Below are 57,671 nucleotides of genomic sequence, written 5' to 3' on the forward strand. Positions count from 1 at the left end.
GCAAGCATTGGTTTTGCATTGGTTTTCAAAACAAGCTCTCATAAGATAAAAGCAGCGTTTTTTACAAATGTAAGGCTTTAAAAACTGTTATAAACATTAGTTGCAAACGTTTTTTATAAAAATCTCATTTTATGGTTAAAATGTTTAAACGTGCATTTAGAAAAGCTTTCATAAGCGTCTTTTCACTTTTCTTTAAAACCTAATTTCTTTAAAAATCAACCCGCTCAAATTTGAGCTCGTTATCTTTAGAATAGAGCATTTCTAACTCAGTATTATTAAAATAATCACTTGAAATTATACCTATATAGATATATTAATAATCATGAGTAAAATAAAATGTATCATATGGCTTGGATCTTCACTCAAAGATATAAAAAGTCTTCCTGATCTTATTCAACAAAGGATTGGTTATGCTCTTTATCTTGCTCAGATAGGAGATAAAGGAGAAAACGTTAAGGTTCTCAAGGGGTTTGGATCCGCCAATGTTCTAGAAATTATTGAACATGATATTCAAGGAACTTATCGCGCTGTTTATACGGTACAATATAAAAAAAATCTCTTTATGTGTTGCATTGTTTTCAGAAAAAATCGACCCATGGTATTGCAACACCAAAAACAGACATAAATCTGATTAAAGAACGTCTCAAATTAGCAAAACAATTAGAAGGGAATTAAAATGATCAATGTTTTTCACGATAGTTCCAATGTTTATACGGATCTTGGTTTTTCAGATTCTAAAGAGATGCTTATAAAAGCGCAACTTGCACATAAAATTAGTCAAATTCTTAAAGAAAAAAACTTAACACAAAAGCAAGCTAGTCAACTTTTAAAAATGACCCAACCCAAATTATCTAAACTTTTAAGTGGAGAATTTCGAGGGATTAGTGAAATGAAAATGCTTGAGTGTTTGGCAAAATTGGGAAATGATATCAAAATTGTTGTAAGCTCAGAAAAGGTTAAAACGCTTGAAGGACAGTTTGAAGTTATTTTTGCTTCTTAAACCTCTTTATGATTTGCTTTTTATGGTCTATTCATACATGCCAATCTTATATAAAAAATGGTCAATTTAAACATGCATAAATGTGTGGATTATTAAGTGAATTCATATAAAATAATTGCACTCAATATATTGATTTTATTGTGTTTTTTGATATTATACTGAAATCGAAGTATTATCTGTATCATAGTTGTCCATGAGATAATTACTCTTTTTAAGAAATACGAAAGCCTTCAATAAAAAATTATTGAAAACGTCAAGGATAGCACATGTTTTTACTAACTTTTACTAAAGTTTTTAAATTTATATTAAGTCGTTATATTGATTTGTAATGATAATTTATTATTTCTTATGTTAAATGAACAAACTGAATATCCTATATTTTCCATTTAAAATTTGTTTATATTCAATCAATTAAAATCACTTGCTGCACATCACAAGAGTGACTAGAGTGTGGATAGAAAACGTCTTATGAACCTTCTCGGGACCAAAAGCTATAGCAACACTGGAAAACTGGAAACAATGTATGATAGTATCGGCTTGCTCCTTCATAACTGTAAAGATGCTGGTATCCTAGTATATTATTCGCGGAGACTTTAGCATTATACCATTCACAAGCATCATCACGAAATAGGTGCGGTATGCCCTAAGAGGTGCCTTTTTAAAACAAACTCATAAATTAATCAAAACAAGTTGCATCACATTTGAGCTGTTATCTTGGTAAGTGAGGAACATTCCCCTATTCAAAAACGTGAAACATAAAAGTGTAATTTCCATTATTAAAAAGATATTGATGTGGGTGCTTTGAAAGTTGCAAAAACAAAATTAAAAGGAAATGGTCAAGCGATTGATTGCTTCGTACCTCCCCCACATCATTTTCTCTAAAAATTTTATGAAATTGATACGCATCCATCTTTAAAAAATTAAATAATCTACCATTTAAAGATGGAAAATATTGAAGAATATAAATACATTCCTAAATTAATATATACACGTTTTGCTTTTTGAAAAATAAATATCATATTTTCCCAAAATAAATTATGATTGCCAGGATGATCTGGTAAAATAACTTTATTTAATAAAAAATTACTCTGTTTATTAATAAGTAAATCTGCAGTATAATTATTATTCGTAATATTAACAGATGTTTCTCCTTGAAAAACTGTACGTTAAGATTCTTTCACAGCATATACAAAGATTAATAATAGAGAAAATATAGCAAAAAATATTTTATATTCATTTTTTAAATTTACCTCATTTAATAAATATTCATAATGAATTTAACATAAATCTATCTTTTTGTCTATATTATATTAAAAATAAAAAATAATATTACTTATCATATAAAATATGAGATAAGAAAAACTTAAAATTTATAATAAATTAATATTTAATTAATATTGTTTTTCATAAAAATAAAAAAGTAAAATAATAATACTATAAATTTTGAATATTCGTTCTATATCTTTCTCATGTACTGTAATATAAAACTTCATCCAAGAATCAGAACTACCCTTTCTCAGAATGAATAAGAGGAACGGTTTTTTTTATGGTAAGCGCTACAAAAGATGCAACAAGCACTTTCAAAAAACCACCAATTAAAAAACCCAATGAGCTCATTAAAACTGTCAGCAAAGGTATTTGTGTCATATACGCTGTCCATGGAATACCAAAAGCATAAACAACACCTATACCACCCACAGTATTTATCAAGAATAAAAATATAAAATTTAAGCGCTTCCCAAATAACTCAACCAATAAGCCAATGAAAAATGCTGCAAAAGGAAAACTGATGAGATAGCCACTCGTAACTCCTGAAAAAACACTAACTCCACCACGACCACCAGGCAATAGAGGCAATCCAATCGCAATAAGAACAAGGAAAAGAAATGATGCGAGAGCTCCCCTTTTGGCCCCAAGTATAGACCCCGCTAACATTGGAGCCATAGATTGAGCTGTAATAGGGACTCCTAGAAAAAAAGGAAGATAAACAGGAGGGAAGAGACTCAAAACAGCATAAAGAGCGGCAAATAAAGCTATATAGACTAAATCTTTTGTATTCACTAAGTTATTCCTTCATTATGGCAAATTTAGTTATTTTAGTTATTATTGTATAATTAATCAAAAATATCGGCTTTATAAAAGCATACTTCCAATGCCTTGGATATAAAGAAAAATATTGTAATAATATTATCTATATGAATCATATTAGATTCTACAATATTTTATTATGTCATAAATTACTACAGCTTAATTCATTAGACTTGTGATAGCATATAACTATCATATAGTAATAGCATGACGAAATGATACATCTATTTTAGCTTATTCTTATTATGATTTATTTTAAATGTATTACATTATAATGATACCTTCAAAATAAAACCTATTTTTTCTGTGAATTAATGAGAGGAATAGATCTTTTAATTGCGAGTGCAACAAAGGATGCAATCAATGCTTTTAAACAGTCACCTATCAAAAAACCTGAAGAAGCGATTAAAACCTTCAGTAAAGAAACTTTGGTCATATATGCTGTCCATGGAACACCAAAAGCATAGACAATTCCTATACCACCCACAGCATTTATCACAAAGAATGTTATAAAATTTAAGCGCTGCCAAAATAATTCTACCACTAAACCAATAAAAAATGCGGCAAATGGAAAACCTATCAAATAGCCACTCGCAATCCCTGAAAAGACACTGATCCCACCACGACCACCAGGCAATAGTGGCAATCCAATCGCAACAAGAACAAGAAAAAGGAGTGATGCAAGAGCGCCCCTTTTGGCCCCAAGTATAGACCCTGCTAACATCGGTCCCATTGACTGAGTTGTAATAGGAATGCCTAAAAGAAAAGGAAGATAAACAGGAGGGAAAAGGCCTAAAACAGCATAAATGGCAGCAAATAAAGCGATATAGACTAAATCTTTTGTATTCATTTGATTCTGCTTTACTATAAAAAACTCGGATTATTATGAGATACTGTATCAATAGTATCAGCATCATAAGAACGCGCTTCCAACGCTTCAGCTACTTCTGAAGCCATTCTGATGGTCCGTATAATTAAAGGTATTGCAAGAGCGACAATATTCGTATTAAGTCCTCGTGCTTGCTGTGCTTCATGGACTTCATTAAACTTTTCGCTTAAAAGAGGAATAAATCTGATCGCCATAGAGATAACCATACTCACTTTTGATGGATTTATACCAAAACAACGAAAGGGCTGAAGCCCTGCTTCAATTGCATCCACCATATCTGAAACTTTTGTTGTGAATGAAATAAGTGATGATAAAGAAAAAAGGACAACAAGGCGTAATATAACCTCAACTCCTGTAAGCCAACCGACAAAAATAGTTTGAAATAAAAATAGAAGAACTAAAAGCAATCCCATCGATTTAAACTGTTTTATTACAGTGCTAAAAGGAACCTTGGCAACTCTATAGAATAAGGAAACCAACAATAAAAAGAATCCAAGAAGTGGTATAGATGAAACCATTATTATAAAGGTTCCACATACTGTAAGAAACAACAATTTAACTCTAGGACTTAACCTATGAATAAATGTATCCCTTGGAATATATAAACCGATCATGACATTCTTCTTATATACTCCTTGATAGCAATAAAAGGTACATCATCAATTGCTATCTCCCCCTTATCAAAAACTAGGACTCTATCAAACTTTTTCAAAAACTCCAAATCATGCGATACAACGATTGCCGTTTGTGGTAATTCTTCTATCACTTGCGTAACACGATGCTTATTTCGCAAATCAAGGAGTGTCGTCGGTTCATCAAAAATAATGTAATCTGGTTTCATGGCCACCACACTGGAAATAGCGACGAGCTGTTTTTGCCCACCACTTAATAGATGAACAGCGTGATTTCTGAAATCTTGAAGTTCATAGCGCTGTAAAATTTCATCTACACGCTCCTTAATTTCATCTTTACTAAGCTTCAAATTTTTAAGACCAAAGGATAAATCTTCTTCTACTAATGGTAAAACAATTTGGTTATCAGGATTTTGAAAAACAAATCCTACTTTACGCTTTACCGCCTTTGCATCACGTTTTGTATCAAGCCCATCAACACTTACAAAACCATGAGATGGCAATTGGAGCCCATTGATAAGACGAACAAACGTACTTTTTCCAGAACCATTTGCACCAATAACAGCAATCCGTCTTTCGGTAAGTTGTACAGTAATATCCTTTAAAACACACAACTCACCAAAGACTTGTGTCACCTTATCAAATTTTATTCCCAAGGTTTATTCCAATCAAACCCGTTTTTTATTACCCTTCTATTGTTCCCGTTTAAGCTTATAGCCTAAAATTAAAAATAAGCACCATAGAGGAATAATAATAACTGCCAGACTCATATCAGGCATCTGTACAGGGATATACGTTTCAAGAAAAGGTATTCTTATTCCTATCATCTCAAAAAGTCGAGCCATTAATCCATTTTTCCCAAAACCACTTATAAACATTATACAAAATAATAAAACAAGAAAGCATAAGCAAAGATAATTAGCGTAAGGATATAAACCAAACGCATAAATAAAATTTCCTTTTCTGTTCTCATGGGCCTTTCGAAATTTCAAATGAACAATAACAATAATAGCCCAAGTAATAAGTGCTGCTGCAGTTGCAAGAGCCATAATTCGCATAAAACTATTATCAGGAACTAAAGCATTAATAACAAGAATTATTGCCGTACAGAACGATGAAAAAAGGATAGCAATATAAGGAACACGAGCAGCACTCAGTTTACTGAAAATATGTGGTGCATTTTTTTGTATAGCTAAACTATAAAGCATACGACCATTAGAATAAATGCCACTATTATAAACAGAAATAGCCGCCATAATAACCACAAAGTTCAAAATATGACCCGCAGCGGGAATTCCTACAGTTTCAAAAATTGTAACAAAAGGACTACCATCTTTTCCAATCATATTCCACGGACTGATTATCATTATAACGCTGATAGAACCAACATAAAAAATTATAATTCTCCACATAACTTGACGAATAGCCGCCGGTATTGTTTTTTGTGGATTAGACGCCTCTCCAGCAGCAATACCAATAAGTTCGGTTCCTCCAAAAGAAAACATTACGACAGACGTCGCCAAAATAACCCCTATAGCTCCATAAGGAAAAAAACCGCCGTGATCCCAAAGATAATGGATACTCGCTTGATTTTCCCCTATTCCAGAGACAATGAGAAAAATCCCAAAAATAATCATACCAATAACAGCAGCAACTTTGATTAAAGCACAACCAAATTCAAATTCTCCATAAAAACGAACATTAAACAAATTAACTAACGTGACAAACAAAAGTACAATGAAGGATGACTTCCAATGATCAATCAAAATCCAGTGATCAAGATAGAATCCAATCACTGTAAGTTCAGTCATGCTCACAAGAATATATAAAAACCAATAGTTCCAACCTGTTATAAAACCTGCTAAACTCCCCCAATATTTATAAGCAAAAAAACTAAAAGCACCTGATGCTGGTTCTTCTACGGACATTTCACCAAGCATTCGCATAATGAAATACATAATAAGCCCACCGATGAGATAAGCTAAAATGACTGAGGGACCTGCTAATTGAATTGCCTCAGTTGATCCATAAAAAAGTCCTGTCCCAATAACACCACCCAAAGCAATCATTTGAATGTGGCGATTTTGAAGGCTACGCTTCAATTCATTATCCGTATCCTCAAGCATTATTCTTCACTCCCCCTTGATATTGATTGCAATCTTTACACGAAAGGCTGATGATATCTTCGACTTATTTTTTTTTCAACAGAAATTATATAAAGAGAGCATAAACTTACTTTTTTGTCATAATGCAACTCTTAGTCTTTCTATGCATTATGCGAAATGTTCCATTGAAACTACAGGAAGAAATATGCTTCGCCCTTTATTTAAATTAATGGCTTTCATTTTTTCTACATTAACAATTATAGCATTGGCTATTGATAATGCGCACTCTGTCATAACATCACATTGGACAATAACCCCCCTTTATAAAATTCTAGTCAATCTTCTGCAAACAGATATCTATAGCCTTAATCAATCTTTATGCAAGATAATGCCGGATTTTCTCTCCTCAATTTGTATTACGATCACTTATCTACCAGCATGGATTATCTTTGGTGCTTTAGCAATCGTATTTTGTATCTTAAACTACGAAAAACCAAAACCTTTTCATAAAATATCATATATATAAAATGAAGAATAAATTTAATCTTGAAAAAGACTTCTAGAACTCACCGTACGATACACAACCTGTCGCTTAAAGTCCCTCATCCTATCAACACAACTAAAAGCCATTTGATCGTAAGAACGGGTTAAAACGCTTTACTATTATAATAAATATATAATTCAATCACGATTTCTAATCGATAACATCATTTTATTTGCATCAATTCAAAAAAATTAGCGAATAAATTTACCCCCCGTAGCTAAGAAAACTCTATACAAAAAATAGAAATCCATTGAAATATCTATATTTTTCTGCAGCTGTTTTATAATCTACAAAAAACTTCCTTAGTTCTAGTATTAGAAATCACATATAAAAAATTTCTTCCAATATCAGCACACCTTATAAAATTGAAACTTCTTGAAATGAATAAAAAAATTTCTAAAGCTTATAAAAACTGTTCTACATGCTAAAAAATGCATCAATAAAAACTAATTTGTAAATAACACATAATCATGATAGAGTTCTTTTTACGTCTTTATCCCATTGTGGTATCCACCTCTATCTTATCTAAAAAAACACGAAGCTAGTACTAGAAAGATTGAAAAAAATATCTTCATAGGGGCCCGCTTCTCACATAAAATAGAATATCATTGGGCTGCTAATTCACATACTTGTTTTAAAGAAACATCTCTCAATACGCCCAAGCCTATTTTGCAACATAGACCATGAATGATATAATAGTAAAGCCATGCAGTACCTCTATCTTTACGCTGTCAAGTAAAAAACCGGTACCCTTACATATTTTTTCAGCCCTAAAATATTGCTACAGCCCTTGGTCCTTGAGATGATTCATCAGAAGCATTTTTAGCCATTTCTTAATAGTTTTTGAACCACACAGGCTCATCGCGTTTTTAGCTTGCAAAAACACGAGTCTAACTTATTCGATATGAGGGAGATCTAAAATGAGAGAATTTTATGCTACTCAATGTTTTAATTCAAGTTGAATAATGATAAATTATTACTAATAAATCGGCATGTTGCTTTATTAATAAACTGGCAAAATAACGGCTTCAGTAAGGCTTTGCTCTTCTAAATCTGAAAATCGTCTCACTAAAACATCAACTTTTTTAGACATCTCATCTAAACTTTTCCATTGATCAGCGATCATACGAGAAAGCTCCTCAATAAATTTTTCTTGGTAAGCTAGCTTCGTTTCTAATTCTATCAACCGATTTTCATCTGACATGATTCCAACTCCACCTTCAGTAAAAAACATGCTTAATTTTATCCCCCTTTTTTCTTTCTATAAAATTGAAAAGTAACCTCAACTAATTTTATTCGTCCTATTTTCACATTTACATAAGGTTTAATTTCCTAAGCACTTATTCAACAAATTTCTTTTTCAACAAATTTCTTTCTTATCTTAGAATCAGAAAATATTTTTATCTTTACTAAGGTATCTTAACACCATTTTCTACCCTGAAGAACTAGGTTCCCAACATCTTAATTTGAACACTATCATAAATCGGAAAGCGTTTTATAGCATTAAGATCAACGAATACTGCCCCATGATTTTTGTACAGTTCTCCTCCTTCAATTATGATCACATCTTATAAATTATTTTATAAATTATTGAAAAAAATGCATACTTGCTTTTATACGTACTTTTAGCTATTACCCTCAAATTAGTTTTGTCTCATTGACTTACAAATCTATGCCGCATTAGCTCAGTTGGTAGAGCACATCATTCGTAATGATGGGGTCGCTGGTTCGAATCCGGCATGCGGCACCATTTTGTGTGATTAATACACTGAAATACATATATTCCACCCTTTGCAATTTATACAATTTCACCTAATTTGTTCTTATTTTTCCATATTTTTCTTTTGAGTAAAAATCTAGAGTTTCTTTTTTCCACCTCAAAACTCTATCTCACTTGTATGACTCTACAAAGTCCCACTTCGAAGACTCCAAGCTCGAATCGTTGTTATGGATGCACTAAAAAACTGTACATATTCACGAGTTGTGACATATCTATCGCTATGATTTAAAGAACATCTCATTTTCATATTATATAAATGGACGAAGAAGCAGGAAGGAAAAAAATCTCCCTAACTTCAAGCTGCTTTTATCAAAATCTTTTGTATCCTTTGTGTTATTACACCTAAAAAATTTCAAAAGCTTGATTGATTTATTTAAGATGTTGCTGAAAACGTAGCCAATATAACATTAGAATTAGATAGAGCAATATCCTTGCCCCAAACGGCCCAACAAAATGCTTCATATGAAGAAAACGAAGGCATTATTCATATGAGTGAATACATAACTAAGGCTATTGTTCAATTGTTCAAATTTATTACAGTACAATATTTTTTAAAGGACTATCAAATATCATTATTCTATATATTGAATATGCTCCTCTAATATATCGTTTCCTTTGAAAACAGACGGTAAGAGAAGGATAAAATATCCATTCTGTTCTTATATAAACATATTTTATTTATAAAAAATTTATGTAACAATCTACTTAAAATCCTTAATCAATTTATTTTTTTAATAAAATTAAGCAACTAGAGAAAAAACAAATAATAATTAATTTAACTATAGCTTTTTTGTTAAATGTGTATAATACATTACGTATTGCACATGCTGATTCTAAGATAAATATCAGATATATTGTTAAATATATTAATGTGTCTTTTTGTTTTTTATGGAAAATTTCTATGGTGTAATTTATGGATTATAATTAAAAAATTAATATGTTTTATTTCATTAGTTGTTATATCTCTTATTTTTTATTGAATAAGTTCTCTTCTTTATCAGTATTATTTGAGTTTTTCAAGTAAAGTATTCAAATAATTTTGAATCAAACGTAAGAGTTTGTGAGTGAAATTTATCTGATTATAAATTGAATTTATTAAAAGTTATTGTCTTTAGACGAAGATCAATTGCTGCAAAATGAATAGTTGTTAGCATAATCTTTGTTCCAAAAAACGATATGGATCTCAAAAAGAACCCATTATGGATGTTTTTGATCTTTAGATTCTTTCACTGTTCTGTTCTTTAAAATGAGTAGATGTAAGTTTTCAATTCATATCCTGCTTTGTGTGGGTTTTTTATAGGACAAGGATAATGCGAAAAATATCAAAAGAAGGGCTTGCACTGATTAAGCAATGGGAGGGCTTACGTTTAAAAGCCTATGAAGATTCTGGTGGAATATGGACTATTGGTTATGGGCATACAAGTGCAGCTGGTGCCCCGAGTGTTCATAAAGACATGCAAATTACGGAAAAAGAAGCTGAAAAAATCCTTTGTCAGGACTTGAGAGAGTGTGAAGCCGTTGTTGTAAAAGCTGTTATAGTTCCTTTAAGTGACGAACAATTCGCGGCATTAGTATCATTTTGCTATAACGTAGGAATAACAGCTTTTTGTAAATCTACACTTTTAAAAAAGCTCAATAAAGGTGAATATGAAGTAGTACCAACTGAATTGCAAAAATGGACAAGAGTTGGAGGGAAACGTATTCAAGGTCTTGTCAATCGTCGAGCCGCCGAAGCAGGATTATGGGCGAAAGGAGCTCATGTTGCCCCCAATTATCATGTAGTGGAAGCAGAAGGTGTGACAGGCATTGGCAAAATAGAAGCTCTTGCACCAATCATAGGCTCTTTTTCAGGGCTTGGGGGGCTTTTTGCAGGAAATGGTCCTGTCCAATGGGCCTTAGCAGGCATTATGGTCTTAGCTGCTGGTACAGCTATGGTATATATTGCTAAACGTTTTCAGGAGCACCGCCTATGATCTTATGGATAAAAAAATATCTGACGACATCGTCAGCAATCATAGCAGCTTTTTTTATAGCTTTAGTAAAAGCCTTTTTTCTTGGTAAAAGAGTTGAGAAGCAAAAACAAACAAAGGAAGCTTTTAATATAGCAAAAACACGCCTTGAGGTAGAAAATGAAATTAACAAGAAAAGTAATGCTGATGTGCGCAATAAGCTTTCTAACTGGTTGCGCGACGAATGAACGAACCTCTTGTATTGGATGGCTGCCAATTTATTTGAATCGACAAGACATCAATGTCATTAGCCCCAATTTGGCAAGAGATATTCTAAAACATAATGAACAAGGTGAGCGTCTATGTGGGTGGAAATATACACGAAAAGTGAAATGATAAAAATCCAATTCCTTTGAAACATTAATCAGTGAAAAATTTTAAAGAGGTAAATATATTCAAATTAGAAGTAGAAGCACTTAAAGGATTAAAACACTTTATGTGCTCTCTTAATTTAATTGGCGTGACTTAATTAATTTAGAGTGACAGGGAGGTGCTTGGCTTGAAATAAAAAGATTGAACTGGTTATATTCGCATAAAGTAATTGAGTGTATCAATATATTCTAAGAGCTATCTCTGTTCTCTGATCAAAGCAAAAGAAAATATGTGCTATGCATTGCGCTGTTATTGCCATTCAAAGATCTGATGATATAAAAGTTGTCTTCAGCAAAAATGATATCTAGAGACCTATCCATGCTTAAGAAGACCAGTCCACAGAACTGCACAGGGTTGTTGGCTTTTTGTACGATTTGTAAATAATATTGTTTTAGCTTTTTTACCCTCATACTCCTGAAGATAAACTAAATCCTTTCGCACTGTGTCTACTTTTTTTGTTAAAGGAATGCACACATTGCGTGTGATATTGGTTGTTAATTTTGCTCAACGTCAAGCAATCCCTTGCCTATTTATATATGATGAGGAAAGCATCCTGTTATAAATGTCCATAAGAATGCTGCAAAAATTGATATCAGCAAAGCTTCTTTTATCACAAAGGGAAAAGAAGTTCTCTTGCTTGTAACTGGGGAAACCATGTAGATTTGTCTTGATGCGGCCGAAAAACTCCCAAAATATGAAATTATACTAACCGTTGTCAGTGTACCAACAATTCGACCTTTAGATGATACATCTGTATTAAAACTCTGCAAATCTCACCAATCTGTCATTTGTTTGTGAAGAGCATAGCATTCAGGGGGCTTGGAGAAACAATTGCAAAATACTTATGGAATATAGCATTGCATGCAAATTTGTATTACTAGAAATACCAAATGAGCCAATCTGTAATGGAAAGCCAATGGAATTGTTTTGGCAAGTTATGAAATAAGTCAAGAAGGTATAACGAAAACTGTATTGGCAATGACATAAGATACAAAAAATATTAAATTGCATTTTAATATGATCGCCAGTTCAAAACTATCATAAATCATTGATGAAAATAAAAAAATGGCTGAAGAGCATTAAATCGCGTTATCTTTCTTTCTAGGAAAGCATTTTATTTAAAAGATACTACACTGTATTTTTCATTGGTTTAAAATCCATTCCATAAAAGACAATATCATATTCATATAATATAATTATTCATTAGAATAAGCATAAATACTATAGATATTTATAGAATATATCTCCATTTTTATTATTAATTTATATATTACTGATAATACATATTGATTTTTAAATAAAATTATTTATATACCATATGTATTAATTGCAATTAAAAAACATAATTAATTTATTATACTTTTATAAATAGGAGAGAAAAAATGCTCACAGCATTATTTATATCTATTTTTTCTATATCAACAGTTGTTATGCCTTTACTGGCAGCGCTTGTTCCTTTTTATCCTTAGAATAAGCTTTTAAAAAAGTGAATAAAAGATGTCTTCAGTGTCTTTTTTGCTTTAATTGTTATTAAGATTTTTTCTTTATTGGACATTTTTTATCATTTTATGGAGAAGAATTTTGACCTTTTTTAACGTTAACTGTCAACATATCTGTAAAATATACAATTATGTTCTTCTATAAAAAGATTTTATTTTTCTAAAAGCAGTATAAAACACAATTTTCATTGTTTAAAGACATCTTTATTCACTAAACTTTCGCGTGTAATCTCTTTGAGTGTCTGAGCACCAGTCAGTGTCATAGCGACCCGCATTTCATTGGCAAAAAGATCAAGCAGGTGAGCAACACCTTTCTCACCTGCTGCTGCAAGAGCATAAACAAAAGCGCGACCAATCATCACAGCATCCGCGCCTTGTGCGATCATGCGTACAACATCAAGTCCAGAACGCACACCAGAATCCACTAAAATAGTCAAATGATCCTTTACAGCTTCGGCAATTGCTGGCAACGCACGCGCTGTTGATAAAACACCATCGAGTTGGCGCCCGCCATGATTGGAAACAACAATACCATCAGCACCTAACTGTACTGCTTCTCGTGCATCTTCTGGATCAAGAATACCTTTTAGAATCATTTTTCCCTTCCAGAAATCTCGGATCCATTGTAAATCATGCCAACCAATTGATGGATCAAAATTTGCCCCAAGCCAACCAACATAATCATCCAATGCAATCTGCTTTTTGAGATAGGTGGAAACATTTCCAAGATCATGGGGGCGCCCCATAATACCAACGTTCCAAGCCCAATGAGGATGCGTAAAAGCTTGTAAAAAACGACGTAATCCAGCATAAGGACCAGACATCCCCGAATGTGCATCACGATAACGTGTACCTGGAACGGGCATATCAACAGTAAAAACCAACGTGCGTACACCAGATGCCCAAGCCCGCTCTAATGAATCACGCATAAAACCACGATCTTTGAGAACGTAAAGCTGAAACCAAAATTTCCCCCCAACCGCTTCCTGCACTTCTGCAATAGGGCACACTGAAACAGAAGATAGAGTAAAAGGAATCCCTTTTGCTGCTGCGGCACGCGCGGCTTGTACTTCACCACGGCGTGCATACATTCCCGTTAACCCAACAGGTGCAATAACAATCGGTAAATCAAGTCTCTGCTCAAAAAGCTTGATTGAAAGATCAACTGTACCAACTTGCCTTAGAATCCTTTGACGCAGTGCAAGAGCTTGAAGATCTGTATAATTACGCCGCAGTGTTTCTTCAGCATAAGCCCCACCATCAATATAGTGAAAAAGGAAAGGAGGAAGCCGACGCTTTGCTGCCTTCCGATAATCAAATGTTGAAGCAATAATCATTGATGGCACCATTGTTCCTAAATGAAAAGAGAAAACATTCCAAAACGCATAAGAGCCCCTTGTACCTCCTATTTGATATTCTCACAAAACGCTCTATTGCATAGATAGAAATAACAGGGATTGCAACTTTCTAAAAAACTAATTGATAAAAAAATATCTTTCTTTCTCTTTTCCAATTTTAAAACATTATAGTATGAAGTAAAATCAAAAACGTATGCACTCATAATTTATATATTATTGATGTACAAAAATTTCTGTAAATAGAGACTTCTTCGAAAGCTATTACTTCGCCTATTGGTTTGTTGTAATTAAAAGCCGTTTCTTCCTCCAAAGATTATGCACATAATCGTTTATAAGAATAGAAAGTCTATACTCATTAAGTATAAACCATAATTTCCCCAAAAGATGAAAAAAGCCTTTAATTAATAATTGAAATAAATCTGTTTTGTACATCCAGAAATCATCACATATTAATATTAAAAAATCATACCAGTTACTTTTTCAAAAAATTTTAATGTGCAGACGAATAAAAGACCTGCATCTTCAATAATTCTCTGGAAATATTATAAATCTATAAATGAGCTCCTAAAATTAAAACAATATTCATTAAAAATATTACTGAACTGTAGTGAAAAAATTATTTATTGGCTCTTAATGATAAGTTTTATACCAAATAAAACATACTAGATATTTAAGCTCTAGAAAACTGAATTTTATAGGAAAATTAAGGTCTTGCATGTTTGTTTTGAAAAGCGAAGATTTTATTGTTATATCTAATTTTAGTAAGTCATTGATTTCTTTTCATAAGATATATGCATAACATATTGAATAAGTATTGAAACTATTCTTCTTTTCATCATAAACGGAACTCGTATGAATAAAACTCTTCAAAAAGAAGTCAAAATTCCTCTCATATCCTCTAAAATGCAAAGACAGTCATAGCTTGTAAAACTGAAAATAGAGTGCATCGTACCGATTTTGTAAAGGACAAATTTCTTACTTAAAATACATTTTATCACAATTCGTCGTTTTCAGCTCATTTAAAATGCTTGGATAACTTTAAACCCTGTGCTTGATAATGTGATCCAACATCATGCCCATAAAGGATTGAGGGTCGATTAAGCATATGCTCATAGACCAAACGACCAATAATTTGTCCATGCTCTAAGATAAAAGGAACTTCACGGCTCCGTACTTCTAAAACCGCTCTTGCCCCTTTACCACCCGCCTCTTTATGTCCAAATCCTGGATCAAAAAAGCCTGCATAATGCACCCTAAACTCACCCACTAAGGGATCAAAAGGAGTCATTTCTGCGGCATAAAGCGGAGGCACATGAACAAACTCTCGTGAAACTAAAATATAAAACTCATCAGGATCAAGAACCAGCTCCCTTTGTCCACGATCAAAAAGAGGTTCCCAAAAATCTAAAACGTGGGCAACAGCACGTTTATCAATATCAATAACACTTGTATGATGTTTACCACGATAACCTATAAACCCGCTTTCGTCCCCTTTTAAATTAATGGAAAGTCCAATACCACCAGCGCTAATATTAGGAAGATCATCCGATATCAGTGTTTCTTGCCTTTGCAAAGCATGCAGCTCAATTTCATTTAAATAACTTTGCCCTTTTCTAAATCGAAGCTGTGATAAATGCGAGCCTGTACGAACCAAAATTGGAAATGTTCGTGGACTAATTTCCAGATAAAGCGGACCATGATAACCAGCACAAATTTTATCAAACTCCTGAGCATTGTCCGTAATAACTCGTGTAAAAATATCTAATCGTCCCGTAGAGCTTTTTGGATTAGCAATAGCAGATAAAAATTCTGGTAAGGCTAAATTTTCTAAAAGAGGAACAATATAAACACACCCCGTTTCCAAAACAGCTCCATCTCGTAAATCAAACTCATGTAACTTTAACCGTTCAAGCTTATCCAAAACTTTTGTATCAAGACCCGGCATAAAGGAAGCACGTATACGATAAGCTTTCTCCCCTAAACGAAGATCAAGGCTTGCGGGTTGTATTTGAGATCTATCAAATGGATATCGAGCTTTCAGAAAGTTATTATTAATCAAAGCTTGTATATCACTATCTGCTAAAATACCGCTTATACGCGCCATATATGTTGCCTTCCCTTTTTACACTGTTTCTTTTTTGACCTAGATGATAAATTGGTGCAAGCTATTTTAAGATGATAAAAATTATTTTTTCTATTTTTTTCAAGTAATTTGTTAATATTGCGAATAATGAAGAACATTTAGTATAATACGCTCTGAAAAAAAATAAGAAATATTTAGAAATAAGATCTCTCATACCTTCTCATTCTTGAAAGTTGCACAAATAATGTTATCATAATTTTCCATAACCCCCTTAAGAACCCTGTTAGAATTTATGATGATTATACGCCATCTTAGCGAAAATATTATTAATCAAATCGCCGCTGGTGAAGTTATTGAACGGCCAGCAAATGTTGTCAAAGAACTTGTTGAAAATGCTATTGATGCTGGTGCGACGCGCATTGAAATTATTACAGCAAATGGTGGAAAAAATTTTATAAAGGTAAGTGATAATGGTTGTGGGATTCCGGCAGATCAGTTAACTTTAGCCGTTTCTCGCCATTGTACCTCAAAGATCACCGATGATGTACACAATATCTGCTTCCTTGGGTTTAGAGGAGAAGCCCTCCCTTCTATTGGTTCTGTTGCTAAACTTAAACTCATTTCACGAACAAAAGAGGCTGAGAATGCTGCTGAAATTTCCGTTACTGCTGGAAAAATTGTAGGCCCCAAACCAGCTGCAGCAAATCTTGGAACAATTGTTGAAGTTCGTGACCTTTTCTTTGTCACGCCGGCACGATTAAAGTTTATGAAAACTGATCGGGCTGAAACAAATGCTATTAGTGATATGATTAAGCGAATTGCTATCGCATTTCCACATATCCGCTTTTCTCTTTCAGGACTAGACAGAACATCTATGGAACTGCCTGCGACAGAAAATAATACGCAAGGACAATTACAACGTATTACCCAAATTATAGGAAAAGAATTTGCCCCTAACAGCATCGCACTGAATGCTGAACGCGAATCCGTACGCTTAACGGGGTTTGCTTGTTTGCCATCTTTCAACCGAAATAACAGCCTTTATCAATTTGCTTATGTTAATGGGCGTCCTGTGCGCGATAAATTTCTATGGAGTGCAATTCGTGGTGCTTATGCTGATGTCATGACACGGGATCGTTATCCTGTCGCTATTCTTTTTATTGATCTCCAACCTACTGATGTCGATGTTAATGTCCATCCAGCCAAAGCTGATGTACGATTCCGTGATCCAGGATTAATTCGTGGTTTAATCGTTGGAGCAATTCGTGAAGCATTGCAGCAATCTGGTATTCGCCCTACTTCAACCCGCTCTGAAGCAATGCTTGCTGCATTTCAAACACAACAATCATCGGCACAACAATCTTTGGGTAATTTTAAAAACGCTTACCAATCCTCTTCTTACAACCCGCAGGCTCATCATTTTGCCACCGCTTCAATGGTTCACAAACCGTTGGATAGTACCAGCTCTTTTGGTTTAAAAGAAGATGCCACTCCTATTATGGAAGGCTTAAATACACCAAGTGGAGATGCATATATTCCAAGCACTATACCTTCATCAGAAGAGTTATCTTATCCTCTAGGTGCAGCCAGAGCACAAATTCATAAGAACTATATTATCGCTCAAACTCAAGATAGTTTGATCATTGTCGATCAGCATGCTGCCCACGAACGATTGGTTTATGAAGCACTCAAAAATGCACTTTATGCCAAACCACTTCCTTCACAATTATTACTCATTCCTGAAATTGTAGAACTCTCTGAAGAGGATGCAACATGCCTTTTAACGCACAAAGATGCTTTGCAAAAATTTGGATTAGGAATAGAACCATTTGGACCTGGTGCAATTCTTGTACGTGAAACGCCCTCTATGTTAGGAGAAATCAACGTACAAGCCCTTATTAAAGATCTCGCAGATGAAGCCGCTGAATATGATACAACAAACAATTTAAAAGCAATGCTTGATTATGTCGCAGCAACGATGGCTTGTCACGGCTCCATACGGTCAGGACGCCTTTTACGCCCCGAAGAAATGAACACACTGTTACGACAAATGGAAGCAACGCCCAATACAAGTACATGTAATCATGGGCGCCCTACTTATATTGAACTTAAATTAGCAGATATAGAACGGCTTTTTGGCAGAAAATAAACGCTTAATCATTTTGACAAAAAAATTTTTTTTAAATTAATTCTGGACTGTATAATATATCTTATGGCATTTTTTTGAATAATAATGTCAAGTAAAAAGGAAATGTAGAAAATGTTTTCTAATGATGAACGCGAAGCAAAAGTTCGTTATTCTAATAACGGATATGACATTGTAGAATATGGAACCTATACCATTTGTGCCGTTAGCGGACAAAAAATCCCTATAGATGATTTAAAATATTGGAATCATCACCGCCAAGAAGCCTATGCCAGTTGTGAAATTTCTTATCACCGTGAACTTGAATGCAATCCATATCTCAAGCAATTGTTAAAAACACAAGAAGACTAATCTCTTAAAAGCTATAAATTTAGCCTTTGCCTTTCGCACAAGAAAATTCACAGGAACGTTTTCTAAAGCGGGTTATAACCTCCTCAAGAAGCATACGGCAGAAATTTTTTTGAACAAAATCGACATTCACATCAAAAACAATAAGATTTTTCAAATCTTTTTGCGTATGAATTGTCTGTACACGAATATAATCTTTAGCCGTTGTCGCGAGCCATAAATTGTGCATTTTAGCCTTTTGTACAAGGCTTGTTAAATTTTTATCGGTGAAAAAATAGTGATCTGGATAGGTATAAGTTTGCACCACATGACCAGATAATTCTTTAATGGATTGAAAAAATTTATCTGGATTGCCAATACCCGCAAATGCTAAAAATGATTTTCCTGCAACCTCATCAGAGGCACTTGCCTTAAGATAAGCACGATACAAAGGCTTTCCCGTACGCGCAACGAGAAAAGCAATATGATCACACACATCTGAGTGGCCAATCAATAAAACACTATCCATAAAAAAAAATTGCGTTTTTAATGGTACACGTAAAGGTCCTGCTGGAAAGACAGCTCCATTGCCAAAACCACGCATCGCATCAACAACAAGTAATGCATAATCCATATAAAGGCGGCGGCTTTGAAAGCCGTCATCCATTAAAATAAGATTACACCCTTCTTGTTTAAGCCGTTGTGCTGCTGCATAACGATTAGCCGATACAGCGACAAAAGCATGCTGTGCCAGTAAAAGGGCCTCATCTCCAACATCGCGTGCAGTGTCATATTTCTCATTGACAAGATGCACCCCTTTAACTGCCCCTCCATATCCCCGTGATACAACACCAGGGATAAAGCCAAGTTCTTTAGCCACTTTGGCAAAAGCGATAACAACCGGCGTTTTACCCGTACCACCACATGTAAAATTTCCAATACATAAAACCGGAAGATCAATCGCAGGCGGTTGTCTTGTCATAAAACAACGTGAAAAATAACCATATCCCCATGAAACTGGAGCTAATAAAAAACGCAAAAAGCTTTTATTTTTCCACCAAAAATGGGGGGCACTAATATGCATATCCACCCTGACTCTGACGTAACCCAGTTTGTATGACAAGAGGTTGTAAAAATGGATCTAAAATCTTTAATGTGCGCTCAAGTGCACCTGCCATACCTGTTGCTACCTCATGAGCCTTATCAACCATTTCTTGTCGCAATGTTTCATTTGTTAAAAGCTTATACACCTGAATCGCAAGCTGTTTTGTATCTTGAACCATATATGCTGCATCACGTACTAAAAATTGTTCGAACATCTCTTGAAAATTTGAAACATGAGGGCCCGTTAAAATAGCAGAACGAAGCAAAGCTAATTCCAATGGATTATGTCCCCCCTTTTCACATAACGACTTACCAACGAAAGAAACTTTCGATAAGCGAAGAAAAAGCCCCATTTCTCCAATCGTATCGCCCCATAAAATGTCGGTATTCATGTTTGGAAGAGTATTTTTGCTTCTCCGAATAAAACGTAAATTCTGATTGTCACATTTTTTGATAAGATCTTCTAAACGTTCAGGATGTCGCGGCACAATAATTGTCAATAAATCTGGCAAATAATTTTTAACAATCTTATGAACCTCAAAAGCAATCTCCTCTTCCCCTTCATGCGTTGAAACAGCGGCCCAAACTGGACGATTGCCAATAGCATTACGATAACGTGCAAGCAATGCTTGATCTTCAACCAAAAAAACATCAGCCTTGAGGTTACCAGAAAACGTAACAGATTTTACACCAAGGGTATGGTAATAAATGACATCCCTTTCGTTCTGACTAATCGCCAAATCAATATCCTTAAAAATATGTTTGGCAAGAATGCGCCGTTTTTGCCAAGCTTTAAAAGAACGTTCAGACATATGGGCATTAACCAAAATCTGCGGAATACGCATTTTAGCAAGTTCTTTAATGCGCAGAGGCCAAATTTCGGATTCACAAATCAAAACGAGATCAGGCTTCCAATGACGAATAAAACGCCGCACGACAAAATCTAAGTCCAAAGGAGTATATTGATGAATCAACCGATTACCAAAATGTTTTTTCACGAGAGAAGAAGATGTCACAGTCCCTGTTGTCAATAATACGTTGATTTTCAATGATAAAATATGATTAATGAGTGGAACAAGTGCAAGTGTTTCTCCCACACTTGCTGCATGTAACCAAACTAACGAGCCTTGGGGACGTAAAAGTGAGCTTTTACCTAAACGCTCTTTTTTGCGACACCACTCTTCTTTTCCACGGATAGCACGAAAAAACAAATAAAAAGGGATAACAGGACATAAGCAAAAACCAATCATCCGATAGGTTAAAAGAGCCGCATGTGCCTTTAATTCTACCATTTAAAATCACCTCATCCAGCTGTTTTGAGATATCCATAGGCTTATTTTGTTAAAAATTTCATCAATACTATTGGTTACATCCATATTTTTTAAATTTTTCTATAAGAATAGCATATACACAATAGAATAGACAGATCATTGATTATACAATGCCTCTATTCCAACTTTCATCTACTATTCCATATGAAATATCCACATTCATAGCTATATTTTTTCAGATTTAAAGGCATTTCAAAGGTTAATAATACTCAGTTTTTATAAACCTGATATGCTGTACATTGTTCTGTTCCAATCACAATAATGTTACGCTTACATTGTTTTGTAAATTCCATATTTATCTTCGTACAACCAAGAAAAAATAGAGCAACAACTTCCTCAATTTGAAAACAACGAAAATTTCGATAGAATACTCTTTATGCAAAAAAGAGATAATAAATGAATAATCATCACCTTTGTGCCTTCTTTACAATGGGCATCTAAATTTAACTTATAAAGAAAGAAAAACCTTCGCTTTTACAATAAAAACTCACGCAAACAACCTTGTTATCAATAAATGATCCTTATTTTACCAAAAGCGCTCTAAAATTTATCGCCTTTAAACTCTTCTACGTACTCTGACATCACATCCATAAACTTAATCACACTGTATTCACATAATTAGGCAATATATTGATGTATCATTATTTACCATAGCGTAATTTGCCCTGAATATTGTAAAATTTTTCTATTTAAAGCTAACTTATGTTGAAATAATCAAAACCTTTTGTTTACACACCACAGGTAGAGGGAACATAGATAAAAAATACTGAAACAAGGAGGCAAAATGCCTCTTATTCCCTATATCAAGTGCTAAAGTTTATTCTTAATATTTTTAGCTCGCAAAGTGTATAATGATGTAAGCTTGTATTTTTATTAATATCTAAGCGTAATGATGATAGTGATGCAATAATGGATTTATACCTTGTGCGAACACCATTATGAAATGAATTTGACTTCTTGAGAAATATTTCCTTCAGAAAGCATATGAATTTACAACAATAATAGCACCTACAGCGTTCTGTTTTTCTTAAAGGACAAACCTATGAGAAAGCACAACAAACAAACATGAGGTAGTGGATATAATAATCTCAAACTTTACTCTGTATCACCTGTTTCAATATCAAGAAACTGATGCAAATCTACTATGTAATAACGTTGTAATGCATTATCTACACTGCTTTGCGCTTTTGCCTGCCATGCTTCTTGAGCGGATTGATAATCTGAGAAAATACCAACCACATCTAAACCATCAGGATTTTTAAATTGGTTGCTCTTAAGATTTTTTAATTCACCACCAAATACAAGGTGCAAATATTGTTTTTTTTCGTTGGCTTTAGTCATATGTGCCTCCATATCATTCAGATAATTTTAGCGCGCTTTTATGTGATTAAACTAACTTTGCTTGACGAACAACATCTATCATATCCTGACAGCAATTATTTTTACCAGCAATTAAAAGTCCATATTGATAAGGTTCAATTCCATAAGATAGTAAAGGGGCATCAAGCGATAAAAAACGCCCGCCACACTCCTGCAAAATAAGATCAGCCGCAGCAATATCCCATTCATGACAATTGGGACGAACTAATACGATATCAATCTCATCTTGAGCAACAAGAACAATACGATAAGCAAGAGAGGGGAGATGCTTATAAGGACTGATTCGATTGCGAAAATCATCTGGTAATTTTTGTACAAGCGATTTATCAAGCGAAATTTTATATTTTCGATGAACCTGAAAGGCTAAACGAGGAAGTTTTATCCCATTTAATGTTGCCCCTCCACCCGTGACAGCGGCGTAAACATCTCCTTGAGCTGGGCATTGTAGAACGCCCACAATTGGACGCCCATTCTCAATAATGGCAACCGAAATACACCAATAAGGACTGCCAGAAAGAAAACCTCGTGTTCCATCAATAGGATCAACCACAAAGAAACGTTCATAACCTTGTTGTTCCCGATTATCCTTTGTTTCTTCTGAAATCCATCCATAATTTGGACGCGCTCCAAGAAGCTTTTCCTTCAAAAAATGATCAACAGCAAAATCTGCCTCACTGACCGGTGAATTACCTTCTTTAATCCAAACATCCAACGTGCATCCAAAATACCGCATTGCTAAATCTCCTGCCTCTCGACAAACATCACGCAAAAGATTTAAATCAGAAGAATAATGCGTGTTATTTTCCTGCAAGTGTCATTCCTTCAATTAACAATGTTGGAGCCGCTGTCCCATAACGCCGATCAATATCATTGGCCGGTGTTAAATGTGCTAACATATGAAGCAAATTAGAACCTAGCGTTACTTCGCTCACCGGATAAGAAATTTCACCATTTTCAATCCAAAAACCGGAAGCACCCCGACTATATTGACCGGTAATAAAATCAATGCCATGGCCGAATAATTCTGTCACATAAAACCCACTGCGTAAATCTTTTATCATATCGCAAGGCGATACTAAACCCGGTTCAATAGCAAAATTTGTACTTGTCGGCTGCACCAATGACCCCGAACGCGCACCACGCCCATTTGTTTTAAGCCCCAATTCACGTGCTGTAGATGACGAAAGAAACCAATTTTTTAAAATACCATTTTCAATAATATTGAGTGGTTGCCCCTCTATCCCTTCTCCATCAAAAGGATGAGAAGCATTTCCACGCAAAAGCAAAGGGTGATCGGTTACATTAACATCAGACTTCATCACTGCCTTGCCTAAAAAATCCTGTAAAAGACTCGTTTTACGAGCCACAGAAGCTCCATTGACCATAGAGGCGATATGCCCCGCAATTCCACGAGCCGTACGTGGATTAAAAATAACATCAACACCTCCTGTCGCTACACGAACTGCCCCCAAACGTCGAACTGCGCCAAGCCCTGCATTTTTTCCCACGGTTTCTGCGTCCTCTAAATCAGAAAAATGTAAGGCTGTTGTATAATCATAATCCCGCTCCATCTGTGTCCCTTCCCCTGCAAGAGCACTGCAAGAACGTGAAAAGCAACTGGAGCGATAGGCTCCACAAAAACCATCGCTGGTCACAAGAACAAAACCACTACGGCCATAAGCTGTTGCAGCACCTCCGGAATTGCTTACGCCTTTAACATCAAGAGCCGCTGCTTCTGTTTTTAAAGCATCTTCTGTTAAAAAATGACTGCTTGGCACAAAATCATCAAAAAGATCAAGATCTTTAGGATGCTTAACCAAACACTCTTTATCTGCCAAACCTTCAAATAAACTATCGGGAGAAGCTTTAGCCATCGCAACAGCACGTTCTGCGAGCTCTTGCGGATAAGACGCTAAATTAGCAGAAACACTTGCTACTTTTTTTCCAACAAAAACCCTTAGAGTAAAATCATTGCTCTCGGCTGCTTCTGTCGATTCAACTTTCCCAAAACGAACAGATACACTGGTGGAATGGACATGAACAATAACAGCATCAGCAGCATCCGCCCCAGAACGCCTTGCTGCTTCAACCAATGAAACCGCTTTCTCAATCTGGTTTTTGTCAGTCATTATAGACTCCCTAAAATATTTTATTATTTACATTGATAAACACTCTGACAAATTCATACAAATCAGAATATAACTCTTGTTTGTTCATTCATAAAATGATGCACGTCTCATGCATTCTTGTCTTTTTAATGCATTAAATCACTTCCCTTTTAGCTTCTTGATGAAAAGACGTAATATGTCGTAAAATCTCTTTAGTTTCAAGATTTCTCATGAGCCTTTATCATTTTAAAAGCCAAATCTGCAACTCACCATCAGATCAACAGAAAACCTCGTAAATCAATAGAAGATTTAGCAATAACCCTTGGATTTAAGCTACAATCCTCAAAAATTCAAAAAGCATAAAACGTTCTAAACAACACGTCTTTTGCCCTCTGGAATGTCAAATAACTTCTCCCTCACTCCTATAGCTTTCTTTAATTCTCAAGCAAGAATCAAGAAAATGACTTATATCTCTTTATTTCTATAAGCTCTCTCATAAGAAAACAGTAATCTTGTCAATGAAATAAAACATCAACAGCGTAAAAAATATTTCCTTTCATTTAATGATTTCAACAAAATGAGCTTTCATAACCTTCTTTATCCTCATGATCAGTAATGTCACAGAGAACGCTTTTTATATTTGTTAAAAATAAGTCATAATCATAATTTATTGTTTTGCCATATGCATAAAAGAGCCCAATAGTATAAAACTCTCTCTATTAAAAACTCATCCATATTGAGACCATTAAAACTGTTTAAGAAGAGATCAAAATGTCTCTTATGAATGCTCTTAAACGCAAAAGCTACCGCAATATTAGGAACTGGAGAATATCATCTTATAAGTTTTTATATACAAAATAAAATTCAATGAGCTCTATAAAATCTTTAGGAAAGAATTAATCCCATAAGATAATTTGATACGATTTCAACAGCTAACTTAAAAGCTGATTGGTTTGTGATATACTCATAACTGATTTCATTCTAACAAGGCTATAATTTCTGAATTTAAAAAAAATCAACTTCCCTATGAATATACATCAGATGGCTTTATTTTCAGTAAGAGCACGTCTGCTCATTTCAATCATTGCATCACGAAGATGTAACTTAATTTTTGATCCAATCATCATTCCAAAGAAAGGAGACAATAAACCAGACATCGTTACAGTATGACGAATTTTGTTTTTTGAAGAACCAGACTTTTTTGAACAAATATATTCATGATCAAAACTCATGCGTGTCAGAGGAAGTTTAGCGTAATCAGAAAAACAAACATTTTTTATAACTTTATCAAGGGTAAAAGTTACTGTTGGTCCTTTTTTAGGCTTCATGCGTCCTACGGCGCCTTCTTTGAAAGCACCAGAAAGTTCTACCCATTCAAGTTCATGATCCCAACAAGGCCATGTTGCTGCATCTTCCCACATAGACCAAATCTGCTCTGCACTTGCCTCTGTGCTAATTTCTTCACTATACGTCCATTTAAACATGATAATCCCCCCTTTCCACAAAATCGCTTAATCTTTAATGACAATGAGTAATATATTAATTACCCTTAAAGTTCGCAAAACGATAAGCTATTTAAGATTCTAAAGTGTATTTAATAGGTAATGATTAACTTAACAAGCAATATTAATAAAATAAACACACAAATGTTCAGTATACATGAACACGATTGTCTACCTTAAATAAAAATAACTTTTTAAGTTCATACAATAACAAAGAAAGAACTTACACACCATTTAAGAGATCAATGTAGGCTCAATAACTTAAAACTTTCAACGGTTAATAAAATGTTGATGATTAATGTTTTACCGAAAGAAATGAGACAAAGAGCATAATAAAAATTAAAATACATCAATTTCTTTAACATTCGAATCTTTTATTGATTTTCTGCTTAACCTTTACAGAAACCATATAAAATAAAGGAAACTTGTAAAGAAGTGCTTTTTTCGTCCAACCAGATAAAAAAACGCTCTCAAAATGTAAGCGATCGTAATTTATAAAGACGTATTGCTGTCTCACCATAAAAACGCTCATCATCGAGATAAAACACATCAGGTAAATGAATAATTGTATCTTTCTTTTCTTCAAGTACGAACAGTGTATCCGCTTTTGCCCACCCCCCTCGCAAAGCTTCTACAAAAGCACGTTCACCTAAACAACGGCTATAAGGAGGATCAGCGCAGATAACATCAAATGGAAGCATTGTTCCAATCTTGCCAAGTTTGGTTGCATCACGACGCAAAATCCGCCCTATCGACTGTAATTCAAAGGCTTCGATATTTTTTTGAAGCAACCCACGCCCCTCAACCGAGTTTTCAACAAAAACAGCAGCCTTTGCTCCACGTGAAAGGGCTTCGATACCTAAAGCACCAGTACCAGCAAACAGATCAAGGACACGTTTATTGATCCAAAATTCTTCTTCACGGCTAGAAAGAATATTAAAAAGGCTTTCACGCGTACGATCACTCGTCGGGCGAATCGACTGATCAATAGGCGAAAACAAAACACGCCCAGCAAATTTACCGCCGATGATCCGCACGTGGCCCTCCAAATCGCTTCGAAGCTTTTGCATCATCACGAGGTGATTTAGATTTTTTCATAGCACCACTAAACGATTTTACCTTGTCCTTTCTCTCAAAAGAATGCTTATCAGGACCACCTTTTATCATTTTCTCTTTATCCTTTAAAAAGCGATCTTTCTTACCAAAGCTGTGCGTCTCATCATAAGATGTTTTGCCACGTTTTTGAACAAAGCTTCCCCTCTTTTCTTTATGCAAATGATTGTCTTTTCGTTTTTCCTTGCCCCGATGAAAGGATTTTTTATCAGCCAAATCGCTCTTATGAGCGCGCGATTTCTCCTCACTATAGGAATCCTTCCTCCGTACACTCTGCGGACGTGCTCCAGGAGCCATCCAAACATTCGCACGGCGAGAACGCGGTAGGAAACGCTCGGCTTTTCCTTCCTCACTTTTCCCCTTACTCACATTCTCATGAGACTTTGCTCTTAATCGTGCGCGATCATGCTCAACCGAACCATCTCTAGGATAGCGCCGTATCGCTCTTTCACTTGAGAAAACCCAACCATCATTTGCAACAGGAACATCCTTCTGGCTTTGTTTTTCCGCAACAACTGGAGAATTTGAAAAGGGCTTCAGAATAGGAGCATCAAAATCTGCATTGGCTTGCATAATCAAACGTTCTCCCAACTGATCTCGTAACATCCGACCTTTTAATTCTTGCACAGCTCCTTCTTCTAAATCAGAGAGATGAAATGGACCATAAGATACACGTATTAAACGATTAACCGATAATCCCAATGCCCCTAAAACATTCTTTATTTCACGATTTTTGCCTTCTCGCAAAGCGACAGAAAGCCATATATTCGCCCCTTGTTCACGTTCAATTGAGGCTTCAATTGAACCATAGAAAATACCATTAATCGCAATACCATTTTTAAGGTTATCCAGCGCGCTCTGCTTCACTCTTCCATGAGCACGGACGCGATATTTGCGGACCCACCCCGTTACAGGAAGCTCTAATACGCGCGCTAAGCCACCATCATTGGTTAAGAGCAAAAGCCCTTCCGTGTTAATGTCAAGCCTTCCAACAGAAAGAACGCGCGGCATTCCTTTTGGCAAATGACTAAATACTGTAGGTCTGCCTTCAGGATCACGGTTTGTGGTGACAAGCCCTGCTGGTTTATGGTAAAGCCATAAACGCGTTCGTTCTATAGGCGATAAAGGTTTGCCATCAACTTTAATAATATCAGAGCGGCTAACATTAAAAGCAGGTGTTGTCACAACTGTACCATTCACAGAAATACGACCTGCAACAATCATCATTTCTGCCTCTCGACGTGAGGCAACGCCAGCACGTGCTAACCTTTTAGCAATCCGTTCACTTTCATTATTTTCATTCATTTGCGTTTCAAACCAATCTTTGCCAGTATGTTCAGAAAATTACTCACATGCACCATACCGCTTATCTTGAAAGAGGACGTAGCACAATCATTTATCATTTTCTATCCTTTAACAGCAATAACCTATCCACTGACTCGCAAGTTTGTTTTAAACACCTAAAAAAATAAAGATATTCCTTTCATCATAAAAGAATAATAAATTATTTATTTCATAGTATTCCTTATTGAGAAATCGTTAGATTCTCTATGCCCTTGTAGACAAAACATGATGACTTTAACCCCCATGGAAATAGCCCTTTTGGAAGCACAATGGGCTGCACAAAAAGATGAGGTACCCGTAGGTGCTGTCATTACACGCGGAAAAGCTATTATTGCACGCGCTGGTAACTTTATAAAATCTGCATATGATCCTACAGGACATGCAGAAATGCGCGCAATCCGTATGGCTTGCGAAGCATTGCAAAGCGAAAGGCTTCCTGATTGCGATCTTTATGTAACACTTGAACCTTGTGCTATGTGTGCTGCTGCCATTTCATTTGCACGCATACGACGTCTGTATTATGCAACGAATGATCCCAAGGGGGGAGCTATAGAAAATGGCCCACGTTTTTATCAGCAACCAACCTGTCATCACAAGCCTGAAATTTATGCCGGTTTTAAAGAAAAAGAAGCTGCTCAATTACTCAAAGAGTTTTTTATTCAAAAGCGATCCTAAAAACAATTCTTCATCCATAACCTTCACTCTTTAGAAACTATCCTACTTCTTAAAAAAGACTATTCATCCTTCTGATATATCGAAAGCTATTTTGAAGCACTTTTCCTTTAAAACCTCTTTTAACATTGCATATTGCTTCTATGAGATGATGCTTTCATTTATAAGAATAATTGATTGTTTTGTATATAAAATATAAAGTCCAAAATATTATAAAATATTCTCACTTCAAATCTATTTATAGTGAATCAATAAAAATCTCTTTCTTACACATCACAAAGTGTGATTACCCGTCTGGATAAAAAACAATTCAAAAAAGACTAAAAATATCCCTTATAGAGACTCTTTACTGCCAAGTGACTATCGCAACATTAGTGGCTAGCAAATACAATGATGATATCAGCCTGTTCCTTCATAAGCATAAAAATAGAGGTGCACAATGGATTTTGCGTTATACTATCCACACGAGCGACAGCGTGAAATGGGTTCGAAAACCTTCATCGATTTTTCTTTGAGGAAAACGCAACACCACTCCTCTCTCGAGGTCTATTGCCATATTGCTATTTCACAGAAATAACAGCCTCCTTACCACAAAGGAAAAGCTTTGCGTGAACGAGAACTTGATCTTATAAGCAATAGGAAGAATGTCTCACATACTTTAAGGTTTTTTCTTTTCCCTAGCGACCAGTAGGAGCAGTCTTTGCAGGTTGGCGATAACTTAAAGGCGGTTCTGTGAGATAGCGGCGGTATTTTGGACTTCCAACTTGTGCTCTTTGACGACGTAGATATTCTTGTCTTTGTTTAGCATTCAACTGTGGAGGATTTTCTGAACCAACACCATTCACTGAAGACTCTTTGTGAGAAAAAGAAGGACTTCCTTGATGCTGCTTCGATGTTGCTATTTTATTGACAGATCTATCTTGTTGTGGAAGCGGTAAAAATCTGCGTGAGCTAGAACTTGGTATCACAAGCTTTTGACGGGGTTTCATAACAATCTGACTGCTATTATTTACTGGTGTTAATGAAGCAATATTAGCAACATCTTCAAAAAACTGTATCGAAACCGGTTTACTTGTCCCATAGGTAGGAGCAGAGAAATTGCACCCCGTTAAAACAAAGCATATCCCTAAAATTCCTGTTGGAAATATTTTTATTTCACGTTTTCTCACTGCTTATTCCATTTCCCAAGTATATGGCCGATTAATATTCCCGCTATTTATGAGAGAATGGTCCATACACAAATTTCCCCCCTGCAGATAAAACAACGGAATTTACTCCGTACCACAAAAAACGATATCCATCAATATCAGAAATCTACTTACATTTCTTTCCCTTGATCTAAAATTTTAAACCTTACCAAGAATTTTTAACTCTCGCAAAGCAGCTGCATCACGAGCAGAGACATCAGGATAAGTCGGATCACTCCCAACATCTTGTGTATAACGCCATGATCGCGCACACTTTTCCCCCAATGCCTTTTCTGGATATACACCAACACCTTCAACATCATTCAAAGTAAAAGCATCGGAAGGCATTGTATCCTGCGTAATTGTGAGAGCACTGGTGATACAGATCTCCGCCATATCCACATTTTCGAGCGCCTCTCGTAAAACTGGATTGGAAATAAAAACAATAGGAGCCGCTTCTAACGAGGATCCAATACGCTTATCAGCGCGCTCAAGCTCTAAAGCACCTGTCACAACTTTACGGACCTGCCGAATTTTTTTCCAACGTTCAGCCAAAGGTTGGTTTTGCCATTCTGCTGGTACAGAGCGAAATTGTTCCAAATGTACCGACTGGCTTTCTGGATAACGCTCTAACCAAGCTTCTTCCATCGTAAAAGGCAACATCGGAGCAAGCCATGTCACCATTCGTTCAAAAATCTCACGAACAACCTGCAAAGAAGCTTTACGTTTTTGTGACGAAGGTGCATCGCAATAAAGAGAATCCTTACGAATATCAAAATAAAATGCTGATAATTCAATGATTGAAAAATCTAATAATGCACGCATAATTTTTTTAAAATCAAATTCATCGTAGGCACGATTAACCAACTGATCCAGTTCAAAAAGCCGATGTAATATCAATTTTTCAAGATCTGGCAGTGCGCCATAAGATATTTCTTCTCCTTCATCATACGCTAAAGTTCCAAGCATCCAACGAATTGCATTGCGCAGTTTACGATATGAATCCACATTGGTCTGAAGAATTTTTTTACCTAAACGCTGATCTTCCCAATAATCAGTTGTCATGACCCAGAGACGAAAAATATCAGCACCAGATGTTTTAATGATCTCCTGTGGAACAACCGTATTGCCTAAAGACTTAGACATTTTTTTACCATTCTCATCCAAAGTAAAACCGTGTGTAATCACTGTCTTATAGGGCGAGCAGGCACGCGTACCACAGCTTTCCAAAAGAGAAGACTGGAACCATCCACGATGTTGATCAGAGCCTTCAAAATAAACATCAGCAGGCCATTTCAAATCAGCCCGATCTTCTAACACAAAGCTATGACTTGCTCCAGAATCAAACCAAACATCCAGAATATCATAAACCTGCACCCAAGGCTCATGTGCCCGCTCACCTAAAAAACGCTCACGCGCTCCTTCAGCAAACCATGCATCTGCCCCTTCTGCTTCAAAAGCCCGTAAAATACGCTCGTTCACGCCTTCATCTTTTAGAACAACACCATCCTCATTGGCAAAAATACAAATAGGCACCCCCCAAGAACGTTGACGAGAAAGTACCCAATCAGGACGATCTTCTATCATAGAAGCGAGGCGATTTTGTCCAGAAGATGGCACAAAACGCGTTTTTGAAACAGCTTCCAAAGCTCGACTGCGTAAAGTTGAACCATCCCCCAAATCTTTATCCATTGAAATAAACCATTGCGGTGTATTGCGAAAAATAACCGGTTTTTTCGAACGCCAACTATGGGGATAGGAATGCTTTAAACGCCCGCGTGCAAACAATCGATTTGCTTTAATTAAAGCATTAATGACCTCTCTATTGGCATCACCCATTTTTCCATTATCATCAATAACACGCGCAGGTCCTCCTTCACGATCTGGCCCAAAACCCGGAACATCTTTCGTATAGAAACCCGCATCATCAACAGGAAAAGGTATCGATGAATCAATCCCTGCTTGCTCTAATAAGGACTTATAATCATTCCAAATTTCAAAGTCCTCACGCCCATGGCTTGGTGCTGTATGGACAAAACCTGTACCCGCACTCTCTGTCACATGGTCACCCTCAAGCAGTGCAATTTTATAATTATATCCTCCAGCCAAACCTTTGAGTGGATGAGAAAGAACGAGTGTTTTCAATTCATCAGCAGAAATAACACGCAAACGTTTTAAAACAAGTTTGGCTTTTTCTGCACAACTCATTGCCAAAGCATCTGCAAAGAGAAGTTTTTCTCCCGCTTGAGGACCAAAATCATTTTCAGCACTTTCAACTTCGTAAAAACCATAAGAAATCTGGGAAGAATAACTCACTGCACGATTGCCTGGAATTGTCCATGGTGTTGTTGTCCAAATAACGACATAAGCACCATATAAATCATCAGAATTTGCTTCAAGAATAGGAAACTTAACCCAAATCATCTCTGATTCATGATCATGATATTCAATCTCAGCCTCTGCCAAAGCTGTACGCTCCACAACAGACCACATCACCGGCTTAGAACCACGATAAATCTGATCTGACATAGCAAATTTTATCAATTCACTCGCAATGCGTGCTTCTGCACGAAAAGCCATTGTGGTGTAAGGTGTGTTAAAATCTCCCACGACACCAAGGCGTTTAAATTCTTCACTTTGAACGCCCACCCAATGCTGTGCAAATTCACGACATTCTTGACGAAACTCGTTAAGAGGGACTTCGTCCTTATTTTTTCCTTGTGCGCGATACTTCTCTTCAATTTTCCATTCAATTGGAAGCCCATGGCAATCCCAACCAGGAACATAATTTGCATTAAAACCGCGCATTTGGAATGAACGGACAACCACATCCTTTAGAACTTTATTTAAAGCATGCCCGATATGAATATGACCATTTGCATAAGGTGGACCATCATGAAGAATATAAAATGGACGATCTTTTGCTTGTTGACGCAATTGCGCATAAAGTTCCATATTTTCCCAACGTGCTATCAATTCAAGCTCTTTTTGCGGAAGCCCCGCACGCATAGGAAAATTTGTTTGTGGGAGATAAAGAGTTTTTGAATAATCTATTGTTTCATTTTTCACAGTCATTGTGAAATATTCCTGTCCACTTTTACGATTTCATTTTTGCATAACTTCCCTGAACCCTGCAACTCTGGTTTTTATCTATAAGGAAAGCCGAGCTTATCATTCGTATTAAGCAGCGATCAAGAAAATATATCATCACACTCTACGGGCTTTATCATGAAATTTACAAGAAAAGAAACAAAAAAATGATCTTAAAAAAATAAAGGCTCCACTGCTAGTGGAGCCTCTTAGAAAATTACTCTTAAAATAAATTAGAATTTATAAGCGACACCAACACGGAAATCATTGGTTTTGTAGTTAACTTCAAGTTTTTCTTTTGCAAATTTCTTTTTACCAAAATCGGAATAACGATATTCTGCGCGCACAATCACATTATCCAACACAGCAAAATCAACGCCACCGCCAACAGTATAACCAATCATGGTTTTTGTTTCATCAGTTAAGTTCTTAGAAAAAACGACACTTCCATCCTCACCCTTAACAGATATTGATACAGTGTCTTGGAACTGCCCATAAGCAATACCACCAGCAAGATAAGGCATAAAGCGATCAGCAGAAAAACCAACACGTACCCGTGTAGCCCCACCCCAATTTTGTTTGAAAGTATGATTTAAAGTTTCAACTTCATCCTCTTGATCAAGACCAAATTCAGAAGCCATTCTTTTCATTTGTTCTATACCATATACACTGGAATTGTCCTTATCCGCCGCTTGTGTACTCTGTGCTCCATGAGAATGAGAACCATGTGGATTAGTACCACGCCCATGAGCACCAGAGCCATGTCCACCTGCATGAGATGTACCATGCTGATTAGAATGTCCACTACCATGGGCACTATGATGACCTCCATGCTGGGCTCCGCTTGTTCCATTGGAAGCTTTTGTCGCTGGTTCAGATGAGGCTGATCTCGCGAGTACGAGTGGCGCGCTCGGTATTGTTCTTTCTGCTAATGACGATCCCGATGTAGCTGCATTTGCTGCTGGTTGGCTTGTTTCTGATCTTGTTGATGAAGCAGAGGATGTCGTTTTTTCTGCAACCGTTTTTGTAGACGCTAATCCTGCATATGCGTTTGCTCCACTTGATCCTACTCCTGATGGTTGCTTTCCTGAGTTTGCTTCTGTGGTAGAGGACACTGATTTAGGTGCAGGCGGCTTTAATCCATTTGTTGTTGATTGATCTGATCGCCCTTGTACTTGTTGAACTGAACTTCCTGATCTAACTTGCGCTTGATTGGATTGTGTTGCTGCACCTCCTGCCGATGTAGCTCCTGTCCCTGCCGCTGATGAAGCTCCTGTACCTCCCGCTGGTGTAGCTCCTGCACCTGATGCTGCTGGAGTTCCTGCACCTGATGCTGGAGTTCCAGTACCTGCTGATGAAGTTCCTTGTGTGCTTGGTTGTGGGGTTGGAAGAGTTGGTGTTTCTGCTGATCTACGGGATCTTCCCACTGCACTTTCTACTGTAATGTTATCAGCTGCACCTATAGTGATAGTCTTTGTGTGTTTTTTCCCAGACAACATTAAATCCGTATCGACACCAAAAATAAAGCTGTCACCGAGATCAATATTAGACCCTGCATAAAAACCACCTGCAAAACCTGAAAGTTTAGGAGAGAACTCTTTATCCAATGGGACACTCTTTTCTTGACCAACAAGAGCCAAATCAGCCTTGCTCGAAAAGCCCCCAGCCTGTACTCCTAAATAAAGACCGGTCCACGAAAAAGTAGGCGCAACAACGGCAGAAGAAGAAGTCGTTGATGCTGGCTGATGAGGAATCAGCACATCAGCAGCTAGCGCTGTAGACGCTGAAATTAAAGAAAAAATAGACGCTGTTATTAAACGTTTTGTGTTCATAAAACCTCTCCAAATATCCAAAATGAGATGTATATAGAGCATCTTTTTTGAAAGATCTGTAGCAAAAATGACACACTCACAAAAAAATAAAGAAATTGTGAAAATAAGGCTTCTTAACTATTTAAGATCGCATCCAATAAAAATTTATCAACGACATCATACTAAAATTATGTGCCTTAAAATTGGATTCATTTTCATTAAATTTTTCTATGTCTGTTAAGGGTAATATTCTTTAGAAATTTCTTTTTACCTAAATCTAAATAACGGTATTCTGCATGCAACAGAACATTGTCTGTCATTGAAAATTAATGCCTGCAGAAGCTATGAAACCAATCATTGCCTTTTTTAAAACTCTGCATTCTCAGAGTTTTAAAAATCAAACATTCGCACTTTTAGATTCTTTGCATAAATATTCCTATCCTACCACATTATTTTGACGTATAAGGGCAATTTTTTGTTTTATATGTTTAATAAAAAAACTAATGCTGTCGGGTTTTCTCATTTGAAACCTGTTCTAGGTTGAAGCAATCAAAACCATATTTTTTGTATGTCACAAATGGGATGAGCATATGAATAAAACATTAAAGAAAGAATTAGATACTTCTCATGAACGCTCTTAAATCCAAGGTGTCTGTCCACAACATTGCTGGCTAACAAAGTGTGTAATATTGCCAGCTCACTCTTTTTTATTAAGTGTAAAGGTAATGGTGCTTAAGAGATTTTATATATTTCATAGGAAATTTGCCTCTACACCATTCACAAACGCAGTCCCGAAATGGGAAAAAATATTGAGAAATGTATCTTAAACTAAGCGTCTGAATATACAATAACAACTATATTCCGTCTTGCATAAGGGAGTATAATCCCATTAAAAGAAACGCAATAAACAAAAAAACAAGACAATGCGTCATGTTTATTATTTAAAGGACATTGTTCTAAATACTTTTAAAAGCTGCAAAGCCTAATTAACAGAAGATAGTAAGGTTGGAAACTAATTTCTATTTTTACAACTTTATATTCTTCTCCAATGAGAGAATGTATTTTTCTTTCAGACATTACTCCAACAGATATACGTAATACGATCGCTCGCACTTGGCTTATAAAAGAAAAATGAAGTTGATCACTGATTATGATCTTTTCTTAATTTCTGAGATTAGTAGAATAATATTAACGATATAAGATATTATAGTCGTTATAAAACCGATTATAATATCTATTTGTATTCCATAATACAAAATACTATAATGAGACAAAAGGGTTTAAGAAAGATAAAATGGAGCGCTAATAAACTAAAAGCCTCGTTAAACGAGGCTTTTATACTTTTTGTACTTATAATTTCAGTTTTATGAAATTAGAATTTGTATGCAACACCAACACGGAAGTCATTGGTTTTGTAGTTGAATTCACGTGTATCGTTTGCGAATTTCTTTTTACCAAAATCAGAGTAACGGTATTCTGCACGCAACAAAACATTATCTGTCATTGCAAAGTCAACACCACCACCAACAGTGAAACCAACCATTGTTTTGGTGTCATCGGCCCAAGTACCACCCGTCAAATCTATGTTTTGCTTATTTCCTATTGGTGGATTTTCACCCCCTTCGTCTTTCTGTTCAACTTTAGCTCTCTCTCCTTTTCCTGCAACGGATTGAACACCTTGTACTTGTGCATAAGCAATACCACCAGCAACATAAGGCATAATGCGGTCAACAGCAGAAAAACCAATACGAACGCGTGTAGCACCAGACCATTTTTCTTTGTAATTGTGTGTTTCCGTTACCTTATCACCCTTTACAAATTCTTGGGGACCTTTTAGTTCAACCTTAGCTTTTTTAAGGGCAGTATTAAAATCTGTTGCTTGACCATCAGTCAGTATCAATTCACGGGCTGTTTTTGATTCTTCGCGGCCTGCCCAAATAGCATCGGTTTCAACACCGAGAATGAGGCCATTTCCGAGGTCCACGTTAGACCCTGCATAAACACCACCCATAAAACCAGAAGGATTAGGTGTGTTATCTTTTTTGAAAAGCTTTTTGTCTTCTCCTGGAATAGTTACTTTAGTTTTACTGGAAAAGTTTCCAACTTGACCACCAATATAAAAACCTGTCCAAGAAAATGAAGGGGCAGCGATAACTGCTGGAGCTGTTTCATGAGGAATGATAACATCAGCAGCTTGTGCCGCAGAAGCCGAAATTAAAGCGACAACAGAAGTCGCTATTAACGATTTTGTATTCATAATTTTGCTCCTAAATTAACTGTAAATGATCTTATAAGGCTATAGAGTAAAAAGCTGTAGTGAAAATGTCACAATTATAAATAAAAAGCCCATAAAACAGCGGTTTTGTCAAAGATAAAAACTTCTTGGAAATTTAATTTTTTATTAATACTTTGTATTCATAATTGGTCTTTTGACAAAATCAGCGCTTGTAAGAGATCTCAACATGAAAATCATTGTTTTGCAGCATAGTTTAAGATGGTCTTTTGCAAATTGCTTCTTACCAAAACCTGAGTGATGGTATTGTGTATGCAACAAAACATTGTCTGTCATTGCAAAGTCAACACAATCACCTATATTGTGTAACAAACTGTTATCATCGTTTTAGTGGTTCATATTCCGCCTTAAAAAACAGTATAGGCTAACCCTACCTAAAAATATTCCTGTAACTTATGTCAAAGCGACTCCTATGTTGAGGTAACTCTAGAGGCAAGGCTCTACTCAAGGATATTCATCTCACATACACACCTCATGTGGGAATTACATGCGCTTACCGCCCTCAATGGTAAAGCTTTTCAATATAATAAGAAAAGGCCTCGTAACGAGGCCTTGGTATTTTTTGTGTATCTAATTTTATTTATATGAAATTAGAATTTGTATGCAACACCAACACGGAAGTCATTGGTTTTATAAGATATTTTATTGCCGTCCTTTACAAATGCTTTTTTACCGTAGTCTGAGTAACGGTATTCTGCACGCAACAGAACATTGTCTGTCATTGCAAAGTCAATACCACCACCAATGGTGAAACCAACCATCGTTTTTGACTTATCAGACAATTTAGCAGAAGCGATTTCGGCACCACCAGCTTCAACCGCCTTAAGAGTATCAACCACCTGCAGCTGCGTATAAGCAATACCACCAGCAACATAAGGCATAATACGGTCAACCGCTGCAAAGCCAATGCGAACGCGTGTAGCACCAGACCACTTCTCTTTAATAGAGGAACTCTCTATACGCTTGTCAGTTGCCTTAATATCCGAAATATGTTTTCCTGTAGCTTCCGTAGCTTTAGCTGTTGTCAGCTCAGTTTTGAAGTCTGCAACGCCATTTTCCCCAATGACCGCTGAAGACGTTTTTGATTCTTCACGGTCTGCCCAAACTGCATCGGTTTCAACACCTAGAATGATGCCATTGCCAAGATCTACGTTGGAACCTACATAAATACCACCCATGAAACCGGAAGGCTTAAATGCGGAATCTTTATCTGTAATTTTCTTTTTTGTTTCTGAGTCATATACATCAACTTTACCTGAAAAGTTTCCAACTTGACCACCGATGTAAAAACCTGTCCAAGAAAATGAAGGGGCAGATATAACTGCTGGGGCTGTTTCATGAGGGACAATAACATCAGCAGCTTGTGCCGCAGAAGCTGCTGCCATAGCGATAACAGAAGTTGTTACTAAAGATTTTATATTCATAAACTTTGCTCCTAATTTATTTATGAACACAGTGCTACAAGATTACACGGAGAAAAGCTGTAGTAAAAATGACACAGTCACAGGAAACGGAGAGCTTGCCGAAAATAAAATTGCTTCATAACTTCATTTTATACGAGAAACTACAAATTACATATGTAAATAACTTATTGATTTTAAATGAAATTGTTATTTATTGTTTTATGATTTCTTTTTAAGAAAATCTTAATAATATTTTTTTACGTCTACTATAAATGTGGAATGTGTGATAATATAGCAACAGAAAATGACAGAAGCTCTATCAAAGATAGAGCTTCTTCATTATTTAACTTACTTGCTATTAAAATTTGTAAGCAACACCAACACGGAAATCATTGGTTTTGTAAGAAGTCTCATATTTATCATTTGAGAATTTCTTTTTACCAAAATCGGAGTAACGATATTCCGCACGGACAATAATATTATTGGTCATTGCTAAATCAGCCCCCACACCAAGGGTGTAGCCAACAAGGGTCTTTGTTTCATCAGACAGAGTACCAGAAGCGATGACTTTGTCTGAATCTTTTCCTGCTATTGAAATCGATGCTATATCTTGAAGCTGTGTATAGGCAATACCACCAGCAACATAAGGCATAATGCGTTCAGCAGCAAAACCAATACGTACACGTGTTGCACCAGCCCACTTTTCTTTAAAAGTAAAACTGTTTGTTCGTTTAGCACCTTCTTTGAGTGCATCTTTACCGATATTAATTGAAGCGTCTTTTAAGAGCTTGTTAACATAATCGATGTGCTCTGGGGCAATGACATACGTTTTTCCTGTCTTTGTGTCATCCTTATTAGACCACATGATATCTGTATCAACACCTAAAATAAGGCCATTGCCAAGATCAATATTAGAACCTGCGTAAAGCCCACCCATAAAACCAGATAATTTTGGCAAATAATCATCACTTACTGGAACCTTTTGTCCTTTAGCGAGAATATCCATCTTCGTTTTACCCGAAAAACCACCAATCTGCCCACCAAAGTAGAAACCTGTCCAAGAAAAAGTTGGGGCAACAATAACGGGAGCAACAGGTGTTGGACTCGGGGGAACAATAACATCTGCTGCCTGCGCTGCTGAAACTGAAACAAAAGCGAAAGCAGAAGCTGTTATTAACCATTTCATATTCATATTTTTTCTCCATAGCTGAAATATTTATTTGAACACGTCATGTCATATAGAGCCGTAAATCCAGATATCTGTAGCAAAAATGATACACTCATAAAAAAAACAAATCCAATCAAAGCACCCTTAATGGCTTGATCTGTAGTCAATGAAAATTAAATGATGCTCATGCATAAATGAGTTCCCCTCGTCATATTTTCTCTTCTTTATGAATTTTGCAAAAATTATCTTTTCGTCTGTAATATTGAAGATGCTCTCATCATTAAATCATTTTATTTAAAGTAACCAAAATCATCCGCCTACACGTTACAAATGAACAAATGTGTGTATAACTTTTAAGAACAATAAAATGCTTCTTATGAAATTTCTCAATATCAAGGACAGCGAGAACTATTACGATATTGAGAACAAACCAAATGCCACCATTCCATTTAAGTTCATACAAATAAATTTATACAAACAATGTTTTTAGCTTCATCATTTGTAAGACCAAATGCGCATAGCCTGTGATTGTTTTTTACTGTAAAGGATGTGTATTGCAGATAAACAAAGTTTCGAGGAACTTCATGGATTGCAACAAGATCATAGTTCAACTTACTTGCTCTTTGTTTTTACTTTCAGCATTTTCATTGTTTTTGAAAGATTGACTATTTTTTTACCTCAGACTTATAGAAAGTCTTTTTCAAAGCTTCAGCCTTCTTTGTAAGTGCTCTACTTCATACTCTTTTATAAACTAAATTGAAAAAAATAAGAAACCTTTCTTAAAATTTTCAGACAAAACCTTGCTTTTAAAATCATGAATTTGGCAGAAAAGATATTTTATCTTAACGCATAGATAAATAAAGGATACTTTATTATAGTCGAAAAATCCTAATCAGACCCTGTATGCAAACAGCCTAGATTCTTGCTGAACGGGTTTGCCTTTATTCCCCGCTCATGTGATTTACTTAACCAAAGGTTTTATAGACCAAATCTTATTCTTGATCCACAACCATATTCTAAAAACACTTAAATAAGAGAGATCTCTATAGCTTAATATAACCACACGTCAAATGAGAAAATTTACGAAATATGCGATATAATAGAGCAATCCAAAATCCACATGTTACTATAATTCCATGAAATTTGTAACGTGTAATCGCCATTATACAGTGTACTCTTTCACCGAAATCTCCCTGCTCCTATCTTTTCTGAAAAGTATCACCAATAACCCAATGCATAATCATAATACCCTTCGCGAACAAATAACCTCCCCCCTGTTTTAAAGTGATAAAAAATAGTTCCTTTCCTCAATTCCCGAACATACACCCTTTGATATTGTTTTCTTACTTTTTAAAAACTCATTGGACCTCGTCTAAATAAGTTTGGCCGTTTTTTCTTTCCTGGTCCTTTTTTAGGCTTTTTACCAGAATATGATACAGGTACTAACTTATCTGCTGTTATGCATTGGCTGTTATTTGTGCAAGAAAGTTCCATTTGAACAACTTCAGAGAAGATCTTGCTCAACTGTTTCCCAGAAAAAAAATCTCTAGGAGGAACAACAGCAGATATGCCCTCTATGAACTTTTGAGAAGATAAAAAGCTCGCACCCTGCGCTAAAGAAATTGAAGAAAAAGTAGCAAAAGCTGTAATAAAATATTTTATGTTCATAAATTTAACCTCGTGTAATATCCATAATGGATTTTACCTAGTGTCTTCATGGCAAATTTCCAGAAAAAATAGCATATCTATAGATAAAAAGTGAAAATCCTCAAAAAACAAAGTTTTGGAGCATTTTAATTTTAAAATAAATGCACATTACCCTACTCTACCAACATAGAAATCATTTGTTTGGCAATGAATAAAAGCACGAAGTATCGTCTGAGACAATAAACGACACAAGTGTCATATCAACATATTAATTTAATTTATAATTTTCCCCCTATTTAATAAAACCCGTCAGCATCATAAGATCATTTCATTTCAAACTTATTCATGATGCATGAAGAAAAATTATTTGCTTACATGTCATAAATGAAGTTGATATATGGATAAAACTCTGGAAAAAAGGCGTTTTTTCTTATGAAGCCATTTAAATAAAAAAATATTAGAACATTTTGACTTGGTAAAAAGCATACTCCTGCGATTTTTTTTTAGATCACTTTCTAGATGTCATTCTTTGTATTGTTCCGTGTAATCATGGTTTATAGATTAATTCCACAACATTTTGATTTATAATGATATATATATCGTTATTCATAGTAAATTAGAACCGCGGATACCATACATCTCCCTCATGTTGGATCAACCAAAACCATTTGTTTGCACATTAAAAGTGGGGAAGCTTACGTAGCGTGAAACTGTACAATAAAAATTGCCTCTTATAAACCGTTTCAAGCACCAAGGGCTGTCACAAAATTGCCTGTTGATAAAGTATGTGATAGCGGCTTGTTAACTCCATAAGCGTAAAGAGATGGTGGTGATCAATAGATTTTATAGCCTCTTGGAAGCTTTATCATTATACAGTTCATGAGCACCACCGTAAAATGGGCTCGAGAACCTTAAGAAAGTTTTCTTTAAAAAGCATATGCATGAGCAACCCAAATATATTCCGTTTAGGGTGTTTTATTTTGCATGAGGGACGTGACTCCGATAAAGAATATGAAAAAAATGAGAAAATGCGTAATTTGCATTACTTAACAGATATTACTTTAGATCCTTTTGAAAGGCGTAAAGTAGAATTAATAAGGGTAAGGATGGAAATTGTTTTTCACATTGATGCCTTCATTATTCTTCCCAAATTAGACCGTATACCAGTTTCAGAGATTTAAGCCTCCCCTCTCTATCGTATGTTTCTAGGCTCTCTTCAAAATTTCTCTTTGTTTTTAAATAAAGGCTGTTACAAACATAACAAAGAATATGAATTCGTAAATGAACTTTTATTGTCTAAACTTCAAATCAAACAGCACTTATATTGTAATCATTATCTGAATAATATGAGAGAATAGAGGACAAAATGCCAACACTATCAACATTTTGTCCTCTTACACTAATAATTTACGCTATTAAAAGCCAATTTTTAAAGTTAGCTATGCGCAAAAATATCAACTTCCCCCCACCCTAAAAGGTCAAGCCTAGCTCTCATAGGCAAAAATTGAAAACATGCCTTGGCGACACTTTCTCGCTCTTCGCGTCTTAAACGTTCTTCAAATATAACCTTTAAACGATGCAAATATAACACATCCGACGCAGCATATTCAATTTGTGCCTGCGATAACGTTTCTGCCGCCCAATCCGAAGATTGTTGCTGTTTAGAGATATTAACATTCAGCAATTCATTACAAATTTCCTTCAAACCATGACGATCCGTATAGGTACGTGTAAGCTTTGAAGCGATCTTTGTACAAAAAACAGCCTCTGGCATAACATTAAATGTATGCGCTAAAATAGCAAGATCAAAACGCCCAAAATGAAATATTTTGGTTACTGCGTTATCTTTAAGAAGCTTAACCAAATTAGGGGCATTCTTTTGTCCTTTAGCAATCTGTATAATATCAGCAGTCCCATCTCCAGAAGAAATCTGAACAACACATAAACGATCACGATGTGGTTGTAATCCTAAAGTCTCAGTATCAATCGCAATGGCATCAGTCTTATAATTATCTAAGTTTGGCAAATCACCTTGATGAACGCGAATCTCAGCCATTCACCCTCCTATTTGCTAAAGCAGTAAGAATACGCGCCCAAGACCGCTGCCCCTTATGAAACGATTTTAGATTATATTTTTCATTAGGTGAATGAATACGATCATCAGCCAACCCAAAACCAACCAAAAGAGTTTCCATACCAAGAATTGACTTAAAATCTGCTACAATTGGAATCGAGCCCCCCATGGCTGTTAATACAGCAGGAACTTCCCACTCTTGTGATAGAGCATCCTTCGCCGCCTTAGTAAAAGATGAATCATCAGAAAGCTGAAGTGCCGGAGAAGAACCATGATTCTTAAATTCAACCGTACAATCAGCAGGAATTGAGCTACGTACATAATCACGCAATGCTTGGCGTATCTTCTCTGGATCTTGCTTATGGACTAGGCGACATGATACTTTTGCACTCGCTTGAGACGCAATAACCGTTTTCATCCCTTCCCCTTCATAGCCACCACTAATACCATTAATTTCCATGGTAGGACGTGCCCACACAAGCTCTAAAATGCTCCGCCCTTTTTCACCAGATGGAACGGAAAGACCTATAGGACCAAGAAAACTTTCAGCAGTACAATTAAGCGCATTCCATGATTGTAAAATATGTGGAGGAGTTTCTTCTACGCCATCATAAAAACCAGGAAGTGTTACCTTATTATTTTCATCGTGAAGCCCTGCCAAAACTTTAGCTAAAATACGAATTGGATTAGCTGCTGCTCCCCCAAAATAACCAGAATGCAAATCACGATTTGCTGCTGTGATAAAAATCTCTTCCGCCATAATTCCCCGAAGAGAAAGAGCAATAGATGGTGTATTCGCGTCCCACATCGACGTATCACAAACCAATGCGTAATCAGCCTTAAGTTCATCTTTATTGGCTTTTAAAAAAGGAATAAGAGAAGGAGAAGCACTTTCTTCCTCACCTTCACATAAAATAGTCACTTTAACAGGAAGCTGTCCTGTTTCTTTCTTATATGCACGACATGCTTCAATAAAAGTCATGAGCTGACCTTTGTCATCTGAAGCTCCACGAGCACAAATAACTTTCTCTCCATTTCTCTCTTTTAAAGAAGGTGTAAATGGATCATCCTCCCATAAACTCAACGGATCAACAGGTTGAACATCATAATGCCCATAAAACAACACGTGCAAACAATCATCTGAAGGACCTGGATGATGCCCAACAACCATTGGATGACCCGGTGTATCACGGCGTGAAGCCTCAAAACCAATGCTTTTTAAATCCTCTACTAACCAATCAGCTGCGCTACGACATGCATCCTTATAAGCTGGGTCTGTAGAAATCGATTGAAAACGTAAAAGAGAAAAAAGGCGTTCAAGGCTCTTTTCTATATTTCCATCAAGATGTGTTAGTACTTTATTCAGCATAAAAAAAACCCTCTCAAGCCTCATTATTGTAAAAATCTGACTTTAAGCTTCTTGTAGAATTTTGCAAGACATCTTATTCATTTTTGACACTGAGAACAGTAAAAACTTGAACGTCCAGCCTGCACAATACGTACAATAGGCGTCCTGCATTCCAAACATTCCTTGCCTTCTCGTCCATAAACTGAAAAAGCATGCTGAAAATAACCAAGTGAACCATCTATCTGCATATAATCACGTAAAGAAGAGCCACCTGCTAAAATAGCGTCAGAAATTACAGTGCGTATATTCTGTGCTAAAGAATCTGCAAGTTCACGTGCATAGACCGTTTTTGATGCCAATGTAAATGCACCACGCTGTGGAGATAAGCGACTCTGCCAAAGCGCCTCACAAACATAAATATTTCCAAGCCCCGCAACAACAGATTGATCAAGTAAAACACCCTTGAGAGACATTTTTTTATTAACAAAAGCCTTTTGTAAATAACGACCAGAAAACGCATGACTCATAGGTTCAAGCCCTAGCTTATTTAAAAGCGGATGTTTATCAAGCTTGTTCGTCTCAACTAAAAGCATAAACCCAAAGCGACGCACATCATTATAAATAAGATGATAAACTTCACCATTTCTGGTCTGAATATCCATGACGAAATGATCATGCTTAACCAATTTACTGGTCGTTGAAAAAGCTTTTCTTAAAAGACCATTCTCTATACGCCATGAACCAGACATTCCTAAATGGCTTAAAATCGTTTCATCCTGAGAAAGATGAAATAATAAATATTTCGCACGCCGACCAAGTTCTAGAATTTTTCTGCCAATAAGCCGTTCAGAAAAAGCCTCAGGAAAAGGAAAACGCAAATCTCTACGATTAAGTTTGACAGAGATTATCTTTGCATCAGTGACAACAGACTCAAGTCCACGACGAACCGTCTCTACTTCAGGAAGCTCAGGCATCACTCTTCTTTAATAATTATGCACTTTCCAGTCATATTACTCATAAATTGATCTCTTCTCCACCCTTAAAGAATAAAAATTTCTACCCCCATCTGGTCTGTAAACAATCGCAATTCTTGTAAAATGGACTTCTCTTGACTTCATACGCATGTGAGTTACTTAAAAAAGGCTCTATGATCAAGCCCTATCTTTGAATATTTATTCACGTACTCTAGAAACACTTTCCCTGTCAAGAAGACTTGATCTCCCTCCAATGACACCTTTTACGGCATAATGGGATTAAGCCCATTCGCCCTTACGAAATACAGGAACTCTTACACCTGCCTGCGTAAGACCATCTATGTCAATTTCACCAGAGCCAATCATCCAATCAATATGAATAACACTTTTATTACCACCCCGTGCTGCAATCTCTTCTGATGTTAATGATGCTCCATTTAAAAAGCATTTGGAATAACACTGCCCTAAAGCAATGTGACAGGCTGCATTTTCATCAAATAGGGTATTATAAAAAAGAAGGTCACTCTTAGAAATTGGTGAAGAATGAGGCACAAGGGCAACTTCGCCCAACCGACTTGCACCCTCATCACTTTGCAAAACTTGCTGTAAAACTGCCTCACCTGTTGATGCACGGGCCTCAACAATACGCCCCGCTTCAAAACGTACTTCAATATTATCAATCAGTGTTCCTTGATAGGAAAGGGGTTTTGTTGAGCGAACAAAACCTTCAACTTTATGAGCATGAGGGGTCGTGAAAACTTCTTCTGTCGGAATATTAGGATTGCAAACAACACCATTTTGAGCAACGGATGCACCACCATGCCATTCATGATCATCTGCCAAACCAACTGTTAAATCAGTCCCTGGTCCTGTGAAGTGCAAAGCAGAAAAACGCTGCTCATTAAGCCAAGATGACCGTTTCTTCAAATTTGCATTGTGGACAGTCCACGCCTGCACAGGATCTTCTCCTGTAACGCGTGAAGCAGAAAAAATTGCATCAGCTAATTTTTTAATCGCCTCATTAAGCGGTAAAGAAGGAAACATCACCTCAGCCCACCCTGCTGTTGGATAAGCAACAATTGACCAATTCATAGCAAAGTTCGATATTTGCTTGAGTGCCGGCTGATAAGCCATTGAAGTGGCTTTATTTAAACGTGAAACCTTATCAAAATCCTGATTGGAAAGGAGCAAAGGATTATCCCCAACAATCGCTAAACGTGCAGCCCCATTTTCAAAAGCCTTCGCCATTCCCTCATAGAGCCAAGAAGGGGCACAATCAAAACTAGCCGTATGAGCATTTTCAAAACGTGTAAGCGATAACATATCATCACTAAAAATGGGTGTAATGACACCAGCACCAACCTTATAAGCATGATAGGCAATACGCCGAACAAAAGGGAGGGCTGAAACTGGAGCAGTTAAAATAAGATTCTGCCCCTCTTGTAAATTTAACCCCACTTTTACCGTAACTTCTGCAAGACGATTAAGCATTTCAGGCGAAATTACCTCATGAATATCAAAGTACATTACCCATACCCTTCTTTAAATAAAATGTGTTCCCGCCGCCATATTTTAAATTGTTTTTCCAGATCCTTTTCATTTACTGTCTCTACGTCTATTTAGGCGTATCACTCTTACTAAAAAGTTCACTTAATTCACAAACGGCAATGGGTCGCATCTCCCTTCTTTGGTCGTGCAAAAACTTACCAGTTTCTGTGTCGTTTTTCTAACATTGCAACAATTGCATTTAACTGATCTGATGAAGGCAACGCCATAATTGTTTTATTTTCCTCTTTCCTAGCAAGATGTTGAGGCGCATAAGTTGGAATGGGAACCTTATCAAGCTGTACCACAGCAAAAGACGTAGGTTGTACTGTCTTGGACTGTGCTATTTCTGTTGAAGGAGATGCTCTTTTCTCTGCTTTTACACCCTGACTTTCTAAGCCTTCATCGATAAAGCTTGGCGCATAACCAGAACGTTCTTGAGCAAAGGCATAAGCAACATCATAAGGGCGATCATTCGTGGGAACTTGAAGTGATCCATCAGGGGCTCGCTTTTCATAAAAAGCATTGCCCCCTGCAACATGAACATAGTGCATATTTTTGTAAGGAAAGGATAAACCAGCGGTATGAAAAAACTTAGCGTGTTTAACTTTCTTGTCTCGTTCACCCCGTAAAACAGCATCAGCAGCCTCTCTTACACGAGCAACAGATGCTTTCTCCGTCATAGGACGCGTTAAAACACCAGGAGCAAATTGTTTATATTGACCAACAACACCACAAATCGTCCTAGGATAGGCCGTTGAATTAACACGATTCATAACAACCGTCCCAACGGCAATCATTCCTTCACGACTTGAACGATTTGATTCAAAATACATCGCACGCATAAGGCATTGGCGCTCTGTCAATGGATACGTAACTGTTTTTGTATTCTTATTATTTACTTTTCCAGCCTCTAAATGATTTGCAGCACACCCCACAACAACCAACGGCGCTACACAACAGGTAACAAAAATATTCCAACGATTTTTTTTCATCTTAGGCAATACATTCCTATAATCTCTGAGCTATTCAAATTTTGAAATGAGCTTTAAATGTATCTCTCAATAAAGTATACAGCTAATTGTTATCACTCAGTAAAATTTTAATACAAATGGTAATCAAAAACTATCTATGCAAAATAAAAAATAAAAAACTCTTAATTTATAGATCAATATTATCGCTCCTCATGGCACAATATAGTCCTATAACAATACACACGCTGCAATCGCAATAAAATAATACAGATCCCCCTTTAATATAAATATTAACTTAATGTAAATCTTAACAAAATGTCAGAAAGAAAATTCCCCTCCAGCTACAGTACAGGCGATGGTATCATCTAATATACAAATATGTCAAATCAAGAGTTAACCATCTGCCATGTTTAGCCTGAAAAAATTCTTTGTTACTTCTTTGTGCTTTTTCATAATATAGTTATTATTTATATTCTTTTTATGTTCTTTCTACAGCTCTATATTGTAAGAAAATGCTCAATGTATCTACAAGCTTATTGTAGAGATTTAAGAAAAATTTAATCTATTTTCTTCTCACCTACGCCAACCTTATACGTAAGGTCATCGCGAGGACGATCAGAAGACATATGATAACCTGTTATGATATAATGCAGCATTTCAGCAATATTGGTAACATGATCACCTATACGTTCTATATTCTTTAAACAAAACAGTAAGTGCGTACAAACCGTAATATTGCGCATATCTTCCATCATATATGTCAAAAGTTCACGAAAAAGAGAAGTATACAAAGCATCAATCTTCTCATCACGCTCACGCACAGCATCAACACGCTCTAATCGGCGACTTTTATAAGCATCTAAAACTTCTTTTAATTGATTGAGAGCTAAGGCTGTAATTGTTTCAAGACCATGATAAAAGGACGCGGATTGACGTATTTCTGAAAGAGCAACAGTCCTCTTCGCAATGTTTTTAGCCATATCCCCAATCCGCTCAAGATCAGAAGAAATACGAATGGCGCCAATAATTTCACGCAAGTCTACAGCCATCGGTTGACGCTTGCAAATAATAGCAACCGCTTTTTCATCAATATCACGTTCTGCTTCATCTAAAAATACATCATCGGTAATCACTGCCGTTGCAAGTTGAAGATCACTACATACAACCGATGCAACAGAACGTTCAATCATTCTTTCCGCATGGCGCCCCATTTCTGTAATCCTTGCTTTTAGATATTTTAGTTCTGCATCATAAGAACGAACAGTATGGTTCATAGACATATCTTACACTCCTCAATTCACCTATCCAAAACGCCCCGTGATATAATCTTGCGTTCGTTGTTCTTTTGGTGAAGTGAAGATCATTTCAGTTGCACCAACTTCGACCAAATGCCCTAAATGAAACATGGCCGTATATTGAGAAACACGTGCCGCCTGTTGCATGGAATGTGTTACAATAACAATTGTATAATTTTGTCGTAACGCATCAATAAGCTCTTCAATCCGAGCCGTCGCAATAGGGTCAAGAGCTGAACAAGGCTCATCCATCAAAATAACTTCGGGACTAACCGCAATGGCACGCGCAATACACAAACGCTGTTGTTGTCCTCCTGATAAACTTGTCCCAAGATCATGAAGACGATCTTTTACTTCTTCAAATAAACCGGCCTGCCTCAAACTCTTTTCAACCACATCATGCAATTCGGCGCGCGTCTTAACTAAACCGTGAATTCGCGGCCCATAGGCAACATTCTCGAATATAGATTTTGGAAAAGGACTGGGCTTTTGAAAAACCATTCCAACACGAGCGCGCAATTCGACAACATCAATCCTCTGGTCATAAATATTTTCCCCATCTAAGGTAATAAGACCTGTTATTTTAGCCCCTTCAATCGTATCATTCATACGGTTAAAACAACGCAAAAAAGTCGACTTTCCGCATCCTGATGGACCAATCAAAGCAGTAACTTGATGTTCAGGAATATCAAGAGTAATACCATGGAGTGCTTCTTTATCTCCATAAGAAACCTTTACATCCTGACCACGCATTTTAATCTTCATGACAAAAACTCACCTTACAAAAATCTTACCGAAGTTGTTATTTTATTAAAATCACTGGCGACGTTCGAATCGTCGACGTAAAAAAACCGCAGAAATATTCATGATCGCAAGAAAAATCATTAATACAATAATAGCCCCCGATGTCTTTTCAACAAAAGCGCGCTCTGCTTCACCCGCCCACATAAAAATTTGAACAGGCAAAGCTGTTGCTGGATCCATGGGAGTCATAGGAATATTAACAACAAAAGCAACCATTCCAATCAAAAGCAAAGGCGCAGTTTCACCCAAAGCTTGGGCTACTCCGATAATTGTACCTGTTAAAATACCAGGTGCTGCTAAAGGAACAATGTGATGAAAAATCATTTGTGTTTTTGATGCGCCCAACCCTAAAGCAGCCGAGCGGATAGAGAGAGGAACAGCCCGCAAAGCAGAACGTGTTGCAATAATAATCGTAGGAAGAGTCATGAGCGCTAAAACAAGACCACCAACAAAAGAGGCTGAACGTGGTAATCCTAAAAAATTAACAAAAACAGAGAGTCCTAAAAGACCGAATACAATTGACGGAACCGCTGCAAGGTTATTGATATTAACTTCAATAAAATCTGTAAATTTATTTTTACGTGCATATTCTTCCAAATAAAGAGCTGTTGCTATGCCTATCGGAAGTGAAACCAATAAAACGATGCCTATCATATAAAGGGAACCAATAATCGCAACACCTAATCCCGCAATCTCAGGACGACTTGAAGCGCCAAATGTAAAAAAACCAATATTAAATGTTTTATAAAGCGTGCCATCATGCGCTAAACGCCTTATCCATTCTACCTGTCGATTAGAAACTTTGCGGTTTTTTTCTGCTACATGCAGATCAATCTGTCCCTTATAAGCAGAATCAATATCCGCAGCTGCCAAAACTTTGATTTTTTGCATTGTGCCAATCAGTTTTGGATTTTTTGTCACCATTTCACGCAGTTGCACACGAACACCATTTGAAAACATACGGTTAATGTCTCGCAAAGAGGCTCGATCATTTTGATTGACATTAAGTTTTTTTGCTAAAGCATTGCGCACAAGAAGCGGATAATTGGCTGTTATGAGGACTTGTGGTTTTATTTGACGTTCACCACTTGGATCAATGATCTTTTCATCCAAATAAATTGATAATGTCATTTCACTTTGAAAAAAAGCTGTATAGCCTTGACTAATGATAGACCATAAAAGCGCAAATAAAAAAAACAAACCAATAAAAATAGCAATCAAACCATAGGCGCGAAAACGACATTCAGCCCTATACCGACGCTTAAGGCTAATATTGCGACGAGGAAAAAAATCTTCATTCATTCATATTGTTCCCGATACCTACGCACAATATAAAGAGCTAGAATATTCATCAAGAGTGTCATCACAAAGAGTGTCATCCCCAAAGCAAAAGCCACCAGAGTTTGTGGAGAATTAAACTCAAAATCACCGGTCAATTGATTAACAATCTTAACAGTCATCGTAGTCATTGCTTCAAAAGGATTGAGTGTTAAGTTTGCTGCAACACCTGCTGCCAAAACGACAATCATTGTTTCCCCAATGGCACGCGATGCCGTCAACAAAATGGCCCCCATAATCCCTGGAAGTGCTGCTGGTATAACGACTTTTTTAATTGTTTCAGATTGCGTTGCCCCTAAACCATAAGAACCTTCACGTAAAATACGTGGAACAGCCGTAATAACATCATCAGACAAAGAAGAAACAAAAGGAATCAACATAATTCCCATCACAATACCAGCCGTTAAAACACTTTGTGCCATAATAAAACCTCCCCCATCTGAGAGAGAAGCTGAGAGATCACGTAAAAATGGTCCGACAACCTTCAAAGCAAAAAAACCATAAACAATGGTTGGGATGCCAGCCAGAACTTCCAATAATGGTTTTACGATTGCTCGTAACCGCGCAGAAGCATATTCTGCCATATAAAGAGCTGAAAATAAGCCTATAGGTACAGCAAAAAGCATGGCGACAAATGCAATATAAAGTGTACCAGCAAGGAGCGGTATTAAACCAAATTGTCCACCTTCATCGCTTAAACCACTCGCGGAAAAACGCGGATCCCAAACCGTTCCCAAAAAGAAATTTGAAAAGGATACAGACTGGAAAAAACTTATTGTCTGAAAGAACAGAGAAAGTGCAATGGCGATTGTTGTCAAAACAGCAACAATAGAAGCACAGGCCAATCCAATAATAATTAAAGTTTCAACCTTATTGCGCGCACGTTGATAAGGCGTAATTTGTATTATTCCACAGATAAAACCAAAGGAGGCAATAGCAAAAAGAAAACCATAACCAATAACTTGAAGCTTTTCAAAAGAAAATACCCATGACCGTGCTATTTTGAACACATCATCCGACACTTCATGAGGTAAAATCAATCCTTTCGCAAGTAATTGTGCCTGCACTTCCTTATAAGAAGCTGTAGAAAGATCTCCTTCAAAACGCTGAATCATTTTGGTAAGACTTCGAAGAGTCTCCCAAAGTAGATCATGATTGACAGGTTCTGTTATATGCTCACTATACGCCAAAAGCTCTCGAGAGGCATTATATTCTGAATAAATTGTACTCCCAGCATCCCACAAAATTAAAAAAATAGAAGCTGGAATAACAGTAATTAAAAATGTCCACCAGCCATAATAATACGCACGAGAATGCATTTTATGTTGTCTGTATTCAAGACTGCGTGCTCGCATATAAGAAATACAAAAACCACAAAATCCAAGAAGTAATAACAAAAAAACGATGAAGGAAACGCACATGTTATCTTTCAGTTTTTATAAAAAAATAGCACCGAAAATACCTACTCCGGCAATCCAATAAATTATTCTCAGAAAATTATTTCAACATCATTACCCTACCAGCAGAAAAATCAGAACGCTGTGCTTGGCGCTCTTTTTCAGGAGCAACAATCAAACCATATTCAGCCAAAGGCCCCTCTGGACCAATCATTTGATCAGAAAGAAAAAAATCAACATATTCTCGCAAACCTGGAACAATATCTAAATGTGCTTTCTTAATGTAGAAAAAAAGTGGACGAGAAACCGGATATTGTCCTCTCGAAATTGTCTCAACTGTTGGCGAAAAACCGTTAATATCGGCAACTTTTAGCCTATCAGCATTATTTTGATAAAAAGACAAACCAAAAATACCAACCCCTGTTTTATTCGAAGTTAAACGCGCAAATGTTTCAGAATAATCACCATCAATATCAACCGCTTTTCCATCCTTACGGACCGCAATACAAGCAGCGTGTATCTCCTTATCATTCATTCCCAAAGACTTCATCACCCCAACTGCCCCACTCTCTCTACAACCCACAGCAAGTAATTTTTCTTCAAAAACTTCACGTGTTCCGTGCTTCTCTCCAGGAATATAAGCTGCTATCATCCAATCAGGAAGAGCACTATTGATTGCACTCCATTTCAAAACATGATTGGGCTGCAACGTGCCATTTATAATAACTCGAGCTGCAAGGGCCTTATAAACATCTACCGGCTGTAACTTCCAATCAGGACCCTTAATATCTGTTGCAAAAACAATGCCATCATACCCTATGCGTATTTCCTCAATATCTTTCACACCAGCATCAAAACAAGACTGCAATTCACTCGATTTCATTGCTCGCGAAGCATTAACAATATCAACGGTCTTCTCCCCAATACCACGGCAGAACCCCTTAATACCCGCTCCTGTCCCACCCGATTCGATAACAGGAACCTTAAAATGGGGATAGATTTCTCCAAATGTCTCCGCAACAATCTTTTGATATGGTAAAACTGTAGATGAGCCAGTAACCTGGATTTGATCGCGTGCATTACCTATCCTTACGGACAGCAGTAATGCAACAACCAATCCCATTCCAATTGATAAGACTCTGCTCATCTATAAACTCCCTAAAGATTGAGGACAAAGCCTCTTAATTTATATTAATTTATATCGTACGGTCATTCTAGTTCACATTTGCAACATCACAAATATAAAAAACAACATGGATCATTTTTTTAACAAAATCATGGTTGGATTCTGTGTAAATTAATTTGAACGTTTAAACTCAACAATATCCCAAAACAGATGTGCAATATCTGTACCGCAGAAGCGTTTAATTTCACGAATTCCTGTAGGAGATGTTACATTAATTTCTGTTATATAATCTCCAATGACATCAATCCCCACAAAAAGAAGACCACGTTCCTTTAAGGCTGGACCAATGCGTTCACAAATTTCATAATCACGTTTTGTTAACTCAACACTTTCCGCACGGCCTCCAACATGCATGTTAGAACGCACATCTGTTTTTGTCGGAATGCGATTAATAGCTCCAACAGGTGTACCATCAAGCAAAATAATCCGTTTATCTCCTTTTCGTACTGCCTCTAAATAACGTTGAACAATAAAAGGTTCGCGATAAATATCTGCAAACATTTCCAACAACGACGCTAAATTGCGATCATCTTGTTTTAAATAAAAAACACCAGAGCCTCCATTCCCATAAAGTGGTTTCACAATAATATCGCCAAAGGTTTCTCTAAAAGCTGTTATTTCTTCAATATCTTTGGTAATTAACGTTTCAGGCATCAAATCAGAAAATTCCGTCACAAAAATTTTTTCTGGACTGTTTCGTACCCATGTCGGATCATTCACAACAAGTGTTTTAGGATGAATACGCTCTAATAAATGAGTCGTGGTGATATAATTGAGATCAAAAGGGGGGTCTTGGCGCAAAAGAACCACATCCATATCTCTTAATTCCGTGCGAACAGGCTTTCCTAACTGATAATGCTTTCCCTCTTCATCATGGACAGTCAAGGGTTCCAATCGTGCAATCACACAACCATCGCATAAAGATAAACGATCTGGTGTATAATGAAAGAGAGAGTGTCCACGTTCTTGCGCAGCTAAAGCGAGTGCAAATGTCGTATCTCCTTGAATCCGAATTGTTGAAATATGATCCATCTGAATGGCAATTTTCATAAATAAATTCTCCCTATCCTAAAAGCAGACTGGTCTATGCACCATAAACTTAGTAAACAATAAAAGAACGATGACAAGAGAAAAATCATGACACAAGAAACAGATACAAAATTCAATAACGAAGAAATCGAACGCTATGCACGCCACATCATTTTGCCTGAGATTGGTGGTGCGGGGCAACAAAAACTCAAAAAAGCGCGGGTTCTTGTCGTGGGTGCTGGTGGTCTTGGAGCGCCTGTCTTAACTTATTTGGCTGCCGCAGGTGTTGGAACCCTTGGAATTGTCGATAACGATACTGTTTCACTTTCCAATTTACAACGCCAAGTTATTCATAACACAAATGCAATAAACCAAAGCAAAACAGACAGTGCTGAAACCACTATAAAAGCAATAAATCCCCATGTTATGGTTGAAAAACACACCCTACGCTTAGATAAAAGTAATGTGGATAAACTGATCAATGCCTACAATATCATTGTTGATGGAAGTGATAATTTTACCACACGCTATCTTCTTGCTGATCACGCTGCCCAATGCAAAAAGCCTTTAATAAGTGGTGCTGTAGAACGTTTTAATGGCTCATTAACCGTCCTTATGCCGTATAAAGACAATAACCCTCACTATCGCGATTTATTCCCCACCCCTCCTGCTCCCGATAGTGTTCCAACATGTGCTGAAGCTGGAATCATTGGTGTTTTACCCGGTGTTATTGGAACCCTACAAGCAATGGAAGCGATTAAAATGATCACAAATATCGGAGATCCATTAGTAGGAAAGATTCTTCTCTATAATGGATTATTAGCGCAATTTAATGTTGTTATCTATAAACGATCAAATTCTAAAGAAAATACCATAGGGATTAAGAGGCCTAGAGAGTCATGATTTTATCCCTACTCATTTTAAAAACTTTCGCGATATGCGTTGAAACTGGAACACTGATGTTTTACCACAAATTATCGAAATGCTGTAAATAATGGAAACGATTAAACTCATCACAAAAATTGAAGACCTTTTGTGGAAAAACCTCCTTTATAATGGATTATCGGCATAATTTCATGTCATCTTTTATAAACGATTAAATGCTCATGCAAAAAGCGCTACCATCAGTATTCTTGTGGAAAGAATTTTCGAGGTGGATAAAAATATAAGCCACATAACTCTATTCAACCATTTTTCTTTTCACGCAAAAATGTTACGAAAGTACTTCTTTCAAACTATAACCTATCACTAAATAATCTAACCCATATTTTAGTTATCGATACTATAAAATCAATGATCTGTACCTACACCTCTAACCTCAAAAGAAAACATCTATGCCTTATAAAATGCCCTTTAGGATTATTGAACGTATAAAAACAATCAATTGTCTTTGTTCATAAGAAAAACGCATGGAGATTGATGTGTACAGAAGAATTAAGATAAACCTCATGTAGAGCTTTAATCACACAATTATTGCATTCAAAAGCAGAAAGCTGTCGCTCATGAAGTGATAATCCTTCAGTGATAATTTCACAGACAAATATATGTTATATGTGGAAAAAGTTAAGCAAACAGGTCTTGAAAACCAATCTGCAGATAAAAGCGTCAAGCATGCATTTTCTTAAAAAATAGCTCTAAAAAAGTGGGGAGATATGCAATATTTAAGTGTATTCTGTTTTACATGGGGAGGTTGCCCTTATCAAAACATTAATAAAAACTCTT

Annotated in this window: 44 protein-coding genes, 1 tRNA gene and 1 pseudogene; 12 read left to right on the forward strand and 34 right to left on the reverse strand. The window is 36.3% G+C overall.

The annotated features are described in order from the left end of the window. The first annotated feature begins 322 nt into the window (after nucleotides 1-322). Both CER18_RS02375 and CER18_RS02380 read left to right on the forward strand, forming a co-directional pair. A pseudogene (locus CER18_RS02375) lies at nucleotides 323-675 on the forward strand (type II toxin-antitoxin system RelE/ParE family toxin). 1 nt (nucleotide 676) lies between these two features. Continuing rightward, entirely contained in the window at nucleotides 677-1,000 is a 324-nt protein-coding gene (locus tag CER18_RS02380; protein WP_100128507.1) for a helix-turn-helix domain-containing protein, read from the forward strand. Between the two features lie 1,506 nt (nucleotides 1,001-2,506). On the opposite strand, the gene CER18_RS02390 is transcribed toward CER18_RS02380, so the two are convergent. From CER18_RS02390 to CER18_RS02410, 5 genes are all read right to left on the reverse strand, one after another. Then, nucleotides 2,507-3,061: a biotin transporter BioY gene (locus CER18_RS02390; RefSeq protein WP_100128508.1), complete on the reverse strand. Its 555-nt coding sequence runs from the start codon at nucleotides 3,059-3,061 to the stop codon at nucleotides 2,507-2,509. A gap of 322 nt (nucleotides 3,062-3,383) precedes the next feature. Then, nucleotides 3,384-3,938 carry a biotin transporter BioY gene (locus CER18_RS02395; RefSeq protein WP_100128509.1) on the reverse strand — a complete coding sequence of 185 codons (555 nt, stop codon included), beginning with the start codon at nucleotides 3,936-3,938 and terminating at the stop codon, nucleotides 3,384-3,386. A 14-nt stretch (nucleotides 3,939-3,952) separates the two neighbouring features. Next, the gene (locus CER18_RS02400; protein WP_100128510.1) at nucleotides 3,953-4,591 is read right to left on the reverse strand and encodes an energy-coupling factor transporter transmembrane component T family protein; all 639 of its coding nucleotides are present in this window, start codon (nucleotides 4,589-4,591) and stop codon (nucleotides 3,953-3,955) included. After that, entirely contained in the window at nucleotides 4,588-5,265 is a 678-nt protein-coding gene (locus CER18_RS02405; RefSeq protein WP_100128511.1) for an energy-coupling factor ABC transporter ATP-binding protein, read from the reverse strand. Before CER18_RS02405 ends, CER18_RS02400 begins: the two co-directional genes overlap by 4 nt. A 36-nt stretch (nucleotides 5,266-5,301) precedes the next feature. Beyond that, a complete protein-coding gene (locus CER18_RS02410) occupies nucleotides 5,302-6,735 on the reverse strand; it encodes an amino acid permease (RefSeq protein ID WP_100128512.1) in 1,434 nt (477 codons plus the stop codon). Between the two features lie 184 nt (nucleotides 6,736-6,919). Between CER18_RS02410 and CER18_RS10375 the strand changes: the two genes are divergently transcribed. Further along, nucleotides 6,920-7,240: a hypothetical protein gene (locus CER18_RS10375; protein ID WP_100128620.1), complete on the forward strand. Its 321-nt coding sequence runs from the start codon at nucleotides 6,920-6,922 to the stop codon at nucleotides 7,238-7,240. Between the two features lie 1,021 nt (nucleotides 7,241-8,261). Here CER18_RS10375 and CER18_RS02420 read toward each other — a convergent pair. Next, nucleotides 8,262-8,462, reverse strand: coding sequence for a SlyX family protein (locus tag CER18_RS02420; protein WP_100128621.1), 201 nt, complete (start codon nucleotides 8,460-8,462; stop codon nucleotides 8,262-8,264). Between the two features lie 470 nt (nucleotides 8,463-8,932). Between CER18_RS02420 and CER18_RS02425 the strand changes: the two genes are divergently transcribed. The 4 genes from CER18_RS02425 (at nucleotide 8,933) to CER18_RS10390 (ending at nucleotide 12,217) form a co-directional block, all read left to right on the forward strand. Beyond that, nucleotides 8,933-9,008 (forward strand) — tRNA-Thr (locus tag CER18_RS02425). A gap of 1,340 nt (nucleotides 9,009-10,348) precedes the next feature. Then, complete coding sequence (locus CER18_RS02435) at nucleotides 10,349-11,011, forward strand: lysozyme (RefSeq protein WP_100128513.1); 663 nt, start codon at nucleotides 10,349-10,351, stop codon at nucleotides 11,009-11,011. Continuing rightward, nucleotides 11,008-11,235, forward strand: coding sequence for a hypothetical protein (locus tag CER18_RS02440; protein ID WP_100128514.1), 228 nt, complete (start codon nucleotides 11,008-11,010; stop codon nucleotides 11,233-11,235). The genes CER18_RS02435 and CER18_RS02440 overlap by 4 nt, the downstream gene beginning before the upstream one ends. An 844-nt stretch (nucleotides 11,236-12,079) precedes the next feature. Beyond that, nucleotides 12,080-12,217, forward strand: a complete 138-nt coding sequence (locus CER18_RS10390; RefSeq protein ID WP_280951562.1) for a transketolase C-terminal domain-containing protein — start codon at nucleotides 12,080-12,082, stop codon at nucleotides 12,215-12,217. 886 nt (nucleotides 12,218-13,103) lie between these two features. Here CER18_RS10390 and lldD read toward each other — a convergent pair. Both lldD and CER18_RS02460 read right to left on the reverse strand, forming a co-directional pair. Continuing rightward, nucleotides 13,104-14,255: an FMN-dependent L-lactate dehydrogenase LldD gene (gene lldD / locus CER18_RS02455; protein ID WP_100128516.1), complete on the reverse strand. Its 1,152-nt coding sequence runs from the start codon at nucleotides 14,253-14,255 to the stop codon at nucleotides 13,104-13,106. Nucleotides 14,256-15,291: 1,036 nt separating this feature from the next. Next, nucleotides 15,292-16,380: a 2'-deoxycytidine 5'-triphosphate deaminase gene (locus tag CER18_RS02460; RefSeq protein WP_100128517.1), complete on the reverse strand. Its 1,089-nt coding sequence runs from the start codon at nucleotides 16,378-16,380 to the stop codon at nucleotides 15,292-15,294. 274 nt (nucleotides 16,381-16,654) lie between these two features. Here CER18_RS02460 and mutL point away from each other — a divergent pair, with 274 nt between their 5' ends. Both mutL and CER18_RS02470 read left to right on the forward strand, forming a co-directional pair. Continuing rightward, on the forward strand, nucleotides 16,655-18,508 hold the full coding sequence (mutL, locus tag CER18_RS02465; RefSeq protein WP_100128518.1) for a DNA mismatch repair endonuclease MutL: 1,854 nt from the start codon (nucleotides 16,655-16,657) through the stop codon (nucleotides 18,506-18,508). 111 nt (nucleotides 18,509-18,619) lie between these two features. Then, a complete protein-coding gene (locus CER18_RS02470; protein ID WP_100128519.1) occupies nucleotides 18,620-18,856 on the forward strand; it encodes a DUF2093 domain-containing protein in 237 nt (78 codons plus the stop codon). A 19-nt stretch (nucleotides 18,857-18,875) separates the two neighbouring features. Here CER18_RS02470 and lpxK read toward each other — a convergent pair whose 3' ends face one another. From lpxK to CER18_RS02510, 8 genes are all read right to left on the reverse strand, one after another. Beyond that, nucleotides 18,876-19,916 carry a tetraacyldisaccharide 4'-kinase gene (gene lpxK, locus CER18_RS02475; protein WP_100128520.1) on the reverse strand — a complete coding sequence of 347 codons (1,041 nt, stop codon included), beginning with the start codon at nucleotides 19,914-19,916 and terminating at the stop codon, nucleotides 18,876-18,878. Further along, nucleotides 19,906-21,228, reverse strand: coding sequence for a lipid IV(A) 3-deoxy-D-manno-octulosonic acid transferase (gene waaA / locus CER18_RS02480; RefSeq protein WP_100128521.1), 1,323 nt, complete (start codon nucleotides 21,226-21,228; stop codon nucleotides 19,906-19,908). Before waaA ends, lpxK begins: the two co-directional genes overlap by 11 nt. Before the next feature lie 1,134 nt (nucleotides 21,229-22,362). After that, the gene (locus CER18_RS02485; protein ID WP_100128522.1) at nucleotides 22,363-22,608 is read right to left on the reverse strand and encodes a DUF4170 domain-containing protein; all 246 of its coding nucleotides are present in this window, start codon (nucleotides 22,606-22,608) and stop codon (nucleotides 22,363-22,365) included. Between the two features lie 46 nt (nucleotides 22,609-22,654). Beyond that, complete coding sequence (locus CER18_RS02490; protein WP_100128523.1) at nucleotides 22,655-23,458, reverse strand: 3'(2'),5'-bisphosphate nucleotidase CysQ; 804 nt, start codon at nucleotides 23,456-23,458, stop codon at nucleotides 22,655-22,657. Continuing rightward, nucleotides 23,445-24,776: a TldD/PmbA family protein gene (locus CER18_RS02495; RefSeq protein ID WP_100128524.1), complete on the reverse strand. Its 1,332-nt coding sequence runs from the start codon at nucleotides 24,774-24,776 to the stop codon at nucleotides 23,445-23,447. Before CER18_RS02495 ends, CER18_RS02490 begins: the two co-directional genes overlap by 14 nt. Nucleotides 24,777-25,792: 1,016 nt before the next feature. Further along, nucleotides 25,793-26,239: a hypothetical protein gene (locus CER18_RS02500; RefSeq protein ID WP_100128525.1), complete on the reverse strand. Its 447-nt coding sequence runs from the start codon at nucleotides 26,237-26,239 to the stop codon at nucleotides 25,793-25,795. 488 nt (nucleotides 26,240-26,727) lie between these two features. Beyond that, nucleotides 26,728-27,294, reverse strand: a complete 567-nt coding sequence (gene rsmD / locus CER18_RS02505; protein WP_245410032.1) for a 16S rRNA (guanine(966)-N(2))-methyltransferase RsmD — start codon at nucleotides 27,292-27,294, stop codon at nucleotides 26,728-26,730. After that, nucleotides 27,275-28,675 (reverse strand): pseudouridine synthase, encoded by a 1,401-nt coding sequence (locus CER18_RS02510; protein WP_100128527.1) that lies wholly within the window; start codon nucleotides 28,673-28,675, stop codon nucleotides 27,275-27,277. Before CER18_RS02510 ends, rsmD begins: the two co-directional genes overlap by 20 nt. Before the next feature lie 267 nt (nucleotides 28,676-28,942). Here CER18_RS02510 and CER18_RS02515 point away from each other — a divergent pair, with 267 nt between their 5' ends. Continuing rightward, on the forward strand, nucleotides 28,943-29,389 hold the full coding sequence (locus CER18_RS02515) for a nucleoside deaminase (protein ID WP_100128622.1): 447 nt from the start codon (nucleotides 28,943-28,945) through the stop codon (nucleotides 29,387-29,389). 674 nt (nucleotides 29,390-30,063) lie between these two features. On the opposite strand, the gene CER18_RS02520 is transcribed toward CER18_RS02515, so the two are convergent. The 7 genes from CER18_RS02520 to CER18_RS02550 form a co-directional block, all read right to left on the reverse strand. Further along, entirely contained in the window at nucleotides 30,064-30,555 is a 492-nt protein-coding gene (locus CER18_RS02520; protein ID WP_100128528.1) for a hypothetical protein, read from the reverse strand. A 177-nt stretch (nucleotides 30,556-30,732) separates the two neighbouring features. Then, the gene (gene ileS / locus CER18_RS02525; RefSeq protein WP_100128529.1) at nucleotides 30,733-33,648 is read right to left on the reverse strand and encodes an isoleucine--tRNA ligase; all 2,916 of its coding nucleotides are present in this window, start codon (nucleotides 33,646-33,648) and stop codon (nucleotides 30,733-30,735) included. A gap of 248 nt (nucleotides 33,649-33,896) precedes the next feature. Continuing rightward, nucleotides 33,897-35,495 (reverse strand): outer membrane protein, encoded by a 1,599-nt coding sequence (locus CER18_RS02530; protein ID WP_100128530.1) that lies wholly within the window; start codon nucleotides 35,493-35,495, stop codon nucleotides 33,897-33,899. Nucleotides 35,496-36,846: 1,351 nt separating this feature from the next. Next, a complete protein-coding gene (locus CER18_RS02535) occupies nucleotides 36,847-37,731 on the reverse strand; it encodes an outer membrane protein (RefSeq protein WP_100128531.1) in 885 nt (294 codons plus the stop codon). Nucleotides 37,732-38,357: 626 nt separating this feature from the next. Further along, complete coding sequence (locus CER18_RS02540) at nucleotides 38,358-39,191, reverse strand: porin (RefSeq protein ID WP_100128532.1); 834 nt, start codon at nucleotides 39,189-39,191, stop codon at nucleotides 38,358-38,360. Nucleotides 39,192-39,528: 337 nt separating this feature from the next. After that, on the reverse strand, nucleotides 39,529-40,362 hold the full coding sequence (locus CER18_RS02545) for an outer membrane protein (RefSeq protein ID WP_100128533.1): 834 nt from the start codon (nucleotides 40,360-40,362) through the stop codon (nucleotides 39,529-39,531). A 1,326-nt stretch (nucleotides 40,363-41,688) separates the two neighbouring features. Continuing rightward, the gene (locus CER18_RS02550) at nucleotides 41,689-42,006 is read right to left on the reverse strand and encodes a hypothetical protein (protein WP_100128534.1); all 318 of its coding nucleotides are present in this window, start codon (nucleotides 42,004-42,006) and stop codon (nucleotides 41,689-41,691) included. A 959-nt stretch (nucleotides 42,007-42,965) separates the two neighbouring features. Here CER18_RS02550 and CER18_RS02555 point away from each other — a divergent pair. Next, a complete protein-coding gene (locus CER18_RS02555; RefSeq protein ID WP_143242705.1) occupies nucleotides 42,966-43,166 on the forward strand; it encodes a hypothetical protein in 201 nt (66 codons plus the stop codon). Between the two features lie 254 nt (nucleotides 43,167-43,420). On the opposite strand, the gene CER18_RS02560 is transcribed toward CER18_RS02555, so the two are convergent. The 11 genes from CER18_RS02560 to gshB all read right to left on the reverse strand — a co-directional run bounded on the left by CER18_RS02560 (nucleotide 43,421) and on the right by gshB (nucleotide 55,970). Then, the gene (locus tag CER18_RS02560) at nucleotides 43,421-44,041 is read right to left on the reverse strand and encodes a ribonuclease D (RefSeq protein ID WP_100128536.1); all 621 of its coding nucleotides are present in this window, start codon (nucleotides 44,039-44,041) and stop codon (nucleotides 43,421-43,423) included. After that, the gene (locus tag CER18_RS02565) at nucleotides 44,034-45,428 is read right to left on the reverse strand and encodes a M20/M25/M40 family metallo-hydrolase (RefSeq protein WP_100128537.1); all 1,395 of its coding nucleotides are present in this window, start codon (nucleotides 45,426-45,428) and stop codon (nucleotides 44,034-44,036) included. Before CER18_RS02565 ends, CER18_RS02560 begins: the two co-directional genes overlap by 8 nt. 77 nt (nucleotides 45,429-45,505) lie before the next feature. After that, a complete protein-coding gene (gene mutM / locus CER18_RS02570) occupies nucleotides 45,506-46,381 on the reverse strand; it encodes a bifunctional DNA-formamidopyrimidine glycosylase/DNA-(apurinic or apyrimidinic site) lyase (RefSeq protein WP_100128538.1) in 876 nt (291 codons plus the stop codon). A gap of 279 nt (nucleotides 46,382-46,660) precedes the next feature. Further along, a complete protein-coding gene (locus CER18_RS02575) occupies nucleotides 46,661-47,908 on the reverse strand; it encodes an aminopeptidase (RefSeq protein WP_100128539.1) in 1,248 nt (415 codons plus the stop codon). A 176-nt stretch (nucleotides 47,909-48,084) separates the two neighbouring features. Continuing rightward, complete coding sequence (locus tag CER18_RS02580; protein WP_100128540.1) at nucleotides 48,085-48,921, reverse strand: cell wall hydrolase; 837 nt, start codon at nucleotides 48,919-48,921, stop codon at nucleotides 48,085-48,087. Nucleotides 48,922-49,457: 536 nt separating this feature from the next. Continuing rightward, nucleotides 49,458-50,180 (reverse strand): phosphate signaling complex protein PhoU, encoded by a 723-nt coding sequence (gene phoU, locus CER18_RS02585; protein ID WP_100128541.1) that lies wholly within the window; start codon nucleotides 50,178-50,180, stop codon nucleotides 49,458-49,460. A gap of 21 nt (nucleotides 50,181-50,201) precedes the next feature. Next, nucleotides 50,202-50,960, reverse strand: a complete 759-nt coding sequence (pstB, locus tag CER18_RS02590; RefSeq protein WP_100128542.1) for a phosphate ABC transporter ATP-binding protein PstB — start codon at nucleotides 50,958-50,960, stop codon at nucleotides 50,202-50,204. Nucleotides 50,961-51,011: 51 nt separating this feature from the next. Then, nucleotides 51,012-52,301 (reverse strand): phosphate ABC transporter permease PstA, encoded by a 1,290-nt coding sequence (gene pstA / locus CER18_RS02595; RefSeq protein ID WP_100128543.1) that lies wholly within the window; start codon nucleotides 52,299-52,301, stop codon nucleotides 51,012-51,014. Then, nucleotides 52,298-53,758 carry a phosphate ABC transporter permease subunit PstC gene (gene pstC / locus CER18_RS02600; protein WP_100128544.1) on the reverse strand — a complete coding sequence of 487 codons (1,461 nt, stop codon included), beginning with the start codon at nucleotides 53,756-53,758 and terminating at the stop codon, nucleotides 52,298-52,300. Before pstC ends, pstA begins: the two co-directional genes overlap by 4 nt. Nucleotides 53,759-53,834: 76 nt before the next feature. After that, the gene (locus CER18_RS02605) at nucleotides 53,835-54,881 is read right to left on the reverse strand and encodes a substrate-binding domain-containing protein (protein ID WP_100128545.1); all 1,047 of its coding nucleotides are present in this window, start codon (nucleotides 54,879-54,881) and stop codon (nucleotides 53,835-53,837) included. Between the two features lie 150 nt (nucleotides 54,882-55,031). After that, a complete protein-coding gene (gene gshB, locus CER18_RS02610) occupies nucleotides 55,032-55,970 on the reverse strand; it encodes a glutathione synthase (protein WP_100128546.1) in 939 nt (312 codons plus the stop codon). 87 nt (nucleotides 55,971-56,057) lie between these two features. Between gshB and CER18_RS02615 the strand changes: the two genes are divergently transcribed. Then, nucleotides 56,058-56,852 (forward strand): molybdopterin-synthase adenylyltransferase MoeB, encoded by a 795-nt coding sequence (locus CER18_RS02615; protein ID WP_100128547.1) that lies wholly within the window; start codon nucleotides 56,058-56,060, stop codon nucleotides 56,850-56,852. The last annotated feature ends 819 nt before the right edge of the window (nucleotides 56,853-57,671 follow it).

The sequence above is a fragment of the Bartonella tribocorum genome, from assembly GCF_002777915.1.
GTDB lineage: Bacteria > Pseudomonadota > Alphaproteobacteria > Rhizobiales > Rhizobiaceae > Bartonella > Bartonella tribocorum_A.

What these genes read in the sequence shown, in the direction of transcription:
- CER18_RS02380 (WP_100128507.1), top strand. Translation starts at nt 677, where the DNA reads ATGATCAATGTTTTTCACGATAGTTCCAATGTTTATACGGATCTTGGT.
- CER18_RS02395 (WP_100128509.1), bottom strand. Translation starts at nt 3,938, where the DNA reads ATGAATACAAAAGATTTAGTCTATATCGCTTTATTTGCTGCCATTTAT.
- CER18_RS02400 (WP_100128510.1), bottom strand. Translation starts at nt 4,591, where the DNA reads ATGATCGGTTTATATATTCCAAGGGATACATTTATTCATAGGTTAAGT.
- CER18_RS02410 (WP_100128512.1), bottom strand. Translation starts at nt 6,735, where the DNA reads ATGCTTGAGGATACGGATAATGAATTGAAGCGTAGCCTTCAAAATCGC.
- CER18_RS10375 (WP_100128620.1), top strand. Translation starts at nt 6,920, where the DNA reads ATGCTTCGCCCTTTATTTAAATTAATGGCTTTCATTTTTTCTACATTA.
- CER18_RS02420 (WP_100128621.1), bottom strand. Translation starts at nt 8,462, where the DNA reads ATGTCAGATGAAAATCGGTTGATAGAATTAGAAACGAAGCTAGCTTAC.
- CER18_RS02435 (WP_100128513.1), top strand. Translation starts at nt 10,349, where the DNA reads ATGCGAAAAATATCAAAAGAAGGGCTTGCACTGATTAAGCAATGGGAG.
- CER18_RS02440 (WP_100128514.1), top strand. Translation starts at nt 11,008, where the DNA reads ATGATCTTATGGATAAAAAAATATCTGACGACATCGTCAGCAATCATA.
- lldD (WP_100128516.1), bottom strand. Translation starts at nt 14,255, where the DNA reads ATGATTATTGCTTCAACATTTGATTATCGGAAGGCAGCAAAGCGTCGG.
- CER18_RS02460 (WP_100128517.1), bottom strand. Translation starts at nt 16,380, where the DNA reads ATGGCGCGTATAAGCGGTATTTTAGCAGATAGTGATATACAAGCTTTG.
- mutL (WP_100128518.1), top strand. Translation starts at nt 16,655, where the DNA reads ATGATTATACGCCATCTTAGCGAAAATATTATTAATCAAATCGCCGCT.
- CER18_RS02470 (WP_100128519.1), top strand. Translation starts at nt 18,620, where the DNA reads ATGTTTTCTAATGATGAACGCGAAGCAAAAGTTCGTTATTCTAATAAC.
- lpxK (WP_100128520.1), bottom strand. Translation starts at nt 19,916, where the DNA reads ATGCATATTAGTGCCCCCCATTTTTGGTGGAAAAATAAAAGCTTTTTG.
- waaA (WP_100128521.1), bottom strand. Translation starts at nt 21,228, where the DNA reads ATGGTAGAATTAAAGGCACATGCGGCTCTTTTAACCTATCGGATGATT.
- CER18_RS02485 (WP_100128522.1), bottom strand. Translation starts at nt 22,608, where the DNA reads ATGACTAAAGCCAACGAAAAAAAACAATATTTGCACCTTGTATTTGGT.
- CER18_RS02495 (WP_100128524.1), bottom strand. Translation starts at nt 24,776, where the DNA reads ATGACTGACAAAAACCAGATTGAGAAAGCGGTTTCATTGGTTGAAGCA.
- CER18_RS02500 (WP_100128525.1), bottom strand. Translation starts at nt 26,239, where the DNA reads ATGTTTAAATGGACGTATAGTGAAGAAATTAGCACAGAGGCAAGTGCA.
- CER18_RS02510 (WP_100128527.1), bottom strand. Translation starts at nt 28,675, where the DNA reads ATGAATGAAAATAATGAAAGTGAACGGATTGCTAAAAGGTTAGCACGT.
- CER18_RS02515 (WP_100128622.1), top strand. Translation starts at nt 28,943, where the DNA reads ATGACTTTAACCCCCATGGAAATAGCCCTTTTGGAAGCACAATGGGCT.
- ileS (WP_100128529.1), bottom strand. Translation starts at nt 33,648, where the DNA reads ATGACTGTGAAAAATGAAACAATAGATTATTCAAAAACTCTTTATCTC.
- CER18_RS02530 (WP_100128530.1), bottom strand. Translation starts at nt 35,495, where the DNA reads ATGAACACAAAACGTTTAATAACAGCGTCTATTTTTTCTTTAATTTCA.
- CER18_RS02535 (WP_100128531.1), bottom strand. Translation starts at nt 37,731, where the DNA reads ATGAATACAAAATCGTTAATAGCGACTTCTGTTGTCGCTTTAATTTCG.
- CER18_RS02540 (WP_100128532.1), bottom strand. Translation starts at nt 39,191, where the DNA reads ATGAATATAAAATCTTTAGTAACAACTTCTGTTATCGCTATGGCAGCA.
- CER18_RS02545 (WP_100128533.1), bottom strand. Translation starts at nt 40,362, where the DNA reads ATGAATATGAAATGGTTAATAACAGCTTCTGCTTTCGCTTTTGTTTCA.
- CER18_RS02550 (WP_100128534.1), bottom strand. Translation starts at nt 42,006, where the DNA reads ATGAACATAAAATATTTTATTACAGCTTTTGCTACTTTTTCTTCAATT.
- CER18_RS02560 (WP_100128536.1), bottom strand. Translation starts at nt 44,041, where the DNA reads ATGGCTGAGATTCGCGTTCATCAAGGTGATTTGCCAAACTTAGATAAT.
- CER18_RS02565 (WP_100128537.1), bottom strand. Translation starts at nt 45,428, where the DNA reads ATGCTGAATAAAGTACTAACACATCTTGATGGAAATATAGAAAAGAGC.
- mutM (WP_100128538.1), bottom strand. Translation starts at nt 46,381, where the DNA reads ATGCCTGAGCTTCCTGAAGTAGAGACGGTTCGTCGTGGACTTGAGTCT.
- CER18_RS02575 (WP_100128539.1), bottom strand. Translation starts at nt 47,908, where the DNA reads ATGTACTTTGATATTCATGAGGTAATTTCGCCTGAAATGCTTAATCGT.
- CER18_RS02580 (WP_100128540.1), bottom strand. Translation starts at nt 48,921, where the DNA reads ATGAAAAAAAATCGTTGGAATATTTTTGTTACCTGTTGTGTAGCGCCG.
- phoU (WP_100128541.1), bottom strand. Translation starts at nt 50,180, where the DNA reads ATGTCTATGAACCATACTGTTCGTTCTTATGATGCAGAACTAAAATAT.
- pstB (WP_100128542.1), bottom strand. Translation starts at nt 50,960, where the DNA reads ATGAAGATTAAAATGCGTGGTCAGGATGTAAAGGTTTCTTATGGAGAT.
- pstA (WP_100128543.1), bottom strand. Translation starts at nt 52,301, where the DNA reads ATGAATGAAGATTTTTTTCCTCGTCGCAATATTAGCCTTAAGCGTCGG.
- pstC (WP_100128544.1), bottom strand. Translation starts at nt 53,758, where the DNA reads ATGTGCGTTTCCTTCATCGTTTTTTTGTTATTACTTCTTGGATTTTGT.
- CER18_RS02605 (WP_100128545.1), bottom strand. Translation starts at nt 54,881, where the DNA reads ATGAGCAGAGTCTTATCAATTGGAATGGGATTGGTTGTTGCATTACTG.
- gshB (WP_100128546.1), bottom strand. Translation starts at nt 55,970, where the DNA reads ATGAAAATTGCCATTCAGATGGATCATATTTCAACAATTCGGATTCAA.
- CER18_RS02615 (WP_100128547.1), top strand. Translation starts at nt 56,058, where the DNA reads ATGACACAAGAAACAGATACAAAATTCAATAACGAAGAAATCGAACGC.